This window comes from Thalassobacter stenotrophicus (assembly GCF_001458315.1).
GTDB lineage: Bacteria > Pseudomonadota > Alphaproteobacteria > Rhodobacterales > Rhodobacteraceae > Thalassobacter > Thalassobacter stenotrophicus.
In genome coordinates this window covers 54,610-107,882 of the sequence record NZ_CYRX01000030.1, presented here as the reverse complement: position 1 = coordinate 107,882, position 53,273 = coordinate 54,610, and the positions used below count along the sequence as shown (strand labels likewise).

General features: G+C 58.3%; 64 protein-coding genes, 3 pseudogenes and 1 riboswitch (2 of these 68 only partly in view). Of the genes and pseudogenes, 42 read left to right on the top strand and 25 right to left on the bottom strand.

Annotated elements, in window-relative coordinates:
* Positions 1-433, bottom strand: the 5' portion of a protein-coding gene (locus tag THS5294_RS10610) for a hypothetical protein (RefSeq protein WP_058123729.1). The gene continues 92 nt to the left of window position 1, outside the view; the window shows 433 of its 525 coding nt (coding positions 1-433); it begins with the start codon at positions 431-433; its stop codon lies beyond the left edge, outside the window.
* Between THS5294_RS10610 and THS5294_RS10605 the strand changes: the two genes are divergently transcribed.
* Positions 400-1,071, top strand: a complete 672-nt coding sequence (locus tag THS5294_RS10605) for a Crp/Fnr family transcriptional regulator (protein WP_233486463.1) — start codon at positions 400-402, stop codon at positions 1,069-1,071. The two genes, THS5294_RS10610 and THS5294_RS10605, sit on opposite strands and share 34 nt — an antisense overlap.
* Here the strand turns inward: THS5294_RS10605 and THS5294_RS10600 are convergent.
* Entirely contained in the window at positions 1,068-1,517 is a 450-nt protein-coding gene (locus THS5294_RS10600; RefSeq protein WP_058123728.1) for a DUF411 domain-containing protein, read from the bottom strand. The genes THS5294_RS10605 and THS5294_RS10600 overlap by 4 nt on opposite strands.
* A gap of 203 nt (positions 1,518-1,720) precedes the next feature.
* On the opposite strand from THS5294_RS10600, the gene THS5294_RS10595 reads away from it, so the two are divergent.
* Genes THS5294_RS10595 through THS5294_RS10575 form a run of 5 tightly spaced genes read left to right on the top strand, consistent with a single transcriptional unit; the run spans position 1,721 to position 5,754 of the window.
* Positions 1,721-3,355, top strand: a complete 1,635-nt coding sequence (locus THS5294_RS10595) for a TnsB C-terminal domain-containing protein (RefSeq protein WP_139278654.1) — start codon at positions 1,721-1,723, stop codon at positions 3,353-3,355.
* Between the two features lies 1 nt (position 3,356).
* Complete coding sequence (locus tag THS5294_RS10590; protein ID WP_058123727.1) at positions 3,357-4,238, top strand: TniB family NTP-binding protein; 882 nt, start codon at positions 3,357-3,359, stop codon at positions 4,236-4,238.
* Complete coding sequence (locus THS5294_RS10585) at positions 4,235-5,026, top strand: TniQ family protein (RefSeq protein ID WP_058123726.1); 792 nt, start codon at positions 4,235-4,237, stop codon at positions 5,024-5,026. The genes THS5294_RS10590 and THS5294_RS10585 overlap by 4 nt, the downstream gene beginning before the upstream one ends.
* 55 nt (positions 5,027-5,081) lie before the next feature.
* Entirely contained in the window at positions 5,082-5,261 is a 180-nt protein-coding gene (locus tag THS5294_RS10580) for a hypothetical protein (RefSeq protein WP_058123725.1), read from the top strand.
* 49 nt (positions 5,262-5,310) lie between these two features.
* Positions 5,311-5,754, top strand: a complete 444-nt coding sequence (locus THS5294_RS10575) for a methyltransferase family protein (protein ID WP_058123724.1) — start codon at positions 5,311-5,313, stop codon at positions 5,752-5,754.
* A gap of 22 nt (positions 5,755-5,776) precedes the next feature.
* Here THS5294_RS10575 and THS5294_RS10570 read toward each other — a convergent pair whose 3' ends face one another.
* Genes THS5294_RS10570 through THS5294_RS10560 form a run of 3 tightly spaced genes read right to left on the bottom strand, consistent with a single transcriptional unit; the run spans position 5,777 to position 8,005 of the window.
* Positions 5,777-6,328, bottom strand: coding sequence for a methyltransferase family protein (locus tag THS5294_RS10570; RefSeq protein WP_072936744.1), 552 nt, complete (start codon positions 6,326-6,328; stop codon positions 5,777-5,779).
* On the bottom strand, positions 6,325-7,245 hold the full coding sequence (locus tag THS5294_RS10565) for a cation diffusion facilitator family transporter (protein WP_058123723.1): 921 nt from the start codon (positions 7,243-7,245) through the stop codon (positions 6,325-6,327). The genes THS5294_RS10570 and THS5294_RS10565 overlap by 4 nt, the downstream gene beginning before the upstream one ends.
* Positions 7,235-8,005, bottom strand: coding sequence for a transglutaminase-like domain-containing protein (locus THS5294_RS10560; RefSeq protein WP_058123722.1), 771 nt, complete (start codon positions 8,003-8,005; stop codon positions 7,235-7,237). Before THS5294_RS10560 ends, THS5294_RS10565 begins: the two co-directional genes overlap by 11 nt.
* 100 nt (positions 8,006-8,105) lie before the next feature.
* A riboswitch (cobalamin riboswitch) is annotated at positions 8,106-8,315 on the top strand.
* A 44-nt stretch (positions 8,316-8,359) separates the two neighbouring features.
* Here THS5294_RS10560 and THS5294_RS10555 point away from each other — a divergent pair.
* Complete coding sequence (locus THS5294_RS10555) at positions 8,360-9,040, top strand: energy-coupling factor ABC transporter permease (protein ID WP_058123721.1); 681 nt, start codon at positions 8,360-8,362, stop codon at positions 9,038-9,040.
* 132 nt (positions 9,041-9,172) lie between these two features.
* Here THS5294_RS10555 and THS5294_RS10550 read toward each other — a convergent pair whose 3' ends face one another.
* Complete coding sequence (locus THS5294_RS10550) at positions 9,173-9,592, bottom strand: MerR family transcriptional regulator (RefSeq protein ID WP_058123720.1); 420 nt, start codon at positions 9,590-9,592, stop codon at positions 9,173-9,175.
* 48 nt (positions 9,593-9,640) lie between these two features.
* Here THS5294_RS10550 and THS5294_RS10545 point away from each other — a divergent pair, with 48 nt between their 5' ends.
* From THS5294_RS10545 to THS5294_RS18605, 3 genes are read left to right on the top strand one after another with little or no spacing between them, the layout of a single operon-like run.
* Complete coding sequence (locus THS5294_RS10545) at positions 9,641-10,021, top strand: hypothetical protein (RefSeq protein ID WP_158508594.1); 381 nt, start codon at positions 9,641-9,643, stop codon at positions 10,019-10,021.
* On the top strand, positions 10,018-10,227 hold the full coding sequence (gene merF, locus THS5294_RS10540; protein ID WP_058123718.1) for a mercury resistance system transport protein MerF: 210 nt from the start codon (positions 10,018-10,020) through the stop codon (positions 10,225-10,227). The genes THS5294_RS10545 and merF overlap by 4 nt, the downstream gene beginning before the upstream one ends.
* On the top strand, positions 10,203-10,427 hold the full coding sequence (locus THS5294_RS18605; protein WP_072936743.1) for a GDCCVxC domain-containing (seleno)protein: 225 nt from the start codon (positions 10,203-10,205) through the stop codon (positions 10,425-10,427). The genes merF and THS5294_RS18605 overlap by 25 nt, the downstream gene beginning before the upstream one ends.
* An 83-nt stretch (positions 10,428-10,510) precedes the next feature.
* Here THS5294_RS18605 and THS5294_RS10535 read toward each other — a convergent pair whose 3' ends face one another.
* Positions 10,511-10,939, bottom strand: coding sequence for a MerR family transcriptional regulator (locus THS5294_RS10535; RefSeq protein WP_058123717.1), 429 nt, complete (start codon positions 10,937-10,939; stop codon positions 10,511-10,513).
* Between the two features lie 172 nt (positions 10,940-11,111).
* On the opposite strand from THS5294_RS10535, the gene THS5294_RS10530 reads away from it, so the two are divergent.
* From THS5294_RS10530 to THS5294_RS10495, 8 genes are read left to right on the top strand one after another with little or no spacing between them, the layout of a single operon-like run.
* The gene (locus tag THS5294_RS10530; protein ID WP_058123716.1) at positions 11,112-11,708 is read left to right on the top strand and encodes an SCO family protein; all 597 of its coding nucleotides are present in this window, start codon (positions 11,112-11,114) and stop codon (positions 11,706-11,708) included.
* Positions 11,705-12,130: a disulfide bond formation protein B gene (locus THS5294_RS10525; protein ID WP_058123715.1), complete on the top strand. Its 426-nt coding sequence runs from the start codon at positions 11,705-11,707 to the stop codon at positions 12,128-12,130. The genes THS5294_RS10530 and THS5294_RS10525 overlap by 4 nt, the downstream gene beginning before the upstream one ends.
* A complete protein-coding gene (locus tag THS5294_RS10520; protein ID WP_058123714.1) occupies positions 12,127-12,786 on the top strand; it encodes a DsbA family protein in 660 nt (219 codons plus the stop codon). Before THS5294_RS10525 ends, THS5294_RS10520 begins: the two co-directional genes overlap by 4 nt.
* A 25-nt stretch (positions 12,787-12,811) precedes the next feature.
* Positions 12,812-13,273, top strand: a complete 462-nt coding sequence (locus THS5294_RS10515) for a copper chaperone PCu(A)C (RefSeq protein ID WP_058123713.1) — start codon at positions 12,812-12,814, stop codon at positions 13,271-13,273.
* The gene (locus THS5294_RS10510) at positions 13,273-13,896 is read left to right on the top strand and encodes an SCO family protein (RefSeq protein ID WP_058123712.1); all 624 of its coding nucleotides are present in this window, start codon (positions 13,273-13,275) and stop codon (positions 13,894-13,896) included. The genes THS5294_RS10515 and THS5294_RS10510 overlap by 1 nt, the downstream gene beginning before the upstream one ends.
* A complete protein-coding gene (locus THS5294_RS10505) occupies positions 13,893-15,266 on the top strand; it encodes a M23 family metallopeptidase (RefSeq protein WP_058123711.1) in 1,374 nt (457 codons plus the stop codon). The genes THS5294_RS10510 and THS5294_RS10505 overlap by 4 nt, the downstream gene beginning before the upstream one ends.
* 3 nt (positions 15,267-15,269) lie before the next feature.
* Complete coding sequence (locus tag THS5294_RS10500) at positions 15,270-15,719, top strand: DUF411 domain-containing protein (RefSeq protein WP_058123710.1); 450 nt, start codon at positions 15,270-15,272, stop codon at positions 15,717-15,719.
* A 26-nt stretch (positions 15,720-15,745) separates the two neighbouring features.
* A complete protein-coding gene (locus tag THS5294_RS10495) occupies positions 15,746-16,528 on the top strand; it encodes a ZIP family metal transporter (protein ID WP_058123709.1) in 783 nt (260 codons plus the stop codon).
* Between the two features lie 33 nt (positions 16,529-16,561).
* Here THS5294_RS10495 and THS5294_RS10490 read toward each other — a convergent pair whose 3' ends face one another.
* Positions 16,562-17,071: a L,D-transpeptidase family protein gene (locus THS5294_RS10490; protein WP_058123708.1), complete on the bottom strand. Its 510-nt coding sequence runs from the start codon at positions 17,069-17,071 to the stop codon at positions 16,562-16,564.
* A 65-nt stretch (positions 17,072-17,136) separates the two neighbouring features.
* The gene (locus tag THS5294_RS10485; protein WP_058123707.1) at positions 17,137-19,479 is read right to left on the bottom strand and encodes a heavy metal translocating P-type ATPase; all 2,343 of its coding nucleotides are present in this window, start codon (positions 19,477-19,479) and stop codon (positions 17,137-17,139) included.
* A gap of 252 nt (positions 19,480-19,731) precedes the next feature.
* On the opposite strand from THS5294_RS10485, the gene THS5294_RS10480 reads away from it, so the two are divergent.
* Positions 19,732-20,001, top strand: a complete 270-nt coding sequence (locus THS5294_RS10480; protein WP_058123706.1) for a hypothetical protein — start codon at positions 19,732-19,734, stop codon at positions 19,999-20,001.
* Positions 20,002-20,039: 38 nt separating this feature from the next.
* Here the strand turns inward: THS5294_RS10480 and THS5294_RS10475 are convergent, their stop codons facing one another.
* The gene (locus tag THS5294_RS10475) at positions 20,040-20,705 is read right to left on the bottom strand and encodes a L,D-transpeptidase (RefSeq protein ID WP_058123705.1); all 666 of its coding nucleotides are present in this window, start codon (positions 20,703-20,705) and stop codon (positions 20,040-20,042) included.
* 532 nt (positions 20,706-21,237) lie between these two features.
* On the opposite strand from THS5294_RS10475, the gene THS5294_RS10470 reads away from it, so the two are divergent.
* Together THS5294_RS10470 and THS5294_RS10465 are read left to right on the top strand one after the other, a co-directional pair.
* Entirely contained in the window at positions 21,238-21,582 is a 345-nt protein-coding gene (locus THS5294_RS10470) for a methyltransferase family protein (protein WP_233486462.1), read from the top strand.
* Positions 21,583-21,722: 140 nt separating this feature from the next.
* Positions 21,723-22,176: pseudogene (locus tag THS5294_RS10465) on the top strand (L,D-transpeptidase); the annotation flags it as partial.
* 25 nt (positions 22,177-22,201) lie between these two features.
* On the opposite strand, the pseudogene THS5294_RS18065 reads toward THS5294_RS10465, so the two are convergent.
* The 3 genes and pseudogenes from THS5294_RS18065 to THS5294_RS10445 form a co-directional block, all read right to left on the bottom strand.
* Positions 22,202-23,818, bottom strand: a pseudogene (locus tag THS5294_RS18065) (ISL3 family transposase).
* Between the two features lie 77 nt (positions 23,819-23,895).
* Positions 23,896-24,219, bottom strand: a pseudogene (petA, locus tag THS5294_RS10450) (ubiquinol-cytochrome c reductase iron-sulfur subunit); the annotation flags it as partial.
* A gap of 106 nt (positions 24,220-24,325) precedes the next feature.
* A complete protein-coding gene (locus tag THS5294_RS10445) occupies positions 24,326-24,850 on the bottom strand; it encodes a hypothetical protein (RefSeq protein ID WP_038008363.1) in 525 nt (174 codons plus the stop codon).
* Between the two features lie 27 nt (positions 24,851-24,877).
* On the opposite strand from THS5294_RS10445, the gene THS5294_RS10440 reads away from it, so the two are divergent.
* Positions 24,878-25,492 (top strand): Crp/Fnr family transcriptional regulator, encoded by a 615-nt coding sequence (locus tag THS5294_RS10440; protein ID WP_052068523.1) that lies wholly within the window; start codon positions 24,878-24,880, stop codon positions 25,490-25,492.
* Between the two features lie 5 nt (positions 25,493-25,497).
* Here the strand turns inward: THS5294_RS10440 and THS5294_RS10435 are convergent, their stop codons facing one another.
* The 7 genes from THS5294_RS10435 to THS5294_RS10405 all read right to left on the bottom strand — a co-directional run bounded on the left by THS5294_RS10435 (position 25,498) and on the right by THS5294_RS10405 (position 30,130).
* Positions 25,498-25,950 carry a DUF411 domain-containing protein gene (locus THS5294_RS10435; RefSeq protein ID WP_009807995.1) on the bottom strand — a complete coding sequence of 151 codons (453 nt, stop codon included), beginning with the start codon at positions 25,948-25,950 and terminating at the stop codon, positions 25,498-25,500.
* Positions 25,947-26,858: a sterol desaturase family protein gene (locus THS5294_RS10430; RefSeq protein ID WP_009807996.1), complete on the bottom strand. Its 912-nt coding sequence runs from the start codon at positions 26,856-26,858 to the stop codon at positions 25,947-25,949. Before THS5294_RS10430 ends, THS5294_RS10435 begins: the two co-directional genes overlap by 4 nt.
* A gap of 6 nt (positions 26,859-26,864) precedes the next feature.
* Positions 26,865-27,851, bottom strand: a complete 987-nt coding sequence (locus tag THS5294_RS10425) for a cation diffusion facilitator family transporter (protein ID WP_038008366.1) — start codon at positions 27,849-27,851, stop codon at positions 26,865-26,867.
* 1 nt (position 27,852) lies between these two features.
* On the bottom strand, positions 27,853-28,515 hold the full coding sequence (locus tag THS5294_RS10420; protein ID WP_038008367.1) for a TVP38/TMEM64 family protein: 663 nt from the start codon (positions 28,513-28,515) through the stop codon (positions 27,853-27,855).
* Between the two features lie 3 nt (positions 28,516-28,518).
* Positions 28,519-28,968, bottom strand: coding sequence for a DUF6010 family protein (locus tag THS5294_RS10415; protein ID WP_024099407.1), 450 nt, complete (start codon positions 28,966-28,968; stop codon positions 28,519-28,521).
* A gap of 161 nt (positions 28,969-29,129) precedes the next feature.
* A complete protein-coding gene (locus THS5294_RS10410; RefSeq protein WP_040104431.1) occupies positions 29,130-29,567 on the bottom strand; it encodes an ion channel in 438 nt (145 codons plus the stop codon).
* Positions 29,568-29,656: 89 nt separating this feature from the next.
* The gene (locus tag THS5294_RS10405; RefSeq protein WP_024099405.1) at positions 29,657-30,130 is read right to left on the bottom strand and encodes a rhodanese-like domain-containing protein; all 474 of its coding nucleotides are present in this window, start codon (positions 30,128-30,130) and stop codon (positions 29,657-29,659) included.
* 188 nt (positions 30,131-30,318) lie between these two features.
* Between THS5294_RS10405 and THS5294_RS10400 the strand changes: the two genes are divergently transcribed.
* The 7 genes from THS5294_RS10400 (at position 30,319) to ccmI (ending at position 37,007) form a co-directional block, all read left to right on the top strand.
* Positions 30,319-31,041 carry a response regulator gene (locus THS5294_RS10400; RefSeq protein ID WP_058123704.1) on the top strand — a complete coding sequence of 241 codons (723 nt, stop codon included), beginning with the start codon at positions 30,319-30,321 and terminating at the stop codon, positions 31,039-31,041.
* On the top strand, positions 31,041-32,507 hold the full coding sequence (locus THS5294_RS10395) for an ATP-binding protein (RefSeq protein ID WP_058123703.1): 1,467 nt from the start codon (positions 31,041-31,043) through the stop codon (positions 32,505-32,507). The genes THS5294_RS10400 and THS5294_RS10395 overlap by 1 nt, the downstream gene beginning before the upstream one ends.
* Complete coding sequence (locus THS5294_RS18600) at positions 32,443-32,748, top strand: SHOCT domain-containing protein (RefSeq protein ID WP_233486461.1); 306 nt, start codon at positions 32,443-32,445, stop codon at positions 32,746-32,748. The genes THS5294_RS10395 and THS5294_RS18600 overlap by 65 nt, the downstream gene beginning before the upstream one ends.
* A 65-nt stretch (positions 32,749-32,813) precedes the next feature.
* Positions 32,814-34,814, top strand: a complete 2,001-nt coding sequence (locus THS5294_RS10385; protein ID WP_058123702.1) for a heme lyase CcmF/NrfE family subunit — start codon at positions 32,814-32,816, stop codon at positions 34,812-34,814.
* 8 nt (positions 34,815-34,822) lie between these two features.
* Positions 34,823-35,389 carry a DsbE family thiol:disulfide interchange protein gene (locus tag THS5294_RS10380; protein WP_024099401.1) on the top strand — a complete coding sequence of 189 codons (567 nt, stop codon included), beginning with the start codon at positions 34,823-34,825 and terminating at the stop codon, positions 35,387-35,389.
* The gene (locus THS5294_RS10375) at positions 35,386-35,859 is read left to right on the top strand and encodes a cytochrome c-type biogenesis protein (RefSeq protein WP_024099400.1); all 474 of its coding nucleotides are present in this window, start codon (positions 35,386-35,388) and stop codon (positions 35,857-35,859) included. The genes THS5294_RS10380 and THS5294_RS10375 overlap by 4 nt, the downstream gene beginning before the upstream one ends.
* Complete coding sequence (gene ccmI / locus THS5294_RS10370; RefSeq protein WP_024099399.1) at positions 35,856-37,007, top strand: c-type cytochrome biogenesis protein CcmI; 1,152 nt, start codon at positions 35,856-35,858, stop codon at positions 37,005-37,007. Before THS5294_RS10375 ends, ccmI begins: the two co-directional genes overlap by 4 nt.
* Before the next feature lie 28 nt (positions 37,008-37,035).
* Here ccmI and THS5294_RS10365 read toward each other — a convergent pair whose 3' ends face one another.
* The gene (locus THS5294_RS10365; protein ID WP_233486460.1) at positions 37,036-39,270 is read right to left on the bottom strand and encodes a protein-disulfide reductase DsbD family protein; all 2,235 of its coding nucleotides are present in this window, start codon (positions 39,268-39,270) and stop codon (positions 37,036-37,038) included.
* Between the two features lie 179 nt (positions 39,271-39,449).
* Positions 39,450-39,752 (bottom strand): DUF2933 domain-containing protein, encoded by a 303-nt coding sequence (locus THS5294_RS10360; RefSeq protein WP_058123700.1) that lies wholly within the window; start codon positions 39,750-39,752, stop codon positions 39,450-39,452.
* Between the two features lie 156 nt (positions 39,753-39,908).
* On the opposite strand from THS5294_RS10360, the gene THS5294_RS10355 reads away from it, so the two are divergent.
* The 7 genes from THS5294_RS10355 to THS5294_RS10320 all read left to right on the top strand — a co-directional run bounded on the left by THS5294_RS10355 (position 39,909) and on the right by THS5294_RS10320 (position 45,492).
* A complete protein-coding gene (locus tag THS5294_RS10355; RefSeq protein ID WP_058123699.1) occupies positions 39,909-40,469 on the top strand; it encodes a L,D-transpeptidase in 561 nt (186 codons plus the stop codon).
* A gap of 28 nt (positions 40,470-40,497) precedes the next feature.
* Positions 40,498-40,956 carry a c-type cytochrome gene (locus THS5294_RS10350; protein WP_058123698.1) on the top strand — a complete coding sequence of 153 codons (459 nt, stop codon included), beginning with the start codon at positions 40,498-40,500 and terminating at the stop codon, positions 40,954-40,956.
* 372 nt (positions 40,957-41,328) lie between these two features.
* Positions 41,329-41,922: a c-type cytochrome gene (locus THS5294_RS10340; protein ID WP_058123696.1), complete on the top strand. Its 594-nt coding sequence runs from the start codon at positions 41,329-41,331 to the stop codon at positions 41,920-41,922.
* A gap of 2 nt (positions 41,923-41,924) precedes the next feature.
* Positions 41,925-42,842, top strand: coding sequence for a c-type cytochrome (locus tag THS5294_RS10335; protein WP_058123695.1), 918 nt, complete (start codon positions 41,925-41,927; stop codon positions 42,840-42,842).
* Positions 42,843-42,885: 43 nt separating this feature from the next.
* Positions 42,886-44,280 carry a multicopper oxidase family protein gene (locus tag THS5294_RS10330; protein WP_058123694.1) on the top strand — a complete coding sequence of 465 codons (1,395 nt, stop codon included), beginning with the start codon at positions 42,886-42,888 and terminating at the stop codon, positions 44,278-44,280.
* A complete protein-coding gene (locus tag THS5294_RS10325) occupies positions 44,277-44,759 on the top strand; it encodes a c-type cytochrome (protein ID WP_058123693.1) in 483 nt (160 codons plus the stop codon). Before THS5294_RS10330 ends, THS5294_RS10325 begins: the two co-directional genes overlap by 4 nt.
* A 1-nt stretch (position 44,760) precedes the next feature.
* On the top strand, positions 44,761-45,492 hold the full coding sequence (locus tag THS5294_RS10320; protein ID WP_058123692.1) for a DsbA family protein: 732 nt from the start codon (positions 44,761-44,763) through the stop codon (positions 45,490-45,492).
* Between the two features lie 42 nt (positions 45,493-45,534).
* On the opposite strand, the gene THS5294_RS10315 is transcribed toward THS5294_RS10320, so the two are convergent.
* Positions 45,535-45,735, bottom strand: coding sequence for a heavy-metal-associated domain-containing protein (locus THS5294_RS10315; RefSeq protein WP_024099389.1), 201 nt, complete (start codon positions 45,733-45,735; stop codon positions 45,535-45,537).
* A 152-nt stretch (positions 45,736-45,887) separates the two neighbouring features.
* Between THS5294_RS10315 and THS5294_RS10310 the strand changes: the two genes are divergently transcribed.
* On the top strand, positions 45,888-48,398 hold the full coding sequence (locus tag THS5294_RS10310) for a heavy metal translocating P-type ATPase (protein ID WP_058123748.1): 2,511 nt from the start codon (positions 45,888-45,890) through the stop codon (positions 48,396-48,398).
* A 12-nt stretch (positions 48,399-48,410) separates the two neighbouring features.
* A complete protein-coding gene (cueR, locus tag THS5294_RS10305; RefSeq protein ID WP_058123691.1) occupies positions 48,411-48,809 on the top strand; it encodes a Cu(I)-responsive transcriptional regulator in 399 nt (132 codons plus the stop codon).
* 21 nt (positions 48,810-48,830) lie between these two features.
* Here the strand turns inward: cueR and THS5294_RS10300 are convergent, their stop codons facing one another.
* Both THS5294_RS10300 and THS5294_RS10295 read right to left on the bottom strand, forming a co-directional pair.
* Positions 48,831-49,595: a MauE/DoxX family redox-associated membrane protein gene (locus tag THS5294_RS10300; RefSeq protein WP_170863239.1), complete on the bottom strand. Its 765-nt coding sequence runs from the start codon at positions 49,593-49,595 to the stop codon at positions 48,831-48,833.
* Positions 49,517-50,443, bottom strand: coding sequence for a DUF305 domain-containing protein (locus THS5294_RS10295; protein WP_306434225.1), 927 nt, complete (start codon positions 50,441-50,443; stop codon positions 49,517-49,519). The genes THS5294_RS10300 and THS5294_RS10295 overlap by 79 nt, the downstream gene beginning before the upstream one ends.
* 179 nt (positions 50,444-50,622) lie before the next feature.
* Between THS5294_RS10295 and THS5294_RS10290 the strand changes: the two genes are divergently transcribed.
* The 4 genes from THS5294_RS10290 to THS5294_RS10275 all read left to right on the top strand — a co-directional run.
* Positions 50,623-51,204, top strand: a complete 582-nt coding sequence (locus THS5294_RS10290) for a L,D-transpeptidase (RefSeq protein ID WP_082645005.1) — start codon at positions 50,623-50,625, stop codon at positions 51,202-51,204.
* Positions 51,205-51,329: 125 nt separating this feature from the next.
* Positions 51,330-52,592: a multicopper oxidase family protein gene (locus tag THS5294_RS10285; RefSeq protein ID WP_058123690.1), complete on the top strand. Its 1,263-nt coding sequence runs from the start codon at positions 51,330-51,332 to the stop codon at positions 52,590-52,592.
* Positions 52,593-52,732: 140 nt separating this feature from the next.
* Complete coding sequence (locus THS5294_RS10280) at positions 52,733-53,218, top strand: disulfide bond formation protein B (protein WP_040104428.1); 486 nt, start codon at positions 52,733-52,735, stop codon at positions 53,216-53,218.
* A 42-nt stretch (positions 53,219-53,260) separates the two neighbouring features.
* Positions 53,261-53,273, top strand: the start of a protein-coding gene (locus THS5294_RS10275; protein ID WP_024099381.1) for a L,D-transpeptidase. It continues 653 nt past the right edge of the window; the window shows 13 of its 666 coding nt (coding positions 1-13); its start codon is at positions 53,261-53,263; the stop codon falls past the right edge of the window.

Here is a 53,273-nt window from a genome sequence, read left to right as displayed (position 1 = left end):
GTATCTGGTCGGAATCGCCATCGACGAGGAGGGCAACACCATCCCCGAGATCCTCTGTCGTGACCTCCCAACCCGTCTCGGCAGCCAGGAACGGCGCATGGGCAGGCACCATGGTGCGAATGGCTTCGAGAACGCGCGGTTCCCCCCGGACCTCGAACCGGATACCGGCGGGCCGCATACTGCGGGTAACCTCGGCCGCCATCGTCACAAGCTCCATGTCCACCAGATGTCGCCTCAGAGCCGCGATATCGACATTTGCCCAATCGGTGTCCGGATCGGCGCGCAGGAACGCCACGATCTCCGCCATGGCGGCAAAAGCGGATTGCCCGGTTTCCTGCGGACCCGGCATCGCATGCCCGGTCGCGGAATGGTTGTGCTGGGCCGCGACGGGTCCAGACAATGACAAGGCAAGCAGAAGAGCAACAAGGCGCATGGCGGGATCCTTTTGAACAATATGATGCCTTTTTCCTAGCACGCAGGCCTGCGCTGGAATATGATTTCAATCATATGCTGCCAGAGCCCTACGACCTTCTCCCGACAACTGCGCGTCAATCGCAAACAATTGCGGCTGGCGACGTGCTCTTTCGACAGGGTGCAAGGACACTGGGCCTCTATGTGCTGAAGACCGGGCGTGTGCATCTCGAACGGGTTGGTCCGAATGGCGAGCGGCTCATCATTCACCGGGCGACATCCGGGACCAGCTTTGCCGAAGCCTCGGTCTTTTCGGAGCGCTATCATTGCGATGCCATCGTGATGGACGCTGGAGAGCTGGTCCGGATCGACAAATCCGCGGTTCTCGCCGCCTTCGCGAACCCGGACTTTGCGCGGGCCTATGGACGCCAGGCGGCCCAACAGGTTCAGGCGCACCGGCAGATCGTGGAAATTATCGGCATCCGACGGGCCGAGGATCGGGTGATGGCGGGGATCGTCGCGGGTCTTCTGGATGGCACCGTCGTCGACTTAGCCGCGCGCCTCCAGCTGACGCATGAGGCAACCTACCGTGCGCTGCGGGCGCTTGTCGAAGCGGGCCGGGTCAACAACCCGTCCCGCGGAACCTACCGATTGACCTAGCTGTGACTGGCAAAGACCGATGTCGCGCCATCGGGCCCGACAAGCAGCGTATCGAACGTATCGCCGGCACCGGGACCGCCCATGCCGGGGGAACTCATCGGCATACCCGGCACGCTTAGCCCGCGCGCCGTGGGTTGCTCTGAAAGAAGCCGGGCGATGTCTTCAGCCGGCACATGGCCCTCGATGAAATAATCGCCAACCACGGCGGTGTGGCACCCGGCCAGCTCCGGCGCGATCTGGAGCCTATTTTTCAGCGCATAGAGGGCGTCCTGATCGACATCCTGGGCCTCGACCTGAAATCCGGCTTGACGGACATGATCAACCCAGGCCGTGCAGCATCCGCAGGTCGGGGTTTTGACAACCTTTATGATGGGTTCGGCATCGGCCATGGCCGGAAGCGCGATTGTGGCGGCAGCGCCGGTCAGCAGAAAGCTACGTCGTTTCATGTGTGGTTTCCTTTTGAATTGCGTTCGAGATTAGCATCAGGAGCGGCACTGTCGAGGTGTCGCGTAGCCCTTAATTGTGAGATGAGAAATCCAACGAAATCAACGGCCAACCTTTGCCCTTAAATATGAGATTTTGCCTTTAATTCCGATATTTTTGCCCTTAAACCTGAGACAGGGTTCGCAGCTTCGTATGGCAAATATTGATGGATGATGATCGCGAAGACTCCGTTGCCGCTGGTGCTGAGGAGGCGCGTAGGGCGGCCGTTCTGCGTCCGCTTGTTCAGGCATATCTCAAAGGAACTGGCAGCCTGGAACGTGGCATCAATGACGCCGTTTGGGAGCTTGGTGTCAGCAGGGCGACGGTCTGGCGTTGGATAAAACGGTTGGCGGAAGAGGGTGGGCGCACCAGCGCTCTGGCTCCGCGGAAACGGGGCCGCCCGACCGGGACGATGTTAATATCCAGCAAAGTCGAAGCGGTAATCGAGGAGCACCTTCGCCGCTATTTCTTGCGCCGGGAGCGTTCGAGCTTGTCGCGCGTCGTGACAGAAATCCGCAGCGCGTGCTGGCAGCAGGGCTTGCAACCGCCGACGCGTCGGACGGTTCAGCGCAGGCTGGATGCAATGGACGCCCGCGCAATTGCCAAGGCACGCGAAGGCGCAAAGGCGGCCCGCCAGAAATTTGCGCCGGTCGTAGGCGACAACAAGGCAAACCGGCCACTGGAGGTCGTGCAAATCGACCATACGCCTGCGGACATCATTCTCGTCGACAGTTTTGAACGCCAACCAATTGGGCGGCCTTGGGTCACGCTGGCGATCGACGTCGCAACGCGGATGGTGACCGGATATTACACCTCTCTCGAGGCACCTTCGCGTCTGTCGGTGGCGCTTTGCCTGACACAGGCTGTGGCCCCCAAGGCGGAACTTCTGGCGGAATTGGTGTGCAATGTTCCTTGGCCCGCGCAGGGTAAACCGCATAGGATCCACGTCGATAGAGGGCGCGATTTCCGGTCGCAAGCCTTTCGGTCGGCATGTGCGGAATGGGGGATCGATCTGGTCTATCGGCCGCCAGGCAGTCCTCATTTCGGAGGGCACATCGAACGATTGATCGGCACGATGATGGGGGCCGTGCACCTGTTGCCTGGAACAACGCAATCCTCGGTCGTGGCCAAGGGCGACTACGATGCCGAAGGCATGGCCGCGATGACTTTAGGCGAATTTGATCGCTGGTTTGCCCTGGAAATCTGCCGCTACAACAACAGCATTCATTCAAGTCTTGGCTGTACGCCCGTCGCCAAATGGGAGGTGCTCTCAGAGCAAATGACAGGCGACATCCCCTTCGAGATGGAAGCCTTTCAGGTGAGCTTCCTGCCGAGTGAACTGCGCAAGATCAGGCGTGACGGCATCCATCTGTTCCAGATAAGGTACTGGTCCGATGCCCTTGCAGGCCACATTGGGCGCGGGGATGGAAAGGTGGTCGTTCGCTACGATCCTCGCGATATCTCAATGATCTGGGTCGAACTGGACGATGGCCGGTATGTTGAGGCGCGGTACAGAAACCTGGAAATTCCGCCCGTCTCGCTCTGGGAATATCGCGAAGCGATGAGGAAGGCCCGTGCCCTTGGCAAGTCCGGGTCTAATGAGCTGGTGCTGGCTGAGCTGATCCGACAGCAACGCCAGATCGAGTTTGAAAGCCGGGGCCTAACGAAGGCCGAACGCCGATCCCGTGAAAGAAAAGGGACATTGGAGGGCACCAACTCGGCTGTCTCGAAAACCGAAAGGCTGCGCCCGATCGACACGGGTGATACATCGCGCCCATTGTTCAAAGTGGAGAGATGGTGAATTGAGGGCAGGGACAACTGAAGAAGACGGCCGGATCGCCCTCATTCAATCGGATATCTGGATCGGCTTTCCTCGGGCGGAACAGGTGTTGGACCGCTTGCAGGGCATGATCGAAGCGCCACGACAAACCCGTATGCCTGGGCTTCTTGTGCATGGCGCCTCCGGGATCGGAAAGACGATGATTGCCCGAAACCTGTCGCGCAAGTACGCACCAGAATACGATCCGGCGTCGGGCATCACCCGCACACCGCTTCTGCTGTTGCAAGCGCCGCCCGCACCTGATGAACGGCGGTTTTACCTGCACATCCTGGCCGCCGTCGGCGCCCCGGCGACGGCTCTTAGCGCCCGCGCTCAAAATGTGGCTTCCCTCGAAGTCCGTGTCATCGCGCTCTTACGCGACCTTGGCCTGCGGATGATCATGATCGACGAGGTCCACAATCTCTTGGCCGGGACCCACCGCGAACAGCGCCGATTTCTCAATGTCCTGCGGTATCTCAGCAATGAACTCGAGGTGTCACTGGTCTGCCTTGGGGTCAGCGAGGCCGTCGATGCTATTCGCGGTGATATCCAGCTTGCCCGACGGCTGGACGAACATCATCTGCCAAACTGGCGCGACGATGCCGAGTTCTCGGACATGATCCAGACCCTTATTGCTGCCATGCCACTGGAAAAGAAGTCCAACCTGAAGGTCAAATCTCTCAAGCAGGTCTTGGCACTGACCGGTGGGGTGACCTCGCGCATTTTCGCCCTGATCAAGGATCTTTCCATCGACGCCATTATCACAGGTGAGGAATGCATCACCGATGACGCAATCGCAAAATGGACGCCGGTTTGGTCGCGCCATGCGAACCCCCATCGGCGGCTCCAGAAGTCCCGGGTGTGAAGCCGCACCCGCTGCCCAAGACTGTCGCGCCGCTGCCAGACGAGTTGTTGTCAGGTTGGTTGTCTCGGCTGGCGGCGGCCAACTACTGTGATGATGCGGAACTACTGGCTCATCTCAGAATCGATACCGCGCATGGCACCGCCTTGGACTTCAACGTCGACGCGGCTGCGGCGGCGAAGATTGCCAACGCCGCACGGGTTAACCCAGATGTTGTTCGATCTTTGACCTTTCCGGCAATGACGCCACGAGAAGCCTCGCTGACGGCTCAGATGCCATTCCAGCATTGCATGCAATGCGCCAGAGAGGGTCTTTCGCTCAGGCATTGGAGGCGGGCCTGGGCATTTGACTGCCAGGTTTGCGGGACGAGACTTGTGCAGACCCTTGGCAAACTCCGTGAGGAACAAATATCTGGAAAACTGATATACCGAGCGCGCCGCGGGGCAGAGATGCTTGAGTGCGCCGCGCGCTCGCGCGGCCCCAAGCAACTTCGGCGCGCAATGCGCGCAGTCACCTTTGCCATGTCACTCAAAACCTTCCGCGGGGATCCGTCGTTCGCTGTCCAGAACCCCAGATCGGAAGTTAGGCTGTTCTGCCTCGCCGCAATCGCCGCCGCTCGATCTCATCCCTTGGCTAAGGCAGCCATCGTCAGCAAAAGCATCGACGACTATGCAAGGGTTGCTCTCTTGCGCGCCTTCGAGAAGGAGCCTCGATTGCTTGCCGCGGTTGATCACATCGCGCAAAGGTGCGCGAGAAACAGGAGCCCCATGACAGCCGTATCTCACAATTAAGGGCAAAAATTGTCGCCAAACGCGTCGCGTCTCAGATTAAAGGGCAACGCGACAGGTGGTCATCACGAAAGCAGAGTTCGGTGCACGCAGCGACGGGAGCGACATCGTCGGGCAAGCGATTAACAAAAGCCCGCTTCTTGAGGTCCACGTTGATTTGTCAGAGCAAGAGATCGTACGCCGCATCCCGCCGCCCGTGGACGCTTTTTACTACGGGCGTCAGGTTCCGATTTTCTGACGGACGCACCACTTGCCCTTGCCAGCTATCCAGAATCGGAGATGATCATATGAAGCGGCTTTTGCCTCCCATCCTGCTTGTCATCACTTGGGCCACCATAATCTTTGCAAACAGTTTTGTTCCCATTGGGTACACCTTGCCAGCGCCGTGGTCCTATGTCGGCATACCGATTGCCGTTCTTGGTATCTTGATATCGTTTGCAGGCGCGCGAATGTTCAAAGCCGAAGAGACCAACATCATGACATTCGACAAGCCAGACAAGCTCGTCACAACAGGTCTCTTCGCTTGGAGCAGAAACCTCATGTATCTGGGTTTTGCACTCTGTGCTTTGGGAGGCGCGGTCGCGATGCGAACAGTCTCCCCACTCATCATTTCGGGTGTATTTTGTATCGTCCTTGACCGTTGGTATGTCCGGTTTGAAGAAGCGATGATGCACGCAACTTTCAGCGCAGACTATGCGTCCTATTGCGAGCAGGTGCGTCGATGGGTTTGAACGACGACCGCCATTGATCTTGTCAAAGGAAACGGCGGGTTTTGGAACGGTAATCCTCATAGGGCTGCCCATATTGCTCTATCAGCCAGCGTTCTTCGGCAAACGGTGCAATAGCCAAGACCATGATTGCGGGAAGTCCAACTGCTATCGTCCAAGGAGCGGCGGATAAAATTATCCAACCTGCAACAATCACGATATCGGCTAGATACTGCGGATTGCGAGAGTAGCGATACATGCCTGCGATCCTCAGAGCGCCTTTCGCGCCGCCTGTTTGTGGTACACCAAAATGGGCAACTTCAGACCAGACAACGACATTGCCGATCACTATCAGCGGTGTACCTAATCCGAACCGGAGCCAGCTTGGAAAGGCCAGATCACCCCAACCCAAGACGCCGAGCACGATCAAAATTCCAAACAAAGAAAACGTCGGCACCCAAATCAGTATTGGTGTGATGGCTGTGTACTGCTGGGGCGGCCAGATGCGGCGATCTGGGTAAGCGATTGACCATAGGATCGAAGCAAGCGTGGCCGCAGCAATTACCAAACCAAAGAAAGCCAATGTAGTTTCCATCATGTTCTGGCTCCATCATGCCCATAGAGTTTCGCGCCCTCGTGCGCATTTTTCCGATCTTCCAATTCGAGCGTGGAGTGCCGGATACCGAACTCCTCGGCGAGGCGCGCCTTCACAGCAACTTTGATCCTTTCGCCGGACGCGCCATCATCCGTCACGACATGGCAGTCCAATGCCGCCTCGTTCTCTTGCATCTGCCACAGATGAACGTGGTGGACATCATGGACCCCGTCGACCTCCCTGATTGCAGCAACAACGGCATCGTTGTCGATGTCGGGTGGGCTTCCGAGCATCAGGATACGAATGGGGCCACCAATTTCAGTGACGGCGAGATAAAGTATGTAGAGCGCGATGCCGATCGTGATCGCCGGATCGACCCACCACATATCATAGAGCAGGATGAGCGAGCCGCCGATGATCACCGCAACAGAGGCCAACGCGTCTGACAGATTGTGCAGGAAAAGCGCCCGGATGTTCACGCTGCCCTTTTGCATCGAATACGTCAGCAGCGCTGTCAGCGTGTCGACAACCAGCGCCACCGAGCCCAGGATCACTACGGTCCAACCGGCCACTTCGGTTGGCTCGATCATGCGCATTCCGCCCTCGTAGATGAGATAGACACCAACGAGGATGAGGGTGGTGTAGTTGATCAAGGCAGCCACAACTTCGATCCGGCCATAGCCGAAGGTCATGCGTTCGTCAGCGGGGCGTCTTGCGATCTTCCGAGCTGCAAAAGCGATCACCAAGGATGCCATGTCCGAGAAATTGTGCAGCGCATCGGCAATGAGCGCGAGGCTGCCGGACAAGATCCCACCGACAATCTGCGCAACTGTCAGAAGTGCGTTGGCCCAGATCGCGATGGAGACACGGCGGTCCCCAGAAGCGGGATCTATATGCGCGTGGCCGTGATCATGAGGCATGACGCGATTCCTCGTGGTTATGATTGGGCAATGCCCGGCCGGGAATCTGCGGCACGTTACCCGATCTGATCCGGCGCACGCGGGCATTCATCCAATGGCGTATGATATGCCGATAAAGTAGACCCTTTACGAAGCTGAACGACTGCTGATGATGGGCGTAGAAGTCGTCGGGCGCGTCGAAGGTGCCGAAGTCCTGAACAATGCCGGTCTCTTGAATATAGGTGTCGCCCCCCGTCCACTCCACTGGCGGCGCTTGCAGGCAGTCAGTCCCGGCCCCGTAACCGCAGAGGCTGGGTGAATCGGTAAATGTGGATTGGAGCGCCGATAGAAACTCTGCATCTAGAATGAACCCTTCGAGGTTTGCCCAATCCGTCTCCGTCTCCACCTCGACCCAGGAGTGAATGATCTCTTCCGGGGCAATCGGATACACGAGTTCAGGCACGACACCGCGTTGCAGTTCTTTGTGGATCGTGAACCCGTGAAGACGGCACCGCACACCGACCGCGCGCAGCAGCGCCATCAAAAGCGTTCCCTTGGTGTTGCACTGACCAAAACCGTCCGCGAGCACATCGGCGGCAGAGATGTGGTCTGCGCTGTTGTACCCGAAGGCGATTTCATTGCGGACGAAATCGTAGACAGCGCCGATCCGGTCATGTTGAGAGAGGGCTTTCCACTCTCTTTCTTCGATCAGTTGTGCAATCGACGGGTGGTTGAAGTTTAGGATTGGGGTTGCTTCCAACAGCCGATCATCATCGCTCATTTTCATCTCCTCGAATCGTCTCTGAGTAAGATGTAATTGCTACAGTGACTGTAGGTTCAAGTGTTTGTTGCAATCATTGTTGACTTACCTAGGCCGAGAATATCAGGTGCTCGGACTTGGTCCCAAAGCCGATTTGCGGCGGCGGGGTAAATGGGAACGCGGTAGGGACATCAATATCTGTCCTGATCCGAGACTGCCCACGCAACTGTGAGCGTTAGCTGCATTCCGAATACCACTGGAGAGATCCGGGAAGGTGGAATTGTCGCGTTAAAACGCGAGTCAGGAAACCTGCCAGGTACACTGTAACGCCTCTCTGAAGGCATTTTGCACGATGGGTGCAGAAAGGACGAACTTATGCATATTGAACCTGGCGTCGTGGACGGCGCAAAACTCTTACTCGGAACCGCGACTGGCGTTGCCTCAGTTGGAATTGTCGCCAAGCTCGCTGTTGACCACGTGAAGCAGAACGGCAACCTCTTGGCTTTGACCGGTCGCTCTGCCGCGGCAAGCGCGATGGTGCTCGGATTCTTTGAATTTCTGCCGCATCCACCTGTTGGAGTGTCAGAAGTACATCTGATACTTGGGACCACCCTTTTCTTGATCCTCGGCGCAGTTCCAACAGCTATTGGTCTGATCTTTGGTCTTGTCGCGCAAAGCTTCCTGTTTTCACCCACAGACATTCCGCAGTTGGGAATGAACCTGACCACGCTCATTCTGCCAGTTTTGGCGATGGCGGCATTGGCTCAACGAATTATACCGGCCGACACCCCTTACATTGAAGTAACCTATGGCCAAGCCGCGAAGCTATCTGCGGTGTTCCAAGGTGGCATTGTCGCATGGGTGGCATTCTGGGTATTCTACGGGCAAGGCTTTACAGCAGAGACCTTTGCAAATGCAGGTGCATTCGCCTCGGTCTACATCATCGTTGTTTTGCTTGAACCCATCGTTGACCTTGGTGCTCTGGCTTTGGCAAAGACATTCCGGAGGTTCGAGAAAACAGGCCTTCCGCATGGTCGGCTCTATCAACCTGCATGATGTCATCAGGTGCTATTTAGGAAAGTAGATCGCCGTCCGACATACGGATTGGACGGCGATCGCGTACGGGTGTCAGCTTTATAGAGAGGCAGAATCCCGTAACAGCTACTTTTCGCGAAGATTTAACTCATGTCAGTTTCGCGCAGGTACGCCTTCGCGAAAGCCATCTTTCATAAGAGCCTCTAACATAGGACAGGCCGCAGTGCCGTCGTCGCAATTCTTGGAAAGGCTCAAAAGCGCTTCTCGGAGGCGCACTAAGTTCTCAATCTTGGCGGTGATCTCACCCAAATGGTTCTCGGCCATGGCTTTTACCTCACCGCAGGATCGGTCACTCTGCTTGGTGAGCGACAGAAAAGTCTGGATGATCGAGATCGGGAAGCCTAGATCGCGACACCGACGCACGAACCTAAGTTTGGCAATTTCATCGGCCGAGTATAGCCGACGCCCGCCTGCGGAGCGCCCCGGCTTCGGAACAACACCCTCTCGTTCATAGTATCGGATCGTTTCGATGTTCACGCCGCTTTGTTCTGACGCTTTGGCGATGGTGAACATTTCGCTTGCTCCTGTAGTGGCTACAGGAAGTAAAAAAGCAAAATGGACATGAATGCAAATCAACAACCCGTGGCAGAATCCGGCATCGATGCGAGCCTAGTGATGCCTTTCGCGGCGCTTTTAGCGCTGTTGTCGGCATCATGTTGTGTTTTGCCTATCGGCCTTTCGATACTGGGCCTTGGCGGTGCATGGCTCACCATGCTTGGCCCATTCATCGTTTATCGAGGGTTCATTCTTGTCGCTGTCGCGATTGCCCTCGTTTGGGCGTGGTATCAGGTGCTGCGTCGCAAGCCATGTGCAACGCGCGAGCGGTCAGCAATCGTCTGGACGTCACTTGCATCCATCGCCTTTTTGATCGCGCTGTCTTCCCCGCTCTGGGAGACGTCAGCACAGCGCTTTATGTGGGATTTGTGGAGATCGACCCGATGAAGAACAAACTACTGGCGCTCGGAGTGGGGGGCACGATGCTGGCTGGCCTTTGTTGCTTCACGCCGCTCTTGCCCTTCGTGCTGACGGCGCTTGGCCTGACAGGCGTGCTTAGTGTCGTTTACAGCGACGCTGTCTTACTGCCGATTATGGCAGGATTTCTTATACTGACGGGGTATGCGATATGGCGACAGAAGACGCCAAAGTAGTGCTGCAATCTACTCTCACCTGTCCATCTTGCGGGCACGTTGAAACCGAGACCATGCCAACGGATGCGTGCCAGTGGTTCTATGAATGCAAGTCATGTCAGACCGTCTTGAAACCGCTAGAGGGGGATTGCTGCGTCTATTGCTCCTACGCGACGGTTCCTTGTCCACCGATCCAAGAGGGCAAGTCCTGTTGCGCCTAGCAGGCATTCAACACCGGTCGCTCGGACACCTAGGGGCCATAGTGCGGTCAATCCCCTCGCGCGGCATTCACCTCTATTCTCGACTATGCGCCGATTGCATCGTGGTCGGTCAGACATTCGGAGTGATCGCGCAAGACTTCAAGGACCTTACAGTCCGCTGTATTCCCTCCGCTGCATTCATGAATCATGCGCTTCAGCTCTGTGCGCAGCGCTTTCAGCCGATCCATCCTTAGTTCTACTTGTTTGAGTTGCCGCCGGGCGATGGAATCCGCCTCATGACAGGAGCGGTCGGGATTGTCGCTGAGATCGAGAAGCTCGCGGATCGCTTCAAGGGGAAACCCCAACTGGCGTGCGTGCCGGATGAAGGACAGGCGGTCGACTTCCGCATCGCCGTAGCGCCGCTGCCCGCCTTCGGTGCGACCTGGTTCGGGCATCAGGCCGATCTGTTCGTAATACCGCACAGTCTGAACTTTTGTTCCGGTCTTCTTTCCCAAACTTCCAATTGTCAGCATGTGACCTCCATATCTATAGCGTTGGTAGCTATAGCTATTGGCATCCGCAAGCCAGCACCGTAATCACAGATCCGTGACGCGCCGCCGCAATGCCGAAAAACAACTTGAACCTCTAGCAGCTAGAACATTTAGAACGCCTTAAAAATGGATGGAATCGGGCGCAATACAACCAATGAAATTTTCTACGTTACAAAAAATGCTTTGGGGACTTACCGCGATCGCGGTTGTTGGGTTCATTTTTTTGCAGGTTTCCATCAGAGAAGAACAGCGCGCTGATGCGCCCGCGTTCCAAGCCGACTTCGAACTGACCGATCACCGAGGCAGAGTGCAGACGGACGAAGACTTCGCAGGGCGCTGGATGCTCGTGTTCTTCGGCTTTGCGAATTGCCCCGATGTATGCCCCACGACCTTGGCAGAGGTTGCCGCTGTCATGGATGCGCTCGGCTCTGACGCCACCCGAGTCCAGCCGCTCTTTATTTCCATTGATCCGGAACGTGACACGCCGGAACAACTGGCAGAGTTTGTCCCGGCGTTTGATGCCAATATCATCGGTCTCACCGGCACGGCCGATCAGATCAAGCGAACATCGGAAACCTTCCGCGTGTACTTTGAGAAGATCGAGGAGGCGACTTCGCCCGACGGATACACGATGGGACATTCGTCTCAGCTGTTCCTCTTTGATCCGCAAGGCGGATATGTGGGGTCCTGGACATATGGCACGCCGGCAGAGGAGATCCTTGCCGATCTGAAGGCGCGGATGTCGATATGAGCCGGGTAATGTCAAAAGAGACGGCTTTGACCGCCGCGTGGATCGTCGCTTTGGGGAGTTCCCTGGCCGTGCTCTATATCGGTGAGGTTCTGGGGCAGGCACCTTGCAATCTTTGCTGGTTTCAGCGCGCGTTTATGTTCCCGCTGGCCGTCGTTCTAGGACTTGGTATCTGGTGGGAGGATCATCGGGTCGGTCGCTACGGTGTTGTGCTCGCAATTAGTGGGGCCGCCATCGCACTCTGGCATCTGGGCTTTTATACCGGGCTCCTCCCGGAACGTATCCAACCCTGCACAGCAACCGGCCCGTCTTGCACCGATGACAATCAGGTCTTCCTCGGCGTCCCCATCCCTCTTTTGTCGTTGGTCGCCTTTGGGCTGATCACGATCCTGTCCATTTTCTCCCTAAAGGAGCAGCGCACATGAAAAACAAATCAGTCGTTCTATCGGTCCTAATCGTTGGCCTTGCGATCTTTGCCGCCGCCGTTTGGTATCAATCCCGCCCTGCCCTGGTGGCCCAGGTCGAGGCGGTCCAGCCGGAAATCGCAGAGGCGTTAATCCGGCCCTACTCTCCTATCCTCGGCCCCGAAGAGGCTCCTGTCACCATCGTCGAGTTCTTCGATCCGGCTTGCGAGGCGTGCCGCGCCTTCCATCCGATTGTGAAGGACATACTGGCGGAGCATGACGGCGCAGTGCGTGTTGTGCTGAGATATACGCCCTTCCACGGAGAAGGATCAGAGCAGGCCATTCGTGTCCTTGAGGCGGCCCGTATGCAGGGCATTTTCGAGCCGGTCCTGGAAGCGCTCCTCGAGTATCAGCCCCGTTGGGCATCCCATGGCGCGCCGGACCCCGGTCGGATCATTGGAATTGCTGAACAGGCTGGCCTGGACGCGGAAGCCGCGAAAGCCCAAATGATGGCACCACAGACGGTTGGCGTTCTCAATCAAGATCGCGCAGATGTCGACGCTGTCGGCGTGCGTGGTACCCCCACCTTCTTCGTAAACGGCAAACCCCTAGATCCCTTCGGCGCTGACGAGTTGCGCGCCCTCGTCGCAGCGGAAGTCGCCGCGAGTGGATCTTGAACAAAAAACGATCAGGAACATACCTATGAGAAAATCTACCTTCACTGCCCTTGCATTCAGTATTCTGGTCGGTTTGCCCACAGCCTCCCTTGCGGGTTCGGAAGATATTGTGGTCGAAGACGCGTGGTCGCGCGCCTCTATCGGCATCAATCGTCCAGGTGCAGCCTACATGACATTGCGCAACACAGGCACCGAGCCAGTGACACTGCTGGGATTAGAAACGCCGCTCGCCATGATGCCGGATATTCATGAGACCAAGACCGATGCGAATGGCGTGAGTTCTATGGCACCAGCCGGAGAAATCATTATTCCCCCGGGCGAAAGTGTTTCGCTTGAGCCAGGTGGCATGCATGCCATGCTGATGCGGTTGCAAACCAAGATGGTCGAAGGAGAGACCTTTCCGCTGACAATGAACTTTGCCGATGGCGGGAAGTTGACCGTTAATGTGCCCATTCTTGGCATTGCGGCACGTGGGCCGGAGGGCTGATGAGCCGAAGAACTCTCCTTACTTATGGCGCTGCAATTGCCAGCATGCTTGCGCTGGCGCTGTTCATCGGCTGGTGGCAGGTGGATGGTACCGGCGCGCCTGAACCGGTGGCTCAGCGACCTTTGCCGCTTACCCAGATGGAATTCCAGATGACTGATCAAGGCGGTGAAACTGTCGGACCTGCGTCGCTTCTGGGCAATCCATCCATGGTGTTTTTTGGCTTCACATACTGCCCTGATGTATGCCCGACGACGCTCTCGGATATCTCGGGCTGGCTCGACGACCTTGGAGATGATGTCGCGGACATGAACGTCGTGTTCATCACGGTCGATCCGGAGCGCGATACTGTGCCCGCCATGGCTGAATATGTCAGTTACTTCCACCCGGCCATCCAAGGATGGAGCGGGACGCTGGACGAGACAGCACGCGCTGCTGCAGGTTTCCGTGCGAGCTATGAGAAGGTCGCGACAGACGGCCACTATACGATGAACCACACGGCGAGCGTTTTTCTCTTCGATGCTGACGGACGGTTTGCGAGCACCATCGATTACCATGAACCGCGAGAATTCGCAGTGCCGAAGATCCGCCGTGTTCTCGCAAGAGCAGAAGAAGAAACGTCATGAAATTAAGATACCCTGCCTTCGGCGTCGCATCAGCAGGCGTTGCTGTCGTGTTGGTAATGGGACTTCCGACCATTTGGAAAATGGCCCCTGTCCCGGAAGCGCTTGTCGTGGTGTCTGATTGGCAGCCCGCGCCGTTGCAGAGCCCGGCAATGCGAACTCAACCGCTGATGCCCTTCGAGCCAGCGGTTGTTAGATCGGACACAGTCGCTTGGGCACCAGAACCGCCATCGCGTCCAGTCATTGATGTGGCTTTGCCAGAAACCAAACCCCCAATGGAGATGTGGTCGGGCAGTTTGTCCTCAGGTGAAACCCTGGACGCCTTGCTGTCCAAAGCAGGCCTCTATGCACCCGATCGCGCCGAAGTGGCGCTGGCGCTGGCCACGGAATATGACCTGCGTAAGCTCAAACCGGGATATGGGATTGAGGTTGAAACGTCGCTTTCGGGGTCGCTCAGACGGGTGGTATTGTCCGTCGACGCAGGCGTGCAAATCGAAGCCGTGTTTGCAGATGAGATTGCCATACGGAAGATCGTGCCTGAGCCCGATCTGGTTCTGCGTGCGGCAGATACGAAGGTGGAAACCTCGATCTTTGCAACCCTTGCATCGGCAGATATTCCGGCGCGATTTGCTGTCGACTTGGCCGAGATGTTGGGCGGAACGGTCGATTTCCGACGTGATCTGAAAGGCGGAGAACGGCTGCAGCTGATGTGGCGCGAAGCCACTCTCGGCGACCAGGTTATCAGACCGCCTCGCCTGTCTTTCGCCGCGATAGTCATCGACGAAGCTCTCTATGAAATCGTTTGGCCTGACGACAATTCAGGAAACGCGACAATCTTTGTCGATGGGGAATTGCTACGTGTGTTTGCGCAGCCCGTGAAAGGCGCGCGGCTGAGTTCGGTCTACGGCAATCGCAGGCACCCGGTTTTTGGAGATGTGCGCATGCACACCGGGGTTGATTTTGCGGCGCCATATGGGACGCCAGTCTACGCAACGGCACCGGGCCGCATCTCGTTTATTGGGCGGCGCGGCGGCTATGGGCGCGTGGTCGAGATCGCGCATGGTTCCGACACCATGACCCGCTATGCGCATCTGAGTTCTGCGCCTGAAGGTCTCTACATCGGGGACCGGGTTGCCGCAGGCGACGTGATCGGCCGAGTTGGCGCAACAGGCACGGCGACCGGTCCAAACCTGCATTATGAAGTGCGCGTAGATGGCCGTCCGACAGATCCGATGTCGGAAGAACGGCTTGCCGAAGCGTCAAGCGCAGAAGGAACCAATTCAGACATTGTGTCGCGCCTTGAAGACAGCCGAGCACAGTTTTCAGGATTGCTGGACACCGACATCGCCACCGCGACATCAGAAAGGCTCTAGATCATGAGACAACTATCGCTCGCAATTGCCTTCTTCCTCGGCCTCGCCACCCAAGCGATCGCCGAAGCCACGCCGATTGACGTCAAAAAGACAAATGGCTGCGGGTGCTGCCTTGCGTGGATGGAGCACCTCGAAGAGAACGGTTTTGCACCCACTGGCGAAGACATGTTCGCCGGGCTTCTCGTCCGCTTCAAGCTCGACAACGGCGTTCCGCAACGCATGGAATCCTGTCACACGGGCCTCATCGAGGGGTACGTGATCGAAGGCCATGTGCCCGCGGATGATATTCGCAGGTTGCTCAGCGAAAGACCGGACGCTGTCGGCCTCGCGGTGCAAGGCATGCCGCTTGGCTCCCCCGGCATGGACCAGAGCCGCTGGCGCGAAGCCTATGACGTATTCCTCATACACAACGACGGATCGACGGAAATCTTTTCCAGCTATCTCGGTAACTGACTTCAACAATGTAGAAAGACCTGAATTTGGATACTCTCTCCCCTATCATGCTCGGGTTTCTGGGCAGCCTAGTAGCTGGCTCAATGACAGCTGTTGGTGCAATACCCGTGCTCTTTGGACGGATACCATCGCGTGCGACGCGCGACCTTTCGCTTGGCTTCGCTGCGGGTGTCATGCTGGCGGCGTCGTTCTTTTCGCTGATTATTCCTGCGCTTGATGCTGCCGAAATAAGATATGTGAACGAGGCGGCCCCGGCAGCCATCGTTTGTGTGGCCATTCTTCTGGGAATGGGGGCCGTGGCGCTGATGAATGAGAAATTGCCGCATGAGCATTTCAGCACCGGGCGCGAAGGGCCGGAGGCCGCATCTCTGCGCCGAGTGTGGCTGTTCATCATCGCCATCACGATCCACAACTTTCCGGAAGGCCTCGCGGTGGGTGTTGGCTTTGGCGCGGACGGTGTGTCCGGAGGCATGCCACTTGCCATTGGAATTGGTTTGCAGAACGCACCTGAAGGACTGGCCGTCGCTGTGTCACTTTTGGGAGAAGGGTATTCCAAGGTCCGTGCTTGGGGGATTGCCGCATTAACGGGCATGGTGGAACCCATTGGTGGTTTGCTGGGTGCGGGCATCATCACGATCTCCGAACCGCTCCTGCCTTGGGGACTGGCCTTCGCAGCAGGTGCGATGCTCTACGTCATCAGCCATGAAATCATTCCCGAGACGCACAGAAGCGGACACCAGAACAAAGCCACGCTTGGTCTCGCCATTGGGTTGGTCATCATGCTGTTCTTGGACGTCTGGCTTGGTTAGTCCCAATAGTCGTGACGGGCATGAGAACGGGACTTATGCATAAATGTTGATGGGCGTTCCATCGCGCACCATCGCATAAACCTCTTCGATTTGCCGGTCGGTGATGGCGATGCAGCCTGCGGTCCAGTCCTGCTTGTCTGTTGGGTCGATGCCCTTTCGCGGACCGCCATGAATGAAGATGTCGCCTCCGGGCGATTTGCCCTGCGCCGCAGCAAATGCACGGTCGGCTTCGTTTGGGTATGAAATGCCAATCGACAAATGAAACAGGCTGTTCGGATTGCGGCGGTCGATCATGTACGCACCCTCAGGCGTGCGCCCATCGCCCTCAAATTGCTTGTGTCCGTCCGGCGCGAAGCCAAGGCCGACTGGATAGGTTTTAAGCACACCTTGCGCGCCATCGAGGACCAGAAGTCTTTCCGACTTGTAAAGGCGCACGCGGGTCACTTCTGGCCCGCTATAGGAACGGAATTTGTTCGCACATCCAGAAAGAAAGGCCGCCACACCGCCCAGCAAGAACCATCTTCTTGGAAATTTCCTTAACATCACTGATCGATGCCTCGTTTTTGAGGTCTGATATAAAAACTGAATATCGCGAAGCTCGCGCTCGATCAATGCCCGTGCGCCAAAACTCCCTTTGTCATTTCTTTGTGCAAAGGTTCTCCTCCACGCGGCTCGGCGTTGTCATCTTGGACTTGCAGCAGCCTCAGAGCATTTGCAACGACGAGAAGAGATACACCCACGTCAGCGGCGATTGCGCCCCACATCGAGGCCATGCCAAAAGCGGTCGCGACAACAAACACTGCTTTGGTGGCAAGTGACAGAACGATGTTCTGTTTGATGATCGACATGGTCCGTCTGGAATGGCCGATCAGCCAGGGAACCTTTCCAATGTCATCGGTCATCAGCGCGATGTCAGCCGTTTCAATTGCGGCGTCCGATCCCACCGCCCCCATGGCGATCCCGTAATGTGCGCGCGCCATTGCAGGCGCATCGTTCACGCCATCCCCGATCATCGCGACAGTTCCATACTCCGCCACCAGTTCTTCGATGGCCGTGACCTTGTCCTCGGGCAGCAGTTCCGCGCGCACCTCGTCGATGCCGACCTCAGCAGCCACCGCCCGTGCCGTGGCCGCGTTATCCCCGGTAAGCATGACGATTTTCTTCACACCTTGAGCGTGCAGCCGCGCAACAATGCCCTTGGCGTCGGGTCGAATCCGATCACGCAGCTCAAGCACACCGCTAACGCCAGCCGCGTCCCCAACGGCGACCAGCGTGTTGCCTGCCCCTTCGATGCGATCGCGCAAATAAGATGGAATTGCGGACCCGAACCCTTTTTCTTCGGCAAATCGGTCTGACCCCAGCCAAATGGACTGGTCGCCCATGTCTCCTTCGAGGCCGCGGCCCGGCACGGTGCGTGTGTTGTCGGCTGCGGAAACGGACAAGCCGTCTTGTTCTGCACGGCTCAGAATTGCCCGCGCCAGCGGGTGTGACGATCTTGCTTCAAGCGCGGCGGCGCGCATAAGCAGGTCGCGCTCGGACGTCTCACCAATCGGATAGACCGCAGCGACTTCCGGTTCTCCCATCGTGATCGTGCCGGTCTTGTCCATCGCAAGCGCCGTCGTGCGACCGGGCGCTTCGACATAGGCGCCACCCTTGATTAGAACGCCGTTGCGCGCCGAGGCCGCGAGGGCAGCGACGATAGAGACCGGGGTCGAGATCACCAAGGCGCATGGGCAGGCGATGACCAGCAGAACCAGCGCGTTGTAGAACCAGAAGCCCCAGTTCCCGCCTGCGATTAGCGGGGGTATCAGGGCCATAAGAATGGCGAGTGCCATCACGATCGGTGTGTAGATGCGGGCGAACTTCGTCACCCATTGTTCGACCTCGGCGCGGCGTGAATGTGCATCGCCCACCATGCGGATGATTTTGGACAAGACCGTGTCGGAGGCAGCTTTCGTTGCCCGTACAGTTAAAGTGCCCTCGCCATTGATGGTGCCGGCGTAGACATCATCGCCCGCTTCTTTTGGCACCAAGGCGCTTTCACCCGTAATGGGGGCCTGATCGACGGCCCCTGCCCCGTCGATAACTTCCCCGTCGAGGGGAATACGGTCGCCACCGCGCACGATGAACCGCGCACCGACAGCTACAGCCGTAGCGGGAACGTCGGCCTCTGAGCCATCGTCATAGAGCACACGGGCTGTCGGGGGTGCTAGGTCGAGAAGCGCTGACACAGCATTGCGCGCGCGCCCCACACTCCAACTTTCAAGATAGAGTGAAAGCGAAAAGAAAAACGCCACTGTTGCGGCTTCGAAAAACTCGCCAAGCCCGATGGCCCCGGCCACGGCGACCACCATCAAGAGGTTCATGTCTGGAGAAAGCCGACGCGCCGACGACCACGCTTTGGGTGCGACAAGCCAAACGCCAAACAGTATTGCTATTGCGAACAGTCCCGCCTCTGCCATGGGCATCGGCGCATCACCATGGCCCGAGAACAATCCGATGGCACCCCCGAACCCAGTCTCAATGATGTGGTAGATGAACCCCGCCGCCCAGAAGCTGCCGCTGAGCATCGTGAACAGTTTTTGTTTCTTCAAATGTGCGGCCTGATCCGTGCTGGCGTCTTGGGCATCCCAGGGTTTGGCCGTCATCCCGGTGGTCGCAACGACGTCAATGATCTTGTCCGACGACGGGTTCTTTCCGCCTTCCAGAACTGTCATGCGCGCATTGATTACGTCAAACGCGAGATACTCCGTGCCACCGACTTCCGGTCCGACGACCCGGTTCAGGATTGAAACCTCTTCGGCACAATCCAGGCCGCTGACATGGAAACTGCGGCCGTCCGAGGCTTGAACGTTCGTTGGCTCAATGGCCTGTCCTCCGCAACAACTGCCGCACGCGTCCTCAGATACAGGAGAATGGTCGTGGCTGTTTTGAGCACCGTCATGTGGCATGGATTATCCTCGGATTCGCAATTATGGGGAAGTCTTACGCCCTACAGCAACTAGAGGTTCAAGAGAAAAGTTCGGTCTTACAGATAGCCGCGTGGTTAATGGGGTGAACTCAGGTGGTTTGGGTCGAAACCATTTAGTTTCGGTCACTTTCCTGAGGAAATCCGCCTGTGATCTTGCCTTTGCGTTGCACCGCATTCCGCCGGATGCAAGAAAGACGCATCTAAGAATTCAAAGCAGCAGGACAGTGAGTTTATGTACACACGGAGCGCAATTTTTATCCTTCTCGGTGTGGCGCTCGGAGCCTGCTCGGAAACCATCTCGAATTCACAAGGCTCTGGCGCGCTGCCGCCGGTCCCGGAGCAAATCGTGGCGCTCGCGGCTTCAAACCAGGATCTCGCAACAGCGCGACTGAGGCCTGAAGACAATTGCTACTGGTACATGCATTCCGGGCCGGTCGAGGACACGCTCTTGCCGCTCAGGACATCGGGCGGCAATCCGATCTGCGTCAAGCCGACCGCGTAGCCTTGGCGGCTGAACGGGCCTAACCGCTAAGCTGAGAACTAGCCGCGCGCGGTTACGCTGTCTTCCGCTGAATACAAAAACGCTGTCGAACCAATGGTGACCCGAGGGTAAAGCTCATTGATATGGGCCATAACCATCCGGACGCACCCCGAACTCGCCCGTCCACCTATTGACCGGGGCGACGGTGTTCCGTGAATACGCAAATAGGTGTCTCGCTCTCCGACAAAAAGATAGATCGCACGTGAGCCGAGGGCATTGTCAGGGCCAGGTTCCTGGCCATTCGCAAACTGAGAGTAAGCTGCGGGATCGCGCTCGATCATCGATTTCGTCGGCGTCCAATGTGGCCACTCGACCTTGCGACGGATCGAGTAAGTCCCCGGCTCGTAGAGATTGCCGCGCGCAATCGCCACGCCGTAACGCATGGCCGTGCCGCCTTCCTCGATGTGATAGAGATACCGCGCGACCGCATCGACATGGATGTCGCCGGGTTTCAGACCAGACCTGGCTTCAACCCGACGCGGCATGAAACGCGGTTGCAATCCCCAAGGGTTCGACGTCTCGAGATCGAAGTTTGCAGGTGTCACCTGCGCATCCCAAGCCGCCTTTTGCGATGCCGTCGGCCAGGAATTGGCAAAGACAGGGTTTGAAATTGGCGCAGAAAACAGGACTGCGCTGGTCGCTATGAAATGGCGTCTGGTTAACATTCTAAATCCGTCTCCGTCTTGATCGTCAATTGACCGGTTGGGTCCCGAAGGCTCCATTAAACAGATACAGCCTACACCAACTAGAGCTTTAATAAGATTCTTGGCTTCACACGGGCTTGTGTATGTACATTTGCAATCTGACGACATTAGGTCACGCCATGGAAGCCGGAAAGCAATGGCCGCTTCCGTGACTTGGGCGGCAACGCAGCAAGGCGATCGCTGCATGTGCAAAGCGATGCTGCGTCAGCAATAGCTGCGTGAGCAAAAGGCTGGAAAGTCCCGCACTTCGGCCATAAACAATAGTCCGAGTGAACGTCCATTTTATTTAGTCCGTGTCCAGTCTTGCGTCTTTTTGAATGTTGAACAGTGTGTTAGAATCAAACTCTTAAGACTACCGTGTCCAACACAGCATTTCCGCCCTACACTTAAAATGACACCAAAAACACACTTGCGCACACACCAAAAATTTCGCCACGTAAATTATTGATTTTAAACATACAATTTACACCGCCTCCATTGGAAATCCGCTTCTATGCCCAACGCGCTCCGTTGGGCAGTCGGGCCGTTCTTGATCGCAATCGGAAATCTGATCGCCTGGTGGGGGGCATTCATCATTGGACTGAAAGCCACCAGTGGGGTGAGAGACGAGCTGATCACTTCGGGTCTCTACCGTTTCTCTCGGAATCCGCAGTATCTTGCCGACATGGCCATCCTAATAGGTTTGGGTCTTCTCTTCGCCTCACCTTGGGTTTGGCCTGTCGTCATCGTTGGAGTTGCCGCGCTGGCCCTTGCCCCGCTCGCAGAAGAGCCATGGCTGTGCGAACAATACGGCACCAAGTATCGCAACTATTGCGCTGAAACACGTAGATATCTCTAGTCTCGCCGCCTCACGAGAACGTCATCAATTTTCGGTTGAAGCTCTAGCAGCTAGAGGTCGTATCCGTTCATCAACAAAAGGGCGAGGCAAAGTATATTACTGATTCAAAGAAAACACGGTGCCAGTTCGTCTCGACAACTATGATCGGACTTCTGGGAACACCTTCCCTTCTCCGTGCTCAGGAGCAGGAGCCCTCGGCGGTACGCAGAAATATTTCTGTCCTTCAGTGCGGATCCCTGGCAAGACCACTTCGATAACCTTCAGCACGGTGCAATTATGTGCGACATTGACTCGCGTGCAGTCCAGTACTGGTCGGAAGACGAAAGTGTTTACAAACTCTACCCTTCAAGTGTCCCCGCCTCGGAAGAGCTGACCCGCCGAGGATATACAGAGGTTATAAGGAAGGTGGAGAGGCCCAGTTGGCGGCCCACTCCATCAATGAAAGAGCGCAACCCCGAATGGCCTGACTATTGGCCGCCGGGTCCTGACAACCCGCTTGGAACCCACGTGCTTTATTTGTCGTGGCTGTATTACCGGGTGCACGGGACCGGGGACACACGCAAGATCGGGCGCCAGTCATCAAACGGTTGTGTCGCGTAGCCTTTAATTGGGCTCTGCCTCAATCTGTGTGGCGGAACGGTAGCATTCTCGCCCGCAACAATTCTGGACCGGCTCGGCCGTACATGGCGCGCTTGAGGGTTTTCAGGCGGTTGATCTGACCTTCCGCCTGGCCGTTGTTACAGGGCATCTCGATCGCCTTTTTGACCACATTGAAGTCCCGGTTCAAGGTGCGGGCGAAGCGCACAATGGGCGTCAGGCCGGTTTCGATGGCGTCGTCGATCCATGCAGGGAGCGGACCCGCTTGGCGGCCACGCATGATACCGTTGAAACGCATGGCGAGGCTGCGCATCGTTGTGAAGGCGGGAGAACCGGCTTTGAGCGTGTCGACTTTCCGCGCCTGATCCGAGGTGAGCTTTCCGCTGGGTTTGATGCACAGCGCGGCCGCAATGACCGGAGAGATCGCATGCCCCGTTTCCGGGCCCCGGACCGGCTCCAGGATCTGGTGCTCCACGGCGGGGCCCTTCGTTTGCTTTTCGGCTCTGCGCCCGCCCGCCCCCAGCCGCTTTTAATGCGACTGACTCCCCTCGTAACCACGCTCTTGGATCATACGGTACAGGGCGCTGCCTGTTCGAATGCCGTCCTTCCAGCTTTGGCTCAGGAATTCTTCAAAGTACCACGGCGAAGTCGGTTTCAAAGCGGCCTGTTTGCGGTCCGGTGGCGTCTCGAACTGCAGCCATTTCGCGATGCTGCGGCGCGGGAACCCTGTTCGTCGCCCGATCTCGCTACAGTTAAGCCCCTGATTTCGGAGCGCATGGATGGTGGTGAAAATCTCTTCCCGAGATGTCCTGTGCGCAAGGCGTGACTTCAGAAGGCTGCCGGCTGCGGTGATATTGTCGGCGTCGGCCAGCAGCGCTCTGCCGGTCTCAGGGCCGTGGAGGTTCATTTGCTCCTCAATGGCCTGCCGCAGGTTTTGCACGATATGGAACCGATCAGCGACCTGCTTCGCCTGCGGTGCCCCTTGCCGTGCAGTCTAGGCGTAGAGACCACACCGATCTCTGCTAATCACTTTCACCTCGGGGTGTCGCTTGAGCCAGTTGGTGCAGGTGACGACATCTCGATCCTCAAGAATGTCGATCACCACGCGACGCTCCAGATCCACAATGATCGTGCCGTAGGTTTGCGACTTCCGCCAGCTCCAGTCGTCAATCCCGATGACCGTCGGCGGCTTGGCGGTGCCCTGAGCACGCTTTTTCAACTGCCTGAGCACCGTGTAATCGCTGACCCCAAGGCCCAAACGGTGCAAGAGCCGTTCGGCAGGCCGTCCGCCGGTTGCATGCCCAAGATGACTGACAATCTCCCCGACACGCGAAGTGCTACGTGCAAACGGATGCGCAATCGAGGTGAGTTGGTCTGCGAAAGTCCGGCGTGGGCAAGCGGGTGCCAAACATCGCCAACGGCAAATCGCGAGATCAACCGTTACCTCCTCTCCATGGGCGGGATAATCCTGCAACCGCCGACGCCGCCAGCCGTGACGTCGGCGTGAATGCAATCCACAGTCTGGGCAGATGCCGCTTGGTGTCAGACTGCCCGATACGATCCACCCGCCGAAATCACTTCGCTCAACGCATTGAACCGAAACTTCGGCCCCGGGCGACCAATGCTTCTTCGAGCTCACAACCATCCCTCCTGAATTTTCCTGTTTCAGGATAGTTGCGCCACACAAAGTGAGGCAGAGCCCAATTAAGGGCTACGCGACGCCAGCGCATCGGCGGGCAGATTGGGGTTGCGCGCCTTGCCGTCAGGCTGGTCAGAGACCGCCTCTGCCCGAGCCTGAGCCATTTCTGCCTCTGTGCGATGACGGATAAAGACAGGTTTTCCGCGCCAGTTGACGGTCAATTGCGTTCCAGGCGCGAGATCGGAAATGTCGACAGTGATCTGTGCCAAGGCGCGGACATCGGCGGAAGGGTTCATCTGGTTCACCAGTGGCCAGAGCGCGGCCCCTGCGGCCACGACCCCCGCCCCGGCCGTTGCGTAATACAGGAAATCCCTGCGCGCGGTATCCTCTGACGCTTCCATCACGGGACATGTGTCCATGTCTCCCGCGCGGGAAGGTCAACACGCGAGATGTAACGTTTTGTCAGTGCACCTCTCTACGGATCAACAAACAAGCCGTGTCGGCGCGTCAATGGTGCGGGGCTGCGCCTTTTGCCATCATGAGGTGGTGCTCCTGGTGATGCGCCCCGATGGTCATCAGGCCAAAGAAACCAAGTCCCTGAATCTGAGCGGCATCGCCATCGACACTGAGCGCCACGCCATCTTCGAGTTCCTCCGTGACAACGTCCCAGCCGGTTTCAGCCGCAAGAAAGGGCGCATGGGCGGGCACCATGGCGCGGATGGCTTCGAGAACACGGGGGGTGCCCCGAATCTCGAACCGGGCCCCTTCCGGCCGCAGGGTGCGGGTGACCACGGCCTCTTGGGTCAGAAGATCCATATCGACCAGATGGCGGCGCAATCCGTCGATATCGACCCGCTCCCAATCTGTCTCGGGATCGGCCTGCAGGATCGCAACGATCTCCGCCAGGGCGGCAAAGGCCGATTGCCCGGTTTCCTGCGGTCCACCCATGTCATGGCCAGTCGCGGAATGGGCGTGCTGAGCGGCCACGGGTGCGGCCATCAGTATGGCAAGGAGGAGGGAAATGAGACGCATGGACGGGTCCTTCAATGGGGTGCTGTCATGTTTACGCTAGCAGGGGCGGGCGTATCGCAATATGATTGCAATCATATGTTGCCAGCCCCCTATGATCTTATCCCGAGTTCAGCCCTGCGCCCTTTTTCCGGCGCGGTTGGCGACATCATGTTTCACCAAGGCGGTCCCACCCACGGTCTCTATGTCGTGCAAACCGGGCGCGTGTATCTCGAGCGGGTCGGCCCAGATGGCGAGCGGTTCATCATTCACCGTGCCCAAGCCGGAACAAGCTTTGCCGAAGCTTCCGTGTTTTCAGAGGTCTATCATTGCGATGCTGTTTTCGTTCAGGCAGGGACGCTGATCCGGATCGAAAAGGATGCCGTTTTGGACGCCTTCGCCGACCCTGAGTTTGCGCGCGCTTTTGGTCGCCAGGCGGCTCAGCAGATACAGGCACAAAGACAGATGCTTGAGATCGTGGGTATCCGGCGTGCAGAAGACCGGGTGTTGGCGGGGTTGGTCGCGGGCCTGCTCGACGGCTCCGTGATCGAGTTCGCCGCCCGATTACAGCTGAGCCATGAGGCGACCTACAGGGCCTTGCGAAAGCTTGTGCAGGACGGGCGGGTCAAAAACCCCGCCCGCGGGATTTATCACCTGCGCCCATGACCCGATCAGCTGTGGCTCGCGAAGACCGAGGTCACCCCGTCGGAGCCGACAAGCAAGGTATCAAAAGTGTCACCAGCCCCGGGACCGCCCATGCCGGGCGAACTCATCGGCATGCCGGGAACCGTCAACCCGCGCGCCACCGGTTGTTCTGCCAGCAGCCGCGTGATGTCCGCGGCAGGCACGTGGCCCTCGATAAAATAGTCACTTATGATCGCCGTGTGACATCCAGCAAGTTCCGGAGCGATTTGTAGCCGGTCTTTGAACGCATAAAGCGCATCCTGATCGACATCCTGCGCCTCGACCGTGAAGCCCGCTTGCCGGACATGATCGACCCAGGCGGTACAGCACCCGCAGGTGGGGGTTTTCAGGACTTTAATGACCGGTTCTGTGTTGGCCAGTGCTCGCAGGGGGAGTGTGGCAGCCGCTCCGGCCAGCAAAAATGTGCGTCTTTTCATCATGTGTTCCTTTTTGAAGTATCCGAGACCGTAGAACTGTGTGTTTGAGAGTCCAGAGGCTGTTCCTGCTCTGTCGGCGAGAGGGCGGGTGCATCCAGGGCGTGCCCGCTTGCCGGCCCGCGAAGGGGCTGGATCAACATCTTGTCGACCCAGAGGTCGCGCGTCGTGCGAAACTGCTCGATGCCGATCGTCATTCCCTCGTGGCCCTTCGCGGGCTGGGCAACGTAAGTACCCATGAGGCGGTCCCACCACGGCAGGTTGAAGCCGTAGTTTGAGTTGGTTTCGCGCGGATCGACAGAATGATGCACGCGGTGCATGTCGGGTGTGACGACGATCCATCTGAGCCACCGGTCGACTGGTCTCGGCAGGTTGATGTTGGCATGGTTGAAGAGTGCCGTGGCGTTGAGGATGATCTCGAACAACAAAACCGCGACGGCGGGCGGACCAAGCGCTGCGACCAAGCTTAGCTTGATCGCCATCGAGATAAGGATCTCAATCGGGTGAAAGCGCAATCCCGTTGTGGCGTCGAACTCGAGGTCCGCGTGGTGCATCCGGTGCAGACGCCACAACGTAGGGACGGCATGGAACATGACGTGTTGCAAATAGATGGCCAGATCGAGAAGCAGCATGGACAGGACAACGGCCAACCAATACGGCGCGCCGATAGTGTTGAATAAACCCCAACCCCGCTCCTCGCCCATGACCGCCAGACCAACGGCCAGGATTGGGAAAGACAACCGCAGGATCGCCGTATCGATCACGACAAGAGCCAGATTGTTCGACCAACGGATGACACGCGGAATGTCACGCCGCCGACGCGGGGCGGCGAGTTCCCAAAGCGCCATGGCGGCCAGCACACTCAAAAACGCCGTCAGACGAATCTCCGGCTCTGCGGCAAGTATCGTGTCCATCACAGTCTATGGCCCTTCTGTGTTAGGGCTTGGGTGCGGATGCGCATCTCGCACATCAGTCTTTTCTTGCGCAGCCTTTGCAGCCGCTATCTGGACTATATCAACATCCAGCGCGTGGCGCTCGTCGAGACACTCGGTTTCGAGCTGCAGCGTGACCATGTGAAACCCATGCTGCTCCGTCAGCCGTCGATAGGCCCTGTTCAGCAAGTGCGCGGCCTCGGCGGGTGCCCTATGGCGGATATGGGCGGAAAACGCGTGTTTGCCGCTGGTCAGCGTCCAAGCATGCACGTGGTGAACATCCACAACCCCGTCCTGGTGGTTCAGATCCGCCATCACAGCGTCGAGATCCGTTCCCTCGGGCGTGCCTTCCATGAGAATGTGGACCGCTTCTTTGATTACGCCGACGGAGGCCCAGAGGAGAACCACCCCGAACGCCATGCCGAGGATCGGGTCGATCGCGAGAAAGCCGGTGAACTCGATCACGAGAGCGGTCACGATGATCAGGAGGCTGCCGACAAAGGTCTGGATGATGTGCCAGAGCGCGCCGCGGGCATTCAGATCGTCTTTGCTCGATTGCCACATCAGCCCCAGCGAGATGACCTCTGTGACCAGGCCACCGAAGGCGACCCAAAGCATTGGGCCCGTGGCCAGGTGGATCGGATTTCCGAGCCGAATCGCGCCCATCCAGATCACCAGAAGCGCCATGCCGAGAAGAAAGCTGCCATTCACCAGCGCGCCGATGATCTCGGCGCGGTACCATCCGAAACTGCGCGCCGAATCCGCTGGACGGCGCGCAATCCGCTTCGCGATGATGGCCACGAGAACACCGCCAACCGCCGACAGGGTGTGAAACGCATCCGACAGGACGGCGATCGAGCCGGTCCAGAGCCCGACGGCGAGTTCAATCATGAAATAGACGCCGGTGAGCCAGGCAGAAATCACAAGGGCCTTGCCGGAACTCGGCATGTGTCCAGCGTGAGAATGATTGGCCATATCAGCTCTCCTCCCGTTGCGTACCGGTCTTTCGCGTCGCGGCAAAGAGAACCGACAGGCCCGTAAAGCCACCGAGCGCAAGCGCGGTCCATGTGGCGGTGCGGGCATCTCCGTTCATCGCCTGGCTGCCCATGTGAGCGAGCAAAAAACTTGCGGGAATAATCCCGGCCATCGTGGCCAGCGCGAACCTCCAAAGATGCAGCTTGCTCAGACCTGCGGCGTAACTGATCATATCGAAGGACAGAAACGGCAGCAGGCGACTGCCGAAGACCAGGAAGGTCAGAGTGTTCTGGGACCCGAACAGGCCTGCGTTAATCTTCTGACCGAGATGACGCTCAACGAAGGGACGACCCAGGCCGCGGGCCAGACCAAAGGCGGCAAGCGCACCGAGTTCCGCACCTAGAACGACGAAGAGCGTCCCGTACGTGTGTCCATAAGCCGCTCCGGCGGCGAGTGCGATCGGCGCCGAGGGCAGGGGGCTTGCCACGATAGCGATTGTCATAAGCGCCACGATGACAATTGGTCCGGCAAGACCTGCCGCCTCGATCCAGCGGTCAATTTCCGCGCGATCCGGCAGGCGAATGTCAACGCCAAGGACGTCCGGGAAGGCCAATGCGACGACTCCCATCAGGAACACCGCAATAAGAAGAACGCGCATCATCATGGATCAAAACACGGCATAGAGCAGAACGAAGAACGTCGCTGCCAAAAGGTCAAAGGCCACGCAGAATGGTATATACCAGTTCGGAATCCGGGCGAGACGATAAGAATTGTGGTGTGACATGTCCCAAAGGGCGTGCAGGGCCAAGCCCAAGGGGAGGAAGGCCCAATGCCATATCAGCCCCAGGAAGGCTGCCGAGCCGAACAAAAGGGCCACGGCGAGCTCTGCCCAGAACACGCGCGCTCTGCCGTCCGCGGCGCCAAAGCCGATATAGGCACCGCCAATCAAAGCAAGCGTGATCGAAGCAAGAGCTATCGAGCTCTTTTCATCCAAAAACAAGTGAGCCGGCATTGAGAGCAAGACAATCAACACGCCAACCCATACGGGAAATTTCAAGATATCCCCGTGTCGATGGTGCGATAAGTGATCGCCTGTCTTTTTGAAAATCTGTGCCATGGCTTGGTACCTAGGGATTCCAGCAACTGGAAGGTCAAGGGTTATTCATCCACGCGCGCAACGCGGCGCTCACTCAACCGTTCCACGGGGAGGTCAAAGGACCGATATCAGGACGCATTTGACGCTGACGCCCGGTTCATGTCCGACGCGCGTGGCGATTTTCAGTCATCTTTCGCCTTCTGCCAGACTTGCTGGCAGGCTGAGTAAAGAAACGTCGCTGACCAGGTCAGCAACATGAAGCCCAAAAGCGATTGCAGCATCAGCAACAGTCGAAAGGGCCCGACCACCTCTATGGACGAATAGCCAAGGGTCGAGAACGAGATGCCCGTAACATAGAGAACATCCTGAAACATCGGCGGGCTGTTGCTGAACGATTGCGGCAGAACGCTTGCCACCACCATCGTGTTGAACACGGCGAGCGTCACAAGTTCCAATACGTGCAGCAACAGCAACGCGGAAAACGTCAGGATGATCCGAAAGCCGGAGCCATCCGACCGCTGCGGGGAAAACTTCAGAATGCCCGACAACGCATAATGATGGACAATTCCCATCAGGATCGCCGCGCATATTCCGACAAACATGGCCATCAACTCGGTCATACCCCCAAACCCGTCTTCCTATTCAAACAGGTCAATCTGACCATACATCAGGCTTTTTAGCACAACTGGACCGATTGATTCTTCACAGGTCAGGCCAACGCGGGGGGCAACCCGTTCAGGGCGACATCCACCGGAACGGTCGGCAAGTTCGATGCGATCCAGCCAGGCCCTTCGCCTGATCCCAACATCCCTTCCGAGATATCGGCGTAGCCCGAATAACCAGCTTGTCTTAACGCTCGAAGCAGCGATGCGGAGCGTCCGCCAGTGGCGCAGATCAGTCCAACGGTGCGATCACCGCTCAGTTCCTTCGCCCTGAACAATCGGTCCGGAAAACCGGACGCGTGCATGCTTATCGGCCATACACCAGCACCTACGCCGGTTTCTTGCCACTCTTCGCGCGTTCTGACATCGATGATCCGCGCCGTATCCGATAGAAGCGCGTCAAAGGCATTCTCTGCCGACCAGACAGATCGGCTCTGCGCCAGCAGCGGTGACGCCGTGACGGTCAGCACCGTCATATGAGCACCCAGAATGAAACGGCGCCGGTTCAAATCAAGAGCCATATTCGAAAACCTCATCCTTTGATCGGTTGCGATCCCAAAGGTCACATAACATGCCAGCAACGCTACCCGGGAGCACGACACGGTGCAGGCACAGATTTGTATCCATCTGTAGCAAGGGACTGACCTGATACAAATGGCTACAATTCTGCCCATGAAACACGATGCAACGATGATTTAGGAAAGACACCATGGGACCGCCACCTCATATCCTTATCGTGGATGACCACGCACAAATACGTGAAAGCGTCGCGCGCTTTCTGGAGAAGAACGGAATGCGCACGACCGTCGCCAGGGATGCCGTGGAGATGGATGCCAAGCTGGCCACCGGTCACTTCGACCTGCTCGTGCTCGATGTCATGATGCCGGGCGAGGACGGTTTGTCGGTTTGCCGCAGACTTGCGCCAGAAGGTGATCTTCCGATCATCATGCTAACGGCGCTTGGTGAGGAAACGGATCGGATCGTGGGGCTGGAAATCGGTGCGGACGATTATCTCGCCAAGCCATTCAATCCACGAGAACTGCTCGCCCGCATCAAGTCGGTTCTTCGGAGAAGCAACCGCGACGAACCCGTGGCCGGAACCCTGGCTGGGAGGAAGATTTGTTTTGCGCACTGGATACTGGATACCGACCGGCAGGTGCTGATTGACGAGGCCGCAACCGAAACGCCATTGACGACCTCCGAGTTCAAATTGCTGGCGGTCCTGCTGGAACGCGCGAGGATGGTGCTCAGCCGTGACCAGTTGCTTGACCTGACCGCTGGTCGGACGGCAGGCCCGATGGATCGCACCATCGACAATCAGATCAGCCGCCTCCGTCGCAAAATCGAGCCGGATGTATTGCGACCGAGTGTCATCAAGACTGTGCGGAACGGCGGATACTGCCTGGCTGCCGATGTCGAGGATGCGCCGTGATGCGCCGTGCGATGAGATCTCTGAGCGGCCAGTTGATCCTGCTTGTGGTCGCGGCACTTGTCGTGGCCCAGGCGATCAGCCTGTTCCTGTTCGCTGACGAGCGCAGCCTGGCCATCCGTGCTGCTTTGGGGTTCGAGGCTGCTGGACGCGCAGCGAATGTGGCGCGGTTGATCGAAGAGGCCCCGTTGGACCTGCAGAATTCCATCCTTCGCGCGGCAAATTCACCACTTATCCGGTTTGATCTGTCAGACGCTCCGAGTGTGGAACACACCAGTCATTCGCATGGCGACCTTGTTGAAGGGCGTATCCGTGCGCTAATGGACGATAGCTACAGCCGCGATATTCGCGTTGAACTGCACGAGATCGAGGGCGAATTGAGGCCCTTGCCCAATCTTTCTGACGAAATGACGGAAATGCATCTCGCGATGATGCGCGGAGAGTTGACAGCGGTTGAAATGAACCTGTCGATCGCCATTAAGGGAGCGCGTTGGCTGAATGTCGGAACGCGGTTCGAGCGTCCACCAATCCAATGGCCTTTCTATTCGATGCTGACCTTTGGAATTTCCGCCGGACTGCTTTTGGTGGCGATTTTCTGGTTTGTCATGACGCGCCTGACGCGTCCTTTGCGGCACCTGTCGAAGGCCTCGGACCATCTTGGCCGGGGCGAGGATGTGCCTGAATTGACCGTCGCAGGGCCGACCGAGGTCAGGGATCTGACCGTCGCCTTCAACCGCATGCAACGACGGCTGACCCGGTTTGTCAGTGATCGGACACGGATGCTCGCAGCGCTTGGTCACGATTTACGCTCGCCGTTGACTGCTATGCGTGTCCGCGCGGAGCTGGTTGACGAAGAAGAGACGCGGGACAGCCTCATCGCATCGGTCGAAGAGATGCAGAGTATGGTCGAAGCGACGCTCACCTTTGCACGGGGCCTTACCGGATCAGAAGGCTCCGAAGTGGTCGATCTGCGCAATTTTCTGGACAGCTTGTGCAGCGATATGGCGGCACACTGCACCTTTGCCCCGAGTGATGATGTTGCCGTGCGGCTTCGACCCAACGCGTTCCGAAGGGCACTGAGGAACTTGCTTGAGAACGCCGTTCGCTACGGTGGTGCCGCAAAAGTCAGCTGGGCGACCCACGGTTCGAACCTCGTACTCAACATCGATGACAATGGGCCCGGCATTCCCGTCGACCAGTTGGAAAAGGTCTTCGATCCCTTCTATCGCCTCGAGCAATCGAGGTCTCTGGAAACGGGCGGTTATGGGCTTGGGCTCTCAATCGCGAGGACAATCGTCCAATCCCATGGCGGCGATATCCAGCTGGTCAACCATAACAGCGCGGGTTTGCGCGCTATTGTCACCATCCCACTGGATGAAAGCGAACTAATCGAAGGAGAAACAGATGAAACTGAAAACGCTCATTCCAACGTTGCTGGCCAGCTTGCCCGCCAGCATGGCGCGAGCTGATGGTCCAGGCTCCTGGACAGGTCACATATGGGGCGGAGGCTATGGCTTTATGGGCGGCTTCATGATGCTCGCCTTCTGGGGCGCCGTGATCGCATTGATCGTGTTTCTGGTACTCAGGCTGCGGGACAATGGCACCCGTCCCCCGGACTCGGACGCGCAGGAAGCGCTCCGGCGCCGCTTTGCGAATGGGGAAATCGACGAAGAAGAGTTCCGTCACCGCAAAGCAACGCTCGACGAATAGACCCCGCCGCGGACGCCAAAGCCGTCCGACGCGACGCCCACCGACACTGGATAGGAAAGAACGCCATGTTCCCGGAAATTGGTCACTTCGCACTGGCCCTCGCGCTGGTCCTCGCACTTGTTCAAAGCGTTCTGCCGATTGCAGGTGCATCGCGTGGAAACGCCGTCTGGATGAAATCCGCCCAGGCGACGGCAATAGGACAAGTGCTGTTTGTGGCCATAGCCTTCGCAGCGCTGATGCAGGCCTTCATCGCCAGCGACTTCACCGTCAGGAACGTCGTCGAGAATTCCCATTCGCTCAAGCCGATGCTCTACAAGGTGGCCGGGACCTGGGGCAGCCATGAGGGTTCGCTGCTGCTCTGGATCCTGATACTCGCGGTGTTCGGCGCGGGCGTCGCCTGGTTCGGATCGAACATCCCCGCCGAGACCAAGGCGCGCACCTTGTCGGTGCAGGCGTGGATCAGCGTCGGCTTCCTGTCCTTCCTGCTGCTGACGTCGAACCCCTTCGAGCGGGTGTTTCCGCCGCCGCTCGACGGCAATGACCTCAACCCGTTGCTTCAGGACATGGGTCTCGCCATGCACCCGCCGCTTTTGTATTTCGGGTATGTCGGCTTCTCCATCGTATTTTCCTTTGCCGTTGCGGCTCTTCTGGAAGGGCGCGTCGATCCAGCCTGGGCCAGATGGGTCCGCCCGTGGACATTGGCCGCGTGGGTCAGCCTTACGGCAGGTATCGCTCTTGGATCTTGGTGGGCCTATTATGAACTGGGCTGGGGCGGCTGGTGGTTCTGGGACCCGGTCGAGAACGTGAGCTTCATGCCCTGGCTTCTGGGCACGGCGCTGCTGCATTCCGCCATCGTCACCGAAAAGCGCGACGCGTTCAAAAGCTGGACCATCCTGCTTGCCATCCTGACTTTCTCGCTTTCACTTCTCGGCACGTTCATTGTCCGATCCGGCCTGCTTACCTCCGTGCATGCCTTCGCCGTCGATCCAGAGCGCGGGCTTTACATTCTGGGTCTGCTGGCCGTGTCCATCGGTGGGTCGCTGGCGCTCTACGCCTGGCGGGCGCCCGAAATGGAGCCGGGTGGTCTGTTTCGCCCGATCAGCCGCGAAGCCGGGCTGCTCGTGAACAACCTCATTCTGGCCGCCGCTACGGGAACGGTCCTGTTCGGGACGCTTTATCCGCTGATCCTCGAAGCTGTCACCGGGGACAAGATCTCGGTGGGTCCACCTTTCTTCAACGCGGCCTTCATTCCGATGATGCTGGCGCTGGTCGTGTTCATGGGTCTTGGTCCATTCCTGTCGTGGAAGCGGGCTGATATCGCCGGTTTGCTCGATCGCATTCGGTTCGTGGCCGTGCTGGCGGTCATCGCAGCTTTGGCCGCATGGTATCTTCTGAACGGTGGGCCGATCATGGCCTATCTTGCCATCCTCGGTGCAGCGTGGCTGCTTTTTGCAACCCTACGGGAATGGGCGCTACGCATCCGCCTGTTCGAGGTTCCCCTTGCGGAGAGCGCGAGACGCGCGCGCAACCTCCCACGTGCGTCACACGGCATGACGCTTGCCCATGCCGGGGTCGCCGTTTTGATGATGGGGATGATCGGCTCGACCGGATGGAAAAGTGAGGAGATCGTCTTTGCCGGCCCCGGGACCGAAGTCACGATCGCCGGGTTCGACATCACCTTCGAAGGGGCCGCAAAGGTTCAAGGGCCGAACTACATCGCGGATCGCGGCACCCTTGTGGTGCGTCGGGATGGCGAACTGGTCACGAAGCTGTTCCCGGAACGGCGGTATTACCCGGTCGCGGAAAGTCAGACGACGGAGTCGGCCATCCGGTCCACATTGGCGGGTGATCTCTATACGTCGATTGCAACGCCGGCCTCCGATCAAGTGAACAACGCCGGAGCCTGGACCCTTCGGATCCTCTATGAACCGCTCGTCAACCTGATCTGGATCAGCTCGATCTTGCTGGTGATCGGTGGCTGTTTGTCCTTGTCGGATCGCCGTTTGAGGGTCGGGGCGCCGCGCCGCGCCAAACAGCCAGCCAGCGATGCTGTTCCTGCGGAGTAGGAGAGAAGATGAAACGTCTCACTGCCGGGCTGCCGTTTATTGCGGCGGTCATATTCGGGGGGTTTTTTCTCTGGGGGCTCAATCCCGACCGGGATCCCAATGAGATCCCTTCCGTCCTGATCTCGCAACCGGCCCCGGCGTTCGATCTCGATCCCGTGCCGGGGTTGGAGACACCCGGCCTGGCCCGAAGCGATCTTGTCGGCAACGAACGACCGGTCGTGGTCAATGTCTTTGCGTCCTGGTGCGTGCCCTGCCGCGCGGAACATGCCGTGTTGACACGCTTTGTCGAACGCGGGGGCATGCGGTTGTTCGGCATCAACTACAAAGACAAACCAGAGGATGCCGTGAAGTGGCTCAATGACCTCGGCAATCCCTACGAGCGGATCGGGTCCGACCTGTCGGGCCGCACCGGGATCGAATGGGGCCTGTCAGGCGTGCCGGAAACCTTCATCGTCGATGGCGGTGGTACCGTTTTGTTTCGCTATGTCGGGCCGGTCGTCGGTCCGGACGCCGTCGAACGGTTCACGCAAGCCCTGAAGCAAGCAGGCGCACTGCCAAATGGAGCAGCATTATGAGACAGTTGATTTTCGCGTTTTGCATCGGGCTCTTTCCCTTTGCCGCCAATGCGGTCGAACCGGACGAAATGCTGAGCGACCCGGTATTGGAACAGCGTGCGCGGGAGATTTCCAAGGATCTACGATGCGTCGTCTGTCAAAACCAGGACATCGACAGCTCGAACGCGGGTGTGGCGCGGGACTTGCGTCTGCTCGTACGCGAGCGACTGGTCACCGGAGACGCTGACACCGAGGTGATCGAATACATTCGGGCGCGGTACGGGGATTACGTGCTGCTGAAGCCGCCTCTGGAGCCTGCGACCTACGCGCTTTGGTTTGCGCCGATCGCTTTCGTCCTCATCGGGGTTTTCGTTGGTGGTGGGGTACTGATGAGTCGGCGAAAGCAAGAGGCATTTGAAGATTTGGGCTCGGAGGATGAAAACACCGTGTCCGAAATTCTCAGACGAAACGAAGCGGGGGATGCGTCATGATCTGGGGTATTTTCGGTCTTCTGACGCTGCTCGCAGTCGGAATTGTCCTCTACCCGCTGCTGCTGTCCAAATCGAACACTCTCACCAGAGGAGATGCGGTACCGGCGATCCTTGCCGATCAGATGCGGGAAATTCAACGAGACATGGACCGCGGTTTGATTTCTGAACAGGAAGCTCAAGCAGCCAGACTCGAAATCAAGAAACGGATCCTCGCGACGACCCGCAATTCGGGAGAAAAAACCGGATCATCCCGCAATGGCGGCAGAGTCACTCTCGTTGTCGCGGCGGTCCTCGCGCCGGTTATTGCCGCGGGCTACTATCTGACAATGGGATCGCCTGAGGTGCCTTCAATGGCCTTCGCTGCCCGTGCAGAGGAGCGCGCACAGACTGATGAAGTGACGGCGCTTGCAATACAACTTCGCGAAAGGCTTGTATCCGATCCGACCGGCGGCCCCAGCGAAGGGTGGATGCTGTTGGGCCAGACCTATCAGCGCATGGGCAGAACAGTTGATGCTGTCGAAGCATTTGAAGTTGTCGCCAAACGGGAGGATGCCACCTCCGCGACATTCTCTATGCTGGCGGAGGCTGTCGCGGTTGCCAATGATGGCGTTGTTATTCCACGGGCGAAATTGGCCATTGATCGCGCTTTGGAACTTGACCCATCCAATCCTGCGGCAACCTATTTCGAGTCTCTCTACCATCTTCAAAAAGAAGAGACGCGTAAGGCCTACGATCTGCTCGTTTCCCGGCTGAACCAGGAAAAGACGTTCGTGCCCTGGATGGAAACATACGTTTTGCAGATCAACCGGATTGCAGCGGCCGCCGACCTCCCGGTCGTCGATCTACCCAGCGGGCCGACATCACAACCCGGCCCGAGTGCGGCAGATGTTGCGGCGGCGTCAGAGATGAATGACGCGGACCGCGCGGAGTTCATCCGCTCGATGGTCTCGCGGCTGGCTGGGCGTCTTGAGGATGAACCGGAAGATCTGGATGGTTGGATGCGGCTGGCAAACGCCTATACCGTCCTTCAGGAGCAGGATCGCGCCATTGAGGCCTACCGTAAGGCTGAAGCGCTGTTGGAGCAGCAGCCCGCCAATGATCCTCGGCGTGCGGCGGTCCGCGCTGCGCTCGAGCGGCTCGGCGGCTGACTGCTGGTCGGTGTCCCGCCCGGGCAGATCACTCCTGTCCGGCAACCTTTGCGGAAACATCTCGACCGCTGGCTTGCGCCAAGGCGTCCATCACGTCTTCGGTCGTAAGCAATTCGGACAGCACAATGCCGTTTGGTGCCGACGGTCCATAGACGGCATTGAAAGGGATGCCATATCTGCCGAAACTCTCAAGGTAACGGGAAATGCGCGCGTCCGGGCGTGTCCAATCTGCCTGCATCGGCGTGACGCCTGGCGCGTCCAGCGTACTGCGGACCGGCTCCCGGTCGATGACAAGTGTCTTGTTCGCTTTGCAAGTCAGGCACCAGTCAGCTGTTACATCGACAAAGACGACCTCTCCTGCGGACACGCGTTTCGCTATGTCCGAACGGTCAAATGCGACCCAAGCCAACGCCGATTGCGACCCTGCACGGGCAGGCGCTGATTGCTGCAGGAGAGGACCCGCGGCAAGAGCCAGAACAAGACTGGCCGTGGCAATAGACCATCTGAATTGGGACTGCACATTCGGGAGGGACAAGATCAGAACGGCGAGACCGGAAGACGCCGCGACCGCGATGACGGAGGCCAGCCCGGCGACACCGTCGAGCACCCAGAACAGCCAAACGGCGGTTGCAAGCAGCAAGATCCCCATCAAGCTCTTGACGATCAGCATCCACCGGCCAGGTTTGGGCATGAACGCGACCAGACGCGGGAACGCGGCGATGACGAGATAGGGCAGGGCGAGGCCGAGCCCGAGGCTCGTAAAGACGATGAGAATGTCCACGCCACGCCCGGCCAAAGCAAAGGCCACCGCGGTGCCGAGGAACGGTGCCGAACAAGGCGTCGCCATGACGGCACCGAACATGCCGGTGAAAAAGTCGGCGGAATATCCGCTCCGCCCTCCGGTATCTGCAAGCCTTGTCTGCATGCCTTGTGGAAGGGCGAACTCGAACGCTCCGAACAGATTTGCCGAAAAGATGAGCAGGGCTGCGATCATCACCGCAAGAAATAGCGGACTTTGAAATTGCAGCCCCCACCCGACGCTGAGCCCTGCCGTCTGGAGCGCCCAAAGGATGAGCGCCAGACCCCACATGAACGTCATGATGCCAGCGGCGGCTGCGACGAAACCGAACCGGACACGGGTTGTGTCGTGATCTGTGTGTTTGAGCACAGACGACACCTTGATGGACAGCACCGGCAGCACGCAGGGCATCACGTTCAGGATCAATCCACCCAGCAGCGCGATCACGGCAATCCAGAGCAGTTCCATCATGTCCGGTGTCGTGGCGGCCAGTTCGAAGGGCGGTGCCGTACGTCGCGCCACGCGATCCGCAATCACGGTGAAGGCCCGGTTCTCGCCATCGGTGACGGTAATCGACGGCGCCACCGTCACATCCGTATTCGACGAGAGGATCGGCAAGCGCGCCCAAAGCAAATGATCCTCTTCTCCCAAACGTATATCGGGTTTGCCAAGCGCAACACCGATACCCAGTTCGGGAAACACATCCGGCGACTGGAGTGGTTCATCGACGCGCAGATTGACGATCAACTCCGTGAGGTCTTCGTCGATGAAGGCATTTGCCTCGCTGACGCCACCCGCCTCGGCTCCTTCGGGGACGCGCTCGGAAAACGTGCCAATCAGCCCAGCCGCAGTGCTGTCGATGTCGTTGCCGCGTCCGAGGCGAAGTGACAGGTCAAACTCTTCCGGGACACAGACATTGGAGCACACCAGCAGTTTGACTTGCGCGGAAAGAGTCACAGGTGCGCCGGGATCTTTGAGCGTTATGCGCAGCGGAAAGACGACTTCACCCGCATAACCAAAATTTTCGATGCCGAAGGCGGTGAAGCGTGTCGGGGAAGGCCACATGAATTCGACATCTGCGACGTTTTCGGAACCGCTCCATTCGACCGAAGGCGGTATTCCCACCTCTCCTGGCGACCGCCAATAGGTCTTCCAGTTTTCGTTCAGTTGGAGATGAAGTCCGGCGGAAAGAGTCTGCGTGTTCTTGGAAACACCGTCCTGTGCCGTGATGAGATGCGCCTTCAGCGGAGAGCTTTGATACGCGGCTGATGTCTCCGCCGAGCCACTGCCAGAGGAAAGCGCCAGGATCAGTGCGGGCAAAATCAGAACCCGGCGCAGTGTCGACAGGGTTTTCGCCAAGGATCCGCTTCCTTCCCTTAAAGCCGGCTCGGGTTGAATCTGCACCCGGAACTTTGTCTCAAAGACCGCCGACGGCAAAGCCTTGTCGACCATCAGAACAAACAACACGCGCTACGTCGGCAGAGGACGAGGATATCAACCGACACCCGTCGGGGAGGATGATCGATGCCTGCTTGGTGGAAACGATGACCTCCCGCTCGGGACAGTCTTCAAGACTTGCGGCGCATCCGCCAAGCGTTGTAATCGTCAGCAACCATGCGCTTGCTCGCATTTTCCCGCGCAAATTATCGCCTGTTGCGTGCAACCACGGGAATCGCAGAAGGCACGGACACGGGTGTTTCTTCGATACTGCCTTTCTCTTCGTTCGAATGGCACGACTTTCCCATAAATTTGTGCATCACGAGATGCGCACCGACGCAAAGCAGGAGTGGGGCGAAAGCCGCTGCATTGCCCCACATGCCCGCCAATGTGCCGCCGGCAAGAAAAAATCCCGCAATGGGCAGCAGCATGACGACGCAACACGCCATCATTCCGTAATGCATGAGCCTGTCCGTGATCGGCTTTTTTCTGTGGTTTTGGTGGTCCATGACACCCTCATTGTCTCGTTCTTCGCGCCATTTGCGACCCTCCAGCAGGGTAAGGTCAAGGATACAAATGGATACACTTCTCGCGGCCTTGTCAGGTTGCCTGATGCCGGGTCTCCCGTAAAAGAGATGCAACAAACCCGAGGCTAGGAGTGTGTCATGACGACATTGCGAAACAAAAAGATCAATCGACGAAGCCTATTGGGGTATGCGGCTGTCGCTTTGGCTGCACCAAGCGTGGTTCGAGCCGAAACCATTCGCCGCAACATTTCTTCTTTCCGAGTTCATGACTGGCAAGACCACTTCGACGCACTCGGAAAGGGGATCATCATCTCCGATACCGTGACGAAGTCGCTCCAGCATTGGACATCAGATGGCGAGATGCGGATCTACCCAACTTCCGTTCCGCTGACCGACGAACTCACCAAACGCGGTTACACCGAAGTGGTGGAAAAACGCAAAAACCCCAGTTGGGCGCCAACGCCCTCCATGCGGGAACGCAATCCGGAATGGCCGGCTCGTGTCGAGGGGGGTGATCCGGACAACCCCTTGGGCACTCGTGCACTGTACCTGTCGTGGCAGTACTACCGTATTCACGGGACACAGGATACGCGCAAGATCGGCCGTCGGTCGTCAAACGGCTGCATCGGTTTGTTCAACAAACAAATCGAGGAGGTCTATGAGCGCATGCCTGTCGGCACTCAGGTCAAACTCATCTGACACAACGGGCAAGACGGAAGACACAAGCATGGATAAATTGACCGCACTTATCGCAGCCGTAGTTATAGCTGGCGGGGGAGTTGCAACTTGGCAGTTCATTTCTGCGGAAGATACAGCGATGGGTCATTCCATGACGCCTCCTGACACGAGTAAGATAGAAGCAGGCGACCCAATCGTTCAGGTCCAACTGCCGGCAGAATTCTCGGAGCAAGCCACGATTGGGAAAACCATATTCGAGGCTAAGTGTTCCGAGTGCCATGGAGCAAACGCAGCGGGACAAAACGGGATTGCCCCGCCTCTTGTGCACAAGATTTACGAGCCAAGCCACCATTCAGACATGGCCTTTGTTCTGGCCGCTCAAAATGGCGTGCGTGCGCATCACTGGAAATTCGGTAATATGCCAAGGATCGAAGGACTGACACAAGGAGACGTCAAGATGGTTGCCGCCTATGTCCGCGAACTACAGCGGGCCAACGGGATTGACTGATGCGTTGGTCGAAGACAAACCGATGGATTCTGTCGATCGTTTTCGGCCTTTTCCAAGTGGTTCTCGGAGTGCCTGAGGCGCCAGCGTTTCATGGTGAAGCGTCCTTGGCGCAAGAATTTCACGCTCACGAAGATGTAGGGTCATCGACGAACGAGGCCTCTGGCCACTGTCATCCGGGACTCGATTGTTCTGTCACGGCTGTGGTGTTTCTCCAGCCAAACGTGGTTTACGAGCCTCAGTTGCTGACGGCTGTCATGCAAGACGCCGCGACCCAACTAACAGAGTTGCGCTCCACCAGCGATCCTCCACCGCCACGACGGTGGGTCTGATTTCACATCGCTCGAAAAGCAGACCCAAAGAAGGATCCAAGACATGAAGAAGACAACTATCACAGCGGCAGTGTTGATTGCAGGAACCGCGGTTGCGGCATTTGCGCATAGCGGTGCCACGGGCATCGTAAAGGAACGCATGGATGCCATGGCCGCCATGGGAAAGGCAGTCAAAACCGTAGCCCCGATGATGCGGGGTGAAACGGCCTATGACGCAGAAACAGTGGGCGATGCAGCGCGCCTGTTCCAGCAGCACGCCGGCGAGAGCATGACAAAGCTGTTCCCGGAGGGCACGGGGGGCATGCCCTCGGAAGCCAAAGACGAGGTGTGGACCGATTGGGACCGCTTCGCAGCATTGGCAAGTCAGCTGGAGGAATACTCTGAGGGCCTGGAACGCGCAGCCGACAATGGGTTAGGCGGCATGGGTGGCAATACCTCCACGGATGGCGCCTCGATGATGGGCGGCGGATCCATGATGGGAAGCGATACAACCATGATGGGCGGGAGCGCGATGATGGGCAGAGGCGGCATGATGGATGCCGCCGCCATTTCCGAAATGCCCGCCGACGCGGCATTCGCGATGACGACCCAGGTCTGTTCCGCATGCCATGAACGCTTCCGGGCGGAAGAAGACTAACCATGCGCCGGTTTTTGACACTCGTCAGCGGGGTCGCCGTGCTTGGCACGGCCGGCCTCGGCGCTGTTATTGCATGGCCTGTCGGCAGTGCAGTGACTCCGATTGCAACAGAGGGCAATGTCGACCGGGGCGCATATTTGGCGCGCGCCAGTGGGTGCATTGCCTGTCATACCAATTTTGAAGCGGGCGGCGCACCACTTGCCGGAGGGGCGCCGCTCGAAACCCCGTTCGGAACGTTCTATCCGCCCAACCTGACGACCGACCCCAAACATGGCATGGGCGAATGGACGGCAGAACAGTTCGCAAAAGCCGTGCGGCAGGGGATCGGCCCCGATGGAACGCCCTACTATCCATCTTTCCCATATACGTTCTATGCGGATTTTTCTGACCAGGATATCGCTGACCTCTGGGCGGCGTTTCAAACCGTGCCGCCCGTGGACGAACCTGCACCAGAAAACGATGTCAGCTTCCCATTCGATCAACGATGGGGGCTGAAGCTCTGGCGAGCGGCGTTCTTCTACGATCCGGATACCGAACCGGTTGAAGGGCGAAGCGGCGCATGGAACCGCGGACGGGAATTGGTGCGCGGTGCGGCACATTGCGGAGCCTGCCATACGCCGCGCAATCTTGCAGGAGGTCGCGATATCGGTGCTTCCTTTGCAGGCAACGCCCAGCTTCCCGGTGGCAGCAAGGCACCCGCGATACGGCCAAAAGACCTGGCCAAAAACGACTGGACGGTTTCAAACCTCGCTTATGCGCTCCAGACCGGCATCACCCCTTCGGGCGATGCTTTCGGCGGCAGCATGGCGGAAGTGGTTCGCGAGGGAACTCGGTTTCTGACACCTGCCGATCGCGAAGCGATGGCGCTTTTCCTGCTGAACAAGGACACGGTCGAGGCGGAGAACCCCGCTTCGAACTAACATCACGCGGGGGCAACAAGCCCTCGCTTTATCGAGGATCGAAATGAAACAAACACGTCGGGATTTCTTGCGCCATGCGACACTGGCGGCCTGCGCGGCGGCCATCCCGCGGTCGGCTTATGCCGCAACCCCGTTCGAGGACGTGGTTGCCAAGGTTGCGCGTCAACAGCTTCTTCCGGACACCTACCCGGGAACAGAGATCTGGGGCTATGACGGCCTCGTTCCGGCTCCGGAAATTCGGGTCGCTCAAGGCGATCGGGTGCGCCGCAGGTTCCGCAACGAGGTTCCTGACCCCAGTTCGGTTCACTGGCACGGAATCCGGATCGACAACGCGATGGATGGCGTTTCAGGGCTGACCCAGGAGCCCGTGGCACCGGGTGAAACCTTTGACTACGACTTCGTCGTACCAGACGCGGGCACCTATTGGTATCACGCGCATAATCGCTCATACGAGCAAGTCGCGCGTGGTTTGCGCGGTGCCTTGATCGTCGAAGAGGCCGATGGGCCGGACATCGACCGCGAGGAAGTCATCGTTCTGGAGGACTGGTTGCTCGACCCTGAGAGCGGGCAGCTGTTCGACAATTTCGAACAGCCTATGATGATGAGCCATAGTGGACGTACCGGCAACTTCATCACGACCAATGGGCGCTATGACCTGACCTTGCCCGCGAAGCGTAACGAACGCATTCGCTTGCGCATCATCAACGCAGCTAGCGCGCGGATTTTCCCGCTGAGGCTATCGGGGGTGAGTGGCTGGACGATGGCCCTGGATGGGATGCCTATCGGCCAACCCCAGCCGGTTGACGGTGAATTGATCCTCGGTCCCGCACAGCGCGTGGACCTGATCGTCGATGTGACCGCAGACGAAGGCGGAACCGCAGAGGTGCTGCGCATCGGCGATGATGATCAACTGACCCCGCTGGTGACTTTTTCCGTCGATGGCACAACCAGTTCAGTACCGAGAGACAAGCCGCTGCCGCTGCCGCCGAATCCCGCGGCACACGCGCCGGACCTTGCCGAAGCGCGTGATTTGCGACTGGTCATGTCCGGTGGAGCAATGGGGCGGATGCAGTCTGCCATGCTCGGAGGGGAACGCCTTGGGTTTCGTCAGCTTGCCCAGGCGGGCAAGTTCTGGGCCCTGAATGATGTCGCCGAAATGACCGACACGCCATTGGCCGATCTATCCCTGAACGAGCCGGTGCGCTTGAAGATCGAGAACCAGACCGTGTTCCCACATGCGATGCACCTGCACGGAATGCATTTCCGCGAGCTGCGCCCCGACGGCGCGTTCGGACCGATGCGCGACACGATCCTGTTGGCTGGCAACGAGTCCCGCGAGATCGCCTTTACGGCGGACAATCCCGGCAAGTGGCTGTTCCATTGCCACATGCTCAGCCACGCCGCGTCCGGCATGACAACCTGGATGCGGGTCACATGAGGTATCTCGTTTGGTCCGTTCCGATCACTGTTGTCGCAGCCGCTTTCACCTATTGGCTCTCGACCAGTGCATCCTCGGATGTCGGCAGCGCGTCCAAGGCGGAGAGCTCCGACATCCAAGAAGGCGCGTTGCTCTACGCAGACAACTGCGCGTCTTGTCATGGCGCAAATCTGGAAGGCCAGCCGGAATGGCGAACGCCCGGCGCGGATGGGCGCCTGCCAGCACCACCGCATGATGAGACGGGTCACACCTGGCATCATCCTGACAGCCTGCTCTTCGATTACACAAAACTGGGGGGTGCGGCGCTTCTGGCGCGTCAGGGTGTCGAATACGACAGCGGAATGCCGGGTTTCGCAGACGTGCTGACCGACCAGCAAATTCACAACATCCTGGCCTTCATCCGGTCCACCTGGCCAGACCGCGTTCGCGAAGTCCAGGCCGCGCGGACAGAAGCCGACGAACAACGGGGAGATAATTAAAATGCGTTTCAGACAAGCCTTCACGACGGTCGCGATAGCTGCCTTGCTTCCGATACCGGTACTCGCCGACGAACTGTCAGAGTCCCGGGTCAAGGAACTTGTGCTCGAGGCAATCCGCGAGAACCCGGAGATTGTCATGGAGGCCGTGGCGATCCTCGAACAGAGGCAGGCGCAAGCGCAGGAGCTCAGTCAGGCCCAAGTTCTGAATGACCAGCGCGATCTGATCGAGAACGATCCGAATGCGCCGGTTCTCGGCAACCCGGAAGGGGACGTCACCGTTGTGGAATTTTTCGACTACAACTGTCCCTATTGTCGGCGGGTCAAACCCGAGGTGCGGGCTTTGATCGAAGAGGATCCAAACATTCGCCTCGTCTATCGTGAATGGCCCATTCTCGGAGACGGATCGGTGTTCGCCGCGAAAGCGGCCTTGGCAGCGCGCAAGCAGGACAAATACGAAGAGTTTCACTGGGCGATGATGGGGCTGGAAGGCCGCGCGGAAGAGGCCTCCGTGCTGCGCGTTGCCGAGGAGATCGGCCTGGATATCGCGCAGTTGCGCAAGGACATGGAGGCCCCCGAGGTCGAAGAGCACATTGCGACATCCATGCAACTGACCCAAGCTCTGGGCTTCAACGGCACGCCGTCTTTCGTGATCGGTGACGCGCTGGTGCCTGGCTTTGTCGAAAAGGCGCAGCTTGCCGACTTGGTCGAAGAAGCCCGCAAAGACGAAGACTGAAAGTTCTTGCCCGGACCGCCCCTGGGTGGTCCGGGCACTGCATCAAGCGGCCGCAGGTTCCACGTCATAGCCCGCATCCCGAATGATCGCTTGGACCTGATCGGCTGGTAACACGCTGTCGACACGCACTTGTCGGGCAGAAAGGTCACATTCTACGCCTGCATTCGGATCTGCGGTTTTCACTGCGCTTTCGATTGCTGCGGTGCAATGCCCACAGCTCATGTCCGGAACGCTGAACTTCATCGGAACCACTCCTTGATCTGATTTCTGCCGGTGACATGGGGCTTCCCCGCGCTGGAAGGTCAAGAGAAGAAATTTATTTGGCGCCCTCCCATTGACCCTCCAGTTACTGGAAGCCCTACATTCCACCTCGAATGGAAAAACAGGTGAAACATATGCCCGAACCCAAACAGATCAGCCTGCCGATCGAAGGCATGTCATGCGCGTCCTGTGTCGGCAGGGTCGATCGCGCATTGAATGCAATCGACGGCGTAGAGGATGTGTCGGTGAATCTTGCATCCGAAACCGCGCGTATGAGCGTGGACGCGCTCAAGCGCGTTCCGGAAGTCATCGAAACTCTCCGCGAGCTGGGCTACCCTGCGCGGACGGTCAGGGCCGAACTCACGATTGCGGCCATGTCCTGTGCCTCTTGTGTCGGGCGGGTCGACAAGGCGCTTGCCGCGGTGCCCGGGGTGGTCGAGGTGAACGTCAACCTCGCCTCCGAGACGGCGACGGTGGTTTACGTCGAAGGTCTTGTCACGACATCCGATCTGATCGATGCAAGCGGCGCGGCAGGGTATCCGGCCACCGTGGCAACGGCCCAAGCCGGTGACGACAGGGTTGCGCGCAAGGAGGAAGAGGCTCTGGCGCTTGCCAAACGGGTCACCTTTGCAGCCATCCTCGCCTTGCCGGTCTTTTTGATCGAGATGGGTGGCCACGTCATTCCGGCCGTTCATATGCTTATCGAGACCACTATTGGTCAGCAGACGAGTTGGCTTCTTCAATTCGTTCTCACGACAATCGTTCTCTTCGGCCCGGGCCGGACGTTTTACACCAAGGGTTTCCCGGCCCTATTCCGGGGCGCGCCCGACATGAACAGCCTCGTCGCGGTCGGCACCGGGGCGGCTTACTTCTATTCCGTAGTTGCGACATTCGTACCATCGGCCTTGCCTGACACGCTGCGCTCTGTCTACTTCGAGGCGGCAGCGGTCATCGTCGTCCTCATCTTGCTGGGGCGTTTTCTTGAAGCGCGCGCTAAGGGGAGAACGGGCGCGGCCATCCAGAAGCTGCTGGGGCTTCAGGCGCGGACCGCACGCGTGATGCGGGACGGTGAAAGCATAGAGATCGAGATCGATGCGCTAGTTCAGGGTGACATCGTCATCGTGCGCCCTGGTGAACGCATCGCGGTTGATGGCGAGGTCATCGAGGGGACCAGCCGCGTCGACGAAAGCATGCTGACAGGCGAGCCGATTCCCGCTGAAAAAAGTGCCGGAGATCCGGTGACCGGCGGGACGGTCAATGGTGCCGGAAGTCTGCAATTCCGCGCCACCCGGGTCGGCGCCGACACAACCCTGGCGCAAATTATTCGCATGGTCGAAGAGGCCCAGGGCGCCAAGCTGCCGATCCAGGGATTGGTCGACCGGATCACGCTTTGGTTCGTACCTGCCGTCATGGCGATCGCGGCGGCGACCGTGCTGGTCTGGCTGGTTTTCGGGCCTGATCCGGCCCTGACAATGGCGCTGATCGCCGGTGTGTCGGTGCTGATCATCGCGTGCCCCTGCGCGATGGGGCTTGCGACGCCGACCTCGATCATGGTCGGGACGGGACGTGCTGCGGAAATGGGTGTCCTGTTCCGCAAGGGCGACGCCTTGCAGCAACTTGATTCCGTTGATGTGGTCGCCCTCGACAAAACAGGCACGGTGACCGAGGGGCGACCCGCACTGACTGACCTGGTGCTGGCCGAAGGGTTCGATCGTTCAACAACGCTCTCGAAGATCACCGCCGTGGAGTCGCTCTCCGAGCATCCTGTCGCGGACGCCATCGTCCGTGCCGCGCGGGCCGAGGGCGCACCTCTTGCGGGGGCCGAAGGCTTTCAATCGGTCACAGGTTACGGCGTGCGCGCCGTGGTCGAAGACGTGGAGGTGTTGGTTGGGGCCGACCGCTACATGGCGCGCGAAGGCATTGACGTCTCGGCATTGACTCCAGAGGAAACGAAGATCGCAAGCAAGGGTCGCACGGCGCTTTACGCTGCCATAGATGGACGTGTCGCCGCCGTGATCGGCGTCGCCGATCCGGTCAAACCGGCAAGCCGCGCAGCCATCGCAGCGCTGCACGAGAAGGGTCTTGCGGTTGCGATGATCACAGGGGACAAACGCGAAACCGCCGAAGCCATCGCCCGCGAAACCGGCATCGACCATGTCGTTGCCGGCGTTCTGCCAGACGGCAAGGTCGCGGCGCTTGACGGTTTGCGCGAAGGGAACAAGCGCATCGCCTTTGTCGGCGACGGGATCAATGACGCCCCGGCGCTGGCGCATGCCGATGTGGGTATCGCCATTGGCACCGGCACTGATGTGGCCATCGAGTCCGCGGATGTCGTCCTGATGTCCGGCGATTTGCGCGGCGTGGTGAATGCCTTCGAAGTGTCGCGGCGAACCATGCGAAACATCCGGCAGAACCTGTTCTGGGCCTTTGCCTACAATGTCGCGCTGATTCCGGTCGCCGCCGGGGTGCTTTATCCGGCCTTTGGGCTGCTCCTGTCACCAATTCTCGCGGCGGGCGCGATGGCGTTGTCGTCGGTGTTCGTTCTAACCAATGCCCTGCGCCTGCGAGGTATCGCGCCGGCGATGGACGAGCAGCGCGCAATCCCGGCAGAGCTGGCAGCTGTCACTCCTGCTCCAGCAGAATAACGGAGGTTCGACATGAACATCGGAGACGTTTCCCGACAATCGGGTGTGCCCCCAAAAACAATCCGCTACTACGAGGAAATCGGGCTGATCCGCCCGAACCGAAGTGAGAACGGCTATCGCGCATTCACCGAGAACCACGTTCACAAGCTGGCGTTTCTCGGTCGAGCACGGGCCTTGGGGTTCACCATCGAAGATTGCAGGACGCTTCTGGCTCTCTACGAGGATGAAAACCGCGAAAGCGTTCAGGTGAAAACGGTTGCGGAAGACCATCTTCGCCAGATCGAGGAGAAGATAGAGAAACTGCAATCCATGAGAACGACGCTTACCGAGCTTGTGGAGAAATGTGCCGGGGATCATCGTCCGGATTGCCCGATCCTCGCAGATCTCTCACCTGTACGAATGTCCGAATAATCGATGCCGGTTCGGCACGTTTCAGAACCAAATTGCGCGGACCGGCATCCAGATACCCATGAAGATCATCATCAGGTTTTCCGTCAGCGAAATGAACCCCAGCGGGACGGAACTGTCACCGCCGACGCAGGCGCATTTCAACTCCCGCTTGTCAATGTAGACAGCCTTGAATACGCTGACAGCGCCGACCGTGCCGATAAACAGGGCGACAGGCGCCGAGAGCCACAGCAGCGCGCCGGCAGTCATCAGGACACCTGCCAACGCTTCGCCGAACGGATAAAGCTTGCCGTATCGTACCCATTTGCGCGCCAGCAGATCGTAGTTGAGGAACATCGTCGAAAACCCTTCGACATCCTGCAATTTCTGGATCGCGAGAATGGTCATGGACAGCGAAATGAACCATTCGAACCCGCGCAAGGTAAAGACCGACCCGTACTGGTGCCAAGACAGGCCCAGTGCCAATAGCGCGGCGACGGAAAAGATCGCGATGACCGGCTGGTAGGTCGTGTCGCTTTGCTCTTCCTCGGGTGGGTCGATGTCAAAGAACACCCTGAGATCATCGTAGCCGCCGATCCGTTCTCCGCCGATGAAGGTCTGCGGCGTCGTCTCGACCCCGTGCTTCTCCATGAAAGCATCGGTGTCTTCACGGGTCTCAAGCGGATGGTCTTCCACCTCGAAGCCTTGCCGCTCCAGCAGGTCTTTCGATTTCAGACCGTAGGGGCAGACATGGCCCGGCATGACCATGCGATAAAGCTGCGCGGATTTACTGTCTGTGTCCCGGGGCATATGCTTTCCTCCTTATCCGGCGCAGGTGAATTGACCACGGAACCCGGCTTCGTAGTCGGTTCCGCGCTGACGATCAGATCGGTCAGGTCACCGTCTGTCTCTACGATCTCGGCCGATAGCGGGCCTTGAGAAAACGCATTTTCGCCCTGCGCATCCAGGCGCACCAGGTCACCGCTGATCTTCATCGCGGCCCCAGTCCCTTCGCCGGTCTCACCGGTCACCAGCACGGCTGGACTGTCCGAGGTGTAGGCAAATCGGCAGTCTCCACCATTCGGGAACACCGCTGCGATTTCGTCTTCCGTCAGAAACTCGGGATCGATTTTTGACACGACCTCCGTTTGAAGCGCCTGTTGCGCATCCACGACCTGTACCGGCGTTCCGGTCGGCGTGGCCGATGCCTCACCGTTTGCGCCAATGTCAGCAATGAGGTAGCGCATTTCGGCGATTTCCTTGTCCTGCGCATAGATAATGTCGTCTGCGAGCCCCCGGACGCGCGGGTCGGTGATCTCGGCACGAGTCGACGTCATGATGGCGATCGAGTGGTGCGGGATCATGGCGCGCATGTAGGACCTGTCCTGCACCGTAAATTGCCCGCGTACCAGCCAGAGGCTTGCCGCAAAGACAAGTATGGCGCCCCCGAAGATCGCGATGTTGGCTTTGGTGTTCTGATACATGGACAACATGTACGCCAACATGATCACGGCCATGGTCGCCCCCATCAGGATGGCCATGTAAAGGCGTGTCTCCGAAAAGAAGATATGGCCCCAAAGATAGGTGTTCAGGTACATCAGAACGAACATGACCACGGTCGATGTTCCGATCATCATAAAGAACCGTGAGTAGTGCATTTCCAGTCACCTCCTTGCAGTTCTCTGTAAAACAACAACATTCCAGCGCTGGAGAGTTCCAAAAGCGCGAATTTTCGTAGTTTCAAGGCAACAAAGGCGCGTCGTTTGCCCCGGTTCACGGCTTCTTTTCTTTGCCCCTGACGCGCACTGAATTTTCATGGGTCCGAGGAGATCGCGCCATGCAGAATTTCACGAGACGAGAATTGATTTGTGCCGGAGCGATGGGTTGCTTTCTGCCCACAATTGCCTGGGCCCACAAAGTCAAATTGCCCGAACGGTTCGAACCGCAATTGGTAAACACCCGTCGTGGTGACTGGGTTAAAGACGATGTCCACGTCGTTCCCGACGATTTTTTCCTTTATTTCATGCTCGAGGACGGGATGGCGATCCGCTACGGGGTCGGGGTAGGGCGCAAAGGTTTGTACGAACCCGGAGAGTTCACGGTAGCGCGCAAGGCCAAATGGCCATGGTGGCGGCCAACGAACGCCATGATCCGGCGCGAGCCACGCAAATACGCGAAGTACAAGGATGGGCTGAAAGGCGGGCCAAACAACCCGCTCGGGGCCCGCGCGCTGTATCTCTATGATGATGAGGGACGCGATACCTATCTTCGTATTCATGGAACCAACGCTCCGGAAACCATTGGATCGGCCGTGTCGAATGGATGCGCGCGGTTGACGAATGAACACGTAAAAGATTTGTATGATCGCGTAGAAATTGGCGCCCGCGTCTTCCTGTATCCCAAAGTGACAACGGCGTGAGGAGCGTTCTGTCGCCTTGAAGTTCCTCTTCCGGAAATGGCACAAGTGCGGCAGTTGGCGAAAGCCAGTCCATCATTCATGAGGTGACGGAATTGTCTTTGAGCCGGAGGTCTTTCCTTGGCGGGATGACCGTTGCGCTGGCTGGTACCCGCTTGCCAGCAGCGACACGCGAGTTGATCCTCGCGCCCCAATCGATCAAGGCGCGCCTTGCTGGGTACGACGTGTCGATGTTGGGCTTCAACGGTGGTCTGCCGGGCCCAGAAGTCAGAATGCGACAAGGACAAACCGCCCGCATTACCCTCGATAACCGATTGGAGGAGGGCGCTCTTGTTCACTGGCATGGGTTGCGGGTTCCAAATCGGATGGATGGTGTCAACGTTCTCACTCAGGATGTGGTCATTCCGGGCGACACGTATCGTTATCAATTCGGCGTCCCGGATGCCGGCACGTATTGGTATCACTCGCATTACCTGTCTTACGATCAGGTCAGCCGCGGCCTTTTCGGCGCCTTCATCGTCGAGGAGCAAAATGCGCCGGCTGTCGACCATGACATTGTTGTTCAGTTCTTCGATGTCTTGTTGGATCAGTCCGGACAGTACGACGAAGGGTTCAACCCGGCTCATTTCGCGACCGAGGGCCGTATCGGCAATACGGTCACGGCGCTTGTTTCCAATGGAACCAGCAAGAATGTGAGACAAGGCGACCGCCTGCGTTTGCGCCTGATAAATCCCTCTATCGACAGGGTTTACCGTGTCGGGCTGGACGGTCTGGCAGGCAAGATCGTTGCACTGGATGGTATGCCCCTGGCGCAGCCACAGACACTCGAACCCATCCTCCTAGCTCCGGGGCAAAGATGCGATGTGATTGGTGATGCGACCGGGCCTATTAGATTCGACGACAGCTTTGGAGAGTGGACGTTGAGCCTTGGCGAAATCGCTGTTTCCGGCTCTCGTGACCCTGCGAAAGTGCCCATCACCGCGTTGCCCGCCAACCGAATGCCCGCCCCGCAAGACCCCGGCCAAACCGCGGAGCTGGTGCTCCAGGGAGGTGCGGGAAGCGCGTCCCATAACGGCACTGGAACATGGGCGCTCAATGACGTATCTGGACTGCCTCGAACCCCTTTCCTATCCGTCGCGCAGGGGACGACCGTGCGCATTTCAATCCGCAACGAAACCGGGTTTCCACACGTCATGCATCTGCATGGCCACCATTTCTGGGAACTCGATGCGGCGGGGGAAGCCGGTCCATACCGGGACTCGACCTTCCTGGATATCGGCGAGACGCGGGATATTCTCGTCGTCCTGGACAATCCGGGATCCTGGATGCTGCATTGCCACATGTTGAGCCACCAAGCCGACGGTATGGCAACGTGGATCAGAGTCGGCTGAGGGTCGAGACGGATACATACCGTTACAAATCTCTGAATGATAACAGGCCTTTTGCCGTCTACGTAACCTGACAAGCGAGAAACAGGTCCATCGATTGCCAACGGGAGCGTTCATTGACCCTGACACCAAAATCTCTCGGCATGACTGCGGCGGCAGGATCAGCCGCCTTGCTGTTAGGGGCCTTCGTTTTCCAGGCTCTTGGGTACGCGCCGTGCGCAATGTGCATCTGGCAACGCTACCCACACGCAATCGCCATTGGAATGGGCGCTCTGTTGCTCTTTGCTCTGCCGATTTTGCCAATCCTGATAATCGGTGCCCTGTCGGCACTCAGCACATCCGCGTTGGGAATGTTTCATACCGGTGTCGAGCGCGGCTGGTGGGAGGGACCGACTTCTTGCACGGGATCCGGCCTCGATGTTTCCCAAATGTCGGTATCGGAATTGCTGCCCTCTGCGAGTTCAAATGCGTCCACTCTTGTTCTGTGCAATGAGGTTGTCTGGGAATTTCTGACGTTGTCCATGGCGAGTTGGAACGCGATCCTAAGCGGTGTCCTTGCTTGCCTCTGGTTGGTCGCGATCGCAAGACATCAAAAGGGTCGATGGCATGGGGTCGCGGACGTTTCTTGAATCGTCTCGCATTCATCGAAAACAAACAAAGGGCTTCGCTTCATGGTTACAAGAC

Excerpts from the sequence above, each read along its gene's own strand:
- THS5294_RS10605 (WP_233486463.1), top strand. The coding sequence starts at position 400 with ATGACAAGGCAAGCAGAAGAGCAACAAGGCGCATGGCGGGATCCTTTT.
- THS5294_RS10600 (WP_058123728.1), bottom strand. The coding sequence starts at position 1,517 with ATGAAACGACGTAGCTTTCTGCTGACCGGCGCTGCCGCCACAATCGCG.
- THS5294_RS10595 (WP_139278654.1), top strand. The coding sequence starts at position 1,721 with ATGGATGATGATCGCGAAGACTCCGTTGCCGCTGGTGCTGAGGAGGCG.
- THS5294_RS10575 (WP_058123724.1), top strand. The coding sequence starts at position 5,311 with ATGAAGCGGCTTTTGCCTCCCATCCTGCTTGTCATCACTTGGGCCACC.
- THS5294_RS10570 (WP_072936744.1), bottom strand. The coding sequence starts at position 6,328 with ATGATGGAAACTACATTGGCTTTCTTTGGTTTGGTAATTGCTGCGGCC.
- THS5294_RS10565 (WP_058123723.1), bottom strand. The coding sequence starts at position 7,245 with ATGCCTCATGATCACGGCCACGCGCATATAGATCCCGCTTCTGGGGAC.
- THS5294_RS10560 (WP_058123722.1), bottom strand. The coding sequence starts at position 8,005 with ATGAGCGATGATGATCGGCTGTTGGAAGCAACCCCAATCCTAAACTTC.
- THS5294_RS10555 (WP_058123721.1), top strand. The coding sequence starts at position 8,360 with ATGCATATTGAACCTGGCGTCGTGGACGGCGCAAAACTCTTACTCGGA.
- THS5294_RS10550 (WP_058123720.1), bottom strand. The coding sequence starts at position 9,592 with ATGTTCACCATCGCCAAAGCGTCAGAACAAAGCGGCGTGAACATCGAA.
- THS5294_RS10545 (WP_158508594.1), top strand. The coding sequence starts at position 9,641 with ATGAATGCAAATCAACAACCCGTGGCAGAATCCGGCATCGATGCGAGC.
- merF (WP_058123718.1), top strand. The coding sequence starts at position 10,018 with ATGAAGAACAAACTACTGGCGCTCGGAGTGGGGGGCACGATGCTGGCT.
- THS5294_RS18605 (WP_072936743.1), top strand. The coding sequence starts at position 10,203 with ATGGCGACAGAAGACGCCAAAGTAGTGCTGCAATCTACTCTCACCTGT.
- THS5294_RS10535 (WP_058123717.1), bottom strand. The coding sequence starts at position 10,939 with ATGCTGACAATTGGAAGTTTGGGAAAGAAGACCGGAACAAAAGTTCAG.
- THS5294_RS10530 (WP_058123716.1), top strand. The coding sequence starts at position 11,112 with ATGAAATTTTCTACGTTACAAAAAATGCTTTGGGGACTTACCGCGATC.
- THS5294_RS10525 (WP_058123715.1), top strand. The coding sequence starts at position 11,705 with ATGAGCCGGGTAATGTCAAAAGAGACGGCTTTGACCGCCGCGTGGATC.
- THS5294_RS10520 (WP_058123714.1), top strand. The coding sequence starts at position 12,127 with ATGAAAAACAAATCAGTCGTTCTATCGGTCCTAATCGTTGGCCTTGCG.
- THS5294_RS10515 (WP_058123713.1), top strand. The coding sequence starts at position 12,812 with ATGAGAAAATCTACCTTCACTGCCCTTGCATTCAGTATTCTGGTCGGT.
- THS5294_RS10510 (WP_058123712.1), top strand. The coding sequence starts at position 13,273 with ATGAGCCGAAGAACTCTCCTTACTTATGGCGCTGCAATTGCCAGCATG.
- THS5294_RS10505 (WP_058123711.1), top strand. The coding sequence starts at position 13,893 with ATGAAATTAAGATACCCTGCCTTCGGCGTCGCATCAGCAGGCGTTGCT.
- THS5294_RS10500 (WP_058123710.1), top strand. The coding sequence starts at position 15,270 with ATGAGACAACTATCGCTCGCAATTGCCTTCTTCCTCGGCCTCGCCACC.
- THS5294_RS10490 (WP_058123708.1), bottom strand. The coding sequence starts at position 17,071 with ATGTTAAGGAAATTTCCAAGAAGATGGTTCTTGCTGGGCGGTGTGGCG.
- THS5294_RS10485 (WP_058123707.1), bottom strand. The coding sequence starts at position 19,479 with ATGCCACATGACGGTGCTCAAAACAGCCACGACCATTCTCCTGTATCT.
- THS5294_RS10480 (WP_058123706.1), top strand. The coding sequence starts at position 19,732 with ATGTACACACGGAGCGCAATTTTTATCCTTCTCGGTGTGGCGCTCGGA.
- THS5294_RS10475 (WP_058123705.1), bottom strand. The coding sequence starts at position 20,705 with ATGTTAACCAGACGCCATTTCATAGCGACCAGCGCAGTCCTGTTTTCT.
- THS5294_RS10470 (WP_233486462.1), top strand. The coding sequence starts at position 21,238 with ATGCCCAACGCGCTCCGTTGGGCAGTCGGGCCGTTCTTGATCGCAATC.
- THS5294_RS10445 (WP_038008363.1), bottom strand. The coding sequence starts at position 24,850 with ATGCGTCTCATTTCCCTCCTCCTTGCCATACTGATGGCCGCACCCGTG.
- THS5294_RS10440 (WP_052068523.1), top strand. The coding sequence starts at position 24,878 with ATGTTTACGCTAGCAGGGGCGGGCGTATCGCAATATGATTGCAATCAT.
- THS5294_RS10435 (WP_009807995.1), bottom strand. The coding sequence starts at position 25,950 with ATGATGAAAAGACGCACATTTTTGCTGGCCGGAGCGGCTGCCACACTC.
- THS5294_RS10430 (WP_009807996.1), bottom strand. The coding sequence starts at position 26,858 with ATGGACACGATACTTGCCGCAGAGCCGGAGATTCGTCTGACGGCGTTT.
- THS5294_RS10425 (WP_038008366.1), bottom strand. The coding sequence starts at position 27,851 with ATGGCCAATCATTCTCACGCTGGACACATGCCGAGTTCCGGCAAGGCC.
- THS5294_RS10420 (WP_038008367.1), bottom strand. The coding sequence starts at position 28,515 with ATGATGATGCGCGTTCTTCTTATTGCGGTGTTCCTGATGGGAGTCGTC.
- THS5294_RS10415 (WP_024099407.1), bottom strand. The coding sequence starts at position 28,968 with ATGGCACAGATTTTCAAAAAGACAGGCGATCACTTATCGCACCATCGA.
- THS5294_RS10410 (WP_040104431.1), bottom strand. The coding sequence starts at position 29,567 with ATGACCGAGTTGATGGCCATGTTTGTCGGAATATGCGCGGCGATCCTG.
- THS5294_RS10405 (WP_024099405.1), bottom strand. The coding sequence starts at position 30,130 with ATGGCTCTTGATTTGAACCGGCGCCGTTTCATTCTGGGTGCTCATATG.
- THS5294_RS10400 (WP_058123704.1), top strand. The coding sequence starts at position 30,319 with ATGGGACCGCCACCTCATATCCTTATCGTGGATGACCACGCACAAATA.
- THS5294_RS10395 (WP_058123703.1), top strand. The coding sequence starts at position 31,041 with ATGCGCCGTGCGATGAGATCTCTGAGCGGCCAGTTGATCCTGCTTGTG.
- THS5294_RS18600 (WP_233486461.1), top strand. The coding sequence starts at position 32,443 with ATGAAACTGAAAACGCTCATTCCAACGTTGCTGGCCAGCTTGCCCGCC.
- THS5294_RS10385 (WP_058123702.1), top strand. The coding sequence starts at position 32,814 with ATGTTCCCGGAAATTGGTCACTTCGCACTGGCCCTCGCGCTGGTCCTC.
- THS5294_RS10380 (WP_024099401.1), top strand. The coding sequence starts at position 34,823 with ATGAAACGTCTCACTGCCGGGCTGCCGTTTATTGCGGCGGTCATATTC.
- THS5294_RS10375 (WP_024099400.1), top strand. The coding sequence starts at position 35,386 with ATGAGACAGTTGATTTTCGCGTTTTGCATCGGGCTCTTTCCCTTTGCC.
- ccmI (WP_024099399.1), top strand. The coding sequence starts at position 35,856 with ATGATCTGGGGTATTTTCGGTCTTCTGACGCTGCTCGCAGTCGGAATT.
- THS5294_RS10360 (WP_058123700.1), bottom strand. The coding sequence starts at position 39,752 with ATGGACCACCAAAACCACAGAAAAAAGCCGATCACGGACAGGCTCATG.
- THS5294_RS10355 (WP_058123699.1), top strand. The coding sequence starts at position 39,909 with ATGACGACATTGCGAAACAAAAAGATCAATCGACGAAGCCTATTGGGG.
- THS5294_RS10350 (WP_058123698.1), top strand. The coding sequence starts at position 40,498 with ATGGATAAATTGACCGCACTTATCGCAGCCGTAGTTATAGCTGGCGGG.
- THS5294_RS10340 (WP_058123696.1), top strand. The coding sequence starts at position 41,329 with ATGAAGAAGACAACTATCACAGCGGCAGTGTTGATTGCAGGAACCGCG.
- THS5294_RS10335 (WP_058123695.1), top strand. The coding sequence starts at position 41,925 with ATGCGCCGGTTTTTGACACTCGTCAGCGGGGTCGCCGTGCTTGGCACG.
- THS5294_RS10330 (WP_058123694.1), top strand. The coding sequence starts at position 42,886 with ATGAAACAAACACGTCGGGATTTCTTGCGCCATGCGACACTGGCGGCC.
- THS5294_RS10325 (WP_058123693.1), top strand. The coding sequence starts at position 44,277 with ATGAGGTATCTCGTTTGGTCCGTTCCGATCACTGTTGTCGCAGCCGCT.
- THS5294_RS10320 (WP_058123692.1), top strand. The coding sequence starts at position 44,761 with ATGCGTTTCAGACAAGCCTTCACGACGGTCGCGATAGCTGCCTTGCTT.
- THS5294_RS10315 (WP_024099389.1), bottom strand. The coding sequence starts at position 45,735 with ATGAAGTTCAGCGTTCCGGACATGAGCTGTGGGCATTGCACCGCAGCA.
- THS5294_RS10310 (WP_058123748.1), top strand. The coding sequence starts at position 45,888 with ATGCCCGAACCCAAACAGATCAGCCTGCCGATCGAAGGCATGTCATGC.
- cueR (WP_058123691.1), top strand. The coding sequence starts at position 48,411 with ATGAACATCGGAGACGTTTCCCGACAATCGGGTGTGCCCCCAAAAACA.
- THS5294_RS10300 (WP_170863239.1), bottom strand. The coding sequence starts at position 49,595 with ATGCCCCGGGACACAGACAGTAAATCCGCGCAGCTTTATCGCATGGTC.
- THS5294_RS10295 (WP_306434225.1), bottom strand. The coding sequence starts at position 50,443 with ATGCACTACTCACGGTTCTTTATGATGATCGGAACATCGACCGTGGTC.
- THS5294_RS10290 (WP_082645005.1), top strand. The coding sequence starts at position 50,623 with ATGCAGAATTTCACGAGACGAGAATTGATTTGTGCCGGAGCGATGGGT.
- THS5294_RS10285 (WP_058123690.1), top strand. The coding sequence starts at position 51,330 with ATGACCGTTGCGCTGGCTGGTACCCGCTTGCCAGCAGCGACACGCGAG.
- THS5294_RS10280 (WP_040104428.1), top strand. The coding sequence starts at position 52,733 with ATGACTGCGGCGGCAGGATCAGCCGCCTTGCTGTTAGGGGCCTTCGTT.